Below are 45,674 nucleotides of genomic sequence, written 5' to 3'. Positions count from 1 at the left end.
TCCGCAGGCAGGAGGGGCTCGATGATCGCCCAGTCTTCGTCGGATATCCCAATGCGTTCGCCCAAAACTGCCTCCAAATGGCAGCCTTGAATCAACCAAACGGAAATACGTCAACCTTTGTCCACGTGGCCTAGTGAGCCGCTTAAGCCCATTCGGCCCTTCGCGCTTCGGCAGTACGGCGCAGGAGCCCGCTGTCAACGTCGACGGCAATGAAAGTTGCGCCGGCGTCTCGGGCTTTTTTGAGAAAGTTTTGGTCCAAGGAGAGAATACCGGCCGGAACAGAGCGGTCTTTCAGCAGCCGTATTCCGTCGAGGATTGCAGCTTTGACCTCGGGATGGGAAGGTTGACCCGGAAAACCGAAGCTTGCGGCAAGATCCGCCGGTCCGAAGAACACGCCGTCGACGCCTTCGACGCTTGCGATAGCGTCGAGATTCCCCAGCGCCTCACGCGTTTCGACCTGTAGCAGAAGGCAGATCTCGTCGTTGGCGCGCGTGGCATAATCGGCGACGGTGCCATAGCGGGTGGCGCGGCTGATCCCGGAAACGCCGCGGGTGCCTTTGGGCGGATAGGTCACGGCCGAGACGGCGGCGCGGGCCTCGTCGACATTCTGGATATAGGGGATCAGAAGCGTCTGCGCTCCGGCGTCAAGCAGCTTCTTGATCTCGACCGGGTTGTTCCAGCCGGGGCGCACCACCGCCGTCACGGGATAGGGCTCGACCGCGCGAAGGAGATTGATGACCTCAGGCGGACCGGAGGTGGAGTGTTCAGTGTCGAACATGATCCAGTCGTAGCCGCAGCCGGCCAGGAGTTCGGCAACCGAAGGGTCCGCAAAGGAGCTCCAGAGCCCGATCTGGACCTCCCCCTTACGAAGGGCTTTCTTGAATGCATTTTTGGGCAGTTCCATCAGTGTTGCTCCCGTTGCTGGAGATTGCGCATCCGGCCCATCATTCGAACCCGACGCCGATCGAGCCGAGCAGTCCGAAATCGGCAAAGATGACATCGCCCGAGGAAATGTCGACCGGCCGGGTGAAGGAGCCGCCTAGCACGATGTCGCCCTTCTTCAGCCCGCCCCCCAAGGGCGCCAGCTTGTTCACCAGCCAGGCGAGGCCCGCCGCGGGATGCCCCATGACGGCGGCCGAAACGCCGGATTCCTCGATCACGCCGTTCTGCGCCAGCGTTGCGGCTACCCATCGCAGATCAACGTCGAAGGGGCGAATGGTGCGCCCCCCAAGAACGATCGCCCCGAAGGCCGCGTTGTCGGCGATGGTGTCGACGATCTGCCGCGGTACTTCGGTGCGATAGTCGATGATCTCCAGCGCGGGCTGGACGAACTCGGTCGCGCGCAGAACGTCATGAACCTGACAGCCAGGGCCGGACAGATTCTCTCCCATGATGAAGGCCAGTTCCACCTCGAGCCGGGGCTTGATGAAAGTCCCGGCCTTGATGCGGGCGCCGTCGAAATAGAGCGCGTCGTCCAGCATCACGCCGTAGTCCGGCTCGGTCATCTTTGAGGCCTGCTGCATCGCGCGGCTGGTCAGGCCGATCTTGCGGCCGACAATCGCAGCACCTTGTGCGATCCGCGCCTCTGCCCACCGGCGCTGGACATCGTAGGCGTCCTCGATCGTCATCTCGGGCCAAGTCTTTGAAGGCTGGGGACAGACCTTGCGGGACCGCTCGGCCTCAAGGATGGCGTCGGCGGCTTTCTGTCGTTCGTTCTCGCTCAGCATTGCGGTCTCATTTGATGGGTGGGATTGGGAGACGCGACTCGCCCGGCTCGAGCATCAGCCTATGCTCGAGGCTGTACCACTCGCCGATATCGCCATCTTCTGGATGGGGCTCGTCGTGCTTTTCCAAGTTGCCGATGAGGGCGTCGGTCACCCCGAACTGGACGTCCGAGGTCAAGATGTCGGTTTCGTCCACATAGGTCTGGTTGATCAGCGTCTTGAACCCCTGCTTGTGCGCGAGCACATGGACATGGGCAGGCCGGTAAGGATGACGGTTCTGCGCGTCGAGCAGCTTGCCGACGGTCGTGTCGGTCGGGATCGGATATCCGATGGGCTTGACCGAGGTGAAGCGCACCACGCCATCCGGCCCCGTCAAAAACTTGCCGCGCAGATTATACTCGGCCTGGCTCTCATCCTGGTTCTCATAGAGTCCAACGGGCGAGGCGTGCCAGATATCCACCTCGAGCCCTTCGATAGGCAGGCCCGCCTGGTCGACGAAGGTGAAACGGCCGTAGAGCCTTGGTCCCGGCGTTGGAGAGCGCAGGATCGAGCCGCCGTTTTCCGTGAGCGGCTGGTTCATCCGCCAGAAGGGGCCGAGCAGGGATTGCGTCGTTTCGGTCGCGCCGTGATCGCCGTTGTTCAGAAGGCAGACCAGGGTAGAGACGCCGAGCGAGCCCGCCATCAGGACGAATTCGTTGTGCCGTTCGTTCGTCTGCTGACCCATCGTGTTGAGGATCCTGGTCGCCTGCTGGAACTCGGCTTCCGTCAGGCCCACGTCGCGGACGAAGCCATGGAGATGCGACACGAGGCTGGTCATGATTTCGCGCAGCCGAGGATCGTTTGTCTGCTCCATCACCTTCAGGACCGCAGGCGTCACCGCGGCTTCGTTCGCAATGATCGTCATTTGAAGCCCCCCTCCATGGTAGCGGGCGAGACCCATCCGATTTGGCAGAGGCGGCGCACGGCGGCGGCATAGCCCTCCGTCCCGAGACCCGCGATCACACCGTCGGAGCGGTGCGAGACGTAGGAGTGATGTCGGAACGCCTCGCGCTTATGGATCTGGCTGATATGGACCTCGATCACGGGAGGGTCGTACGTGTTCAAAGCGTCGAGGATGGCAATCGAGGTGTGTGTGAATGCGGCTGGATTGATGACGATGCCGCAAGTGGTCATGCGTGCCTCGTGGATCCAGTCGATGAGCTGACCCTCATGGTTCGATTGCTTCATCTCGACGTCATAGCCCTCGGCGCAGACGGCCCGGCAGATGCGCTCGACATCCGCCAGCGTCTCGCGGCCATACAACTCGGGCTGGCGTTGGCCGAGAAGGTTGAGGTTCGGTCCGTTCAGAACGAGGATCGTCTTCACTCTTGCACCTTTTTCAATAGCGTCATGGTTGCCTGGTGGATCGCCCGTGCCCGCTCCAGCGGCGGCCGCGTGTCCGAGGCTGATGGCAGTTCGATTGAAAGCACCGCATGAGCCGGCAGGGCGCCGAGAAGTTCGGACAGTGGCAGGGCGCCCTCGCCGGGGACCAGCCGCCCGCCGCGCGCCTCCGCTATCAGGGCCTCGGTGCCGGTCGGGGCCAAATTCGATGCATCGCAAAGCTGCGCCGAGACGATTCGCTCCGGCGCCATGGCGGCGATCTCGGCGGGCGTTCCGCCGCAGCGACTATGATGCAGCGCGTCGACGAGATAGCCGGCATTGGCCGCGCCGCTCTCGGCGATCAGCTCGAGGCAGGCCTTGGGGCTGTCGATCCCGCGCCAGGCCATGCATTCGATATCAACCCCGAGGCCGCGCTGCCCCGCAAGCTCGCAGATCTGCGCGAAGCGGTCGGACAGGCCGTCGAAGCGATCGGCGCAGGTGTTGATACGCTTTCCGCCCAAAGCCGCCGCCGTGTCCATCGCCGGTATCAGAGTCTCGGGGCGAAGATTTTCTTCGATCACGACGGTCTCGATATCGTAAAGGCCGATATCCTCACCCTCCATGACCCGGCGAAGCTCTCTTTGCTCCGTCTCGTTCGGCAGCCAGTGAAGCTGGCCAGGCCTGACGGGCTGGAAGCGCAAGCCCACGAAATCGAATCCGGCCCCGCGCGCAAGCCGCACCAGTTCGGTCGGGGGTAAAGAGAGAAACGTGAAATGGCCGAGGCCGAGAGGACGGATCATGTCGCGTCTTTCGGCAAGGCCGCGGCGATGAGGGCCCGCAGATTGTTCGTGGATCGCTCGATATGGCCCGTCAGCAGCGCGGCAGCCCGGTCCCCCTGGCGCGCCACGGCGGCTTCGGCAATGGCAGTGTGCTCTTCGATCACTTCGCGCTGAACCCCTGCCGCCTTGAGATAGATGTGGCGATATCGATCGTTCATGCTGACGAGCGAATGGTAGATTTTAAGAAGAAGCGGCATGTCGCAGCGCTTGATCAAGGTCAGATGAAAGGCATTGTTCGCGCTTTCCCATTCGGCAAGGCTGGCGGCGTTGCCCGGAATGCGGTCGGTTCGGTTCAGGCGGTGCAGTGCACCCATGACGTCCGCCTCCCAATCCAGCCCGCCATTCTCGATCGATTTGCGCAGAGCGTAAGGCTCCAGCTCGACTCGGAGCGCTGAGACCTCGTTGAGATTGGCGAGCGAGATCGGGGTGACCGTGTAGCCCTTTTGCGCCGCGACTTCGACCAAGCCTTCGGCGACGAGCCGCGTGACCGCCTCACGCAGCGGGGAGAGGCCTACATCCATCTGAACGCGCATGCTGTCGAGGTTCAGGCGCGAACCGGGGAGCAAAGTGCCGTGCAGGATGTCGTTGCGCAGAGCAGCCTCGACCCTGTGCGCCATCGTCGCCTTTCCGTTCCTCATTTTCAGCATGTCCAGTGTGGTCATAAGCCCCTTCCTCCAGGCAGAGGATAGCCACATCGAGAGATCGATGTAAGAGCCAAAAAAATATTTTATCTTGTAAAATCGATTTCTGTCGACGCGATCGAAATTTTGCTCTATCGATATGTTCGGAGGACCTGGCTGTGCGGCATGTCGCATGACCTATTAAAATCATCGAGGGAGGAAAACGATGTGTTTTGAGATCATCCGCAACACCATGCTGGCGGCGACAGCCGTCCTGGCTGTGACCGGCACGAACGCTTTCGCGCAGGACGAGATTACCCTACGCCTGTCAGCGGTGAACTCGGAGACCGATCAGCGCGCCATTGCAATGACCGAGGTCTTCGGGCCGGCGGTTTCCGATTTTGCGAAGTTCGAGCCTCACTGGAACGGAACCCTCATCGCGCAGGGCTCCGAACTTGAGGCCATTGCTTCGGGTGACATCGAAATGTCGATCACCTCGGCACAGGAGCTGGCGACGTTCTTTCCTGAATGGTCGGTCTTTGCAGCCGGCTATGTCTTGCAGGATGCCGACCATCAGGTCGCGGTCTTCAAGGATCCGCTGATGGATCCCTTCAAGGAGCGGGTCGAGGAGGAGCTGGGCGTTCGTCTGCTGGCTCCGATGTATCTTGGTCGCCGTCAGGTAAACCTGCGCCAGACCAAAGACGAACTGGAGGTGAAGACACCCGCCGATCTGAGCGGCGTGAACCTTCGCATGCCAGGCACTGATGCCTGGCAGTTCCTCGGCCGTGCGCTCGGCGCCAACCCCACGCCCATGGCCTTCTCGGAAGTCTATATGGGGCTTCAGACCGGCGCGATCGACGGTCAGGAAAACCCGTTGCCAACAGTCGTGGATTCAAAGTTCTATGAAGTCACAAACCAGATCGTGCTGACCTCGCATCTCGTCGATTGGAACTTCATCGCCATCTCGGCCGAGCTCTTCGACAGTTTGTCCGCGCAGCAGCAGGAGGCCATTACCGCAGCTGCCGTCAAAGCGGCCGATAGCGGGCGCACTGCGCAGCTGGCCAAGGAGGAAGAGTCGGCATCGATCCTGAAGGAACGGGGCCTGGCTGTCTACGAGCCCGACATCGCTGCCTTCCGCAAAGCGGTGCAGGCTGCCTATCTGGACAGCGATCTGAGCGCTGCATGGCCGGAGGGTGTTCTCGACAAGGTAAACGCGCTCGGTAACTGATCCAGCCCTATGGCCGTGACCCGACTTCCAGCCGGGCCACGGCCCTTATGCGACACGCGTGCGGGCCAAGGCGGCCGGAACAAGTTTCGGGGAAGGGCAGACAAGTGATGGCAGCTTTGGGACGATGGTTCCGTCACGGAGCGGAGGGCGTTGCTGCGTTGATGATGGCGGCCATCTTCGGCACGTTCATAGTGCAGATCTTCGTTCGCTACGCCACGGGCTCGGCATGGTTCACCGCGGTCTTTGGGCCGGTCGATGCCGCCCAATTTGGCTGGACCGTCGAGTTCATCCTCGTACTATGGCTTTGGACGATCTTTTGGGGCAACGCGTTCGTGGTGCGAGACCACGACCACGTCACCTTCGACATCATCTATTACGCCGTGGGTCGAAAGGCTCGGACAGTCCTCGCGATCACCGGCGCGCTGATCATCGCTGCGGCGTTCTGGTCTTCGGTCGGCCCGACCTATGATCGTATGAGGCTTCTGCACCTGAGAAGCTCGGCCACGCTGCCTATCAATATGTTCCCGATCTATTCGATCTACTTCGTCTTTTTGGGAGCGGTCGGGCTCCGCTATCTCCTGCGGGCATGGGCGACTTTCCGGCATGGTCCGGATCGCGAATTGCCCGCTGTGCCGCACGCGCTTGACGAGAACGAGGAGCGCCGGACATGAGCTTCGAATTTCTTGTCCTGATTGGCACCCTGTTTTTCATCGCCGGCATTGGCATGCCCATCGCCTACGCGATCATTGTGGCTTCGATTGCCTACATGCTGGCCACCGGCTCTTCGACAGGCATTGTTGGCAGGGTCCTCGTCGATGGCATCTATCAGAGCTTCCTGCTGCTTGCCGTTCCTCTCTTCATCGTCGCCGCTAACATAATGAATGCCGGCACGATCTCAGAGAGGCTGCTGAATTTCTGCGTTGCCACGGTTGGCCGCTTCAAGGGCGGCCTCGGCCACGTCAACGTCATGTCCTCCCTGATCTTCTCGGGCATGTCCGGATCGGCCGTGGCCGATGCAGCCGGCATCGGCCGGATTATCATCGACATGATGCGCAAGGACGGACGTTTCCCCGCCGGCTATGCGGCGGCCCTGACCGCGGCTTCCGCGACGATCGGACCGATCATCCCGCCTTCGATTCCGATGGTTCTTTACGCGCTTGTCTCGAACGCCTCGATCGGCGCTCTGTTTATGGGTGGCATACTGCCCGGCCTGTTCATGGGCGCGGTGCTGATGATGATGAACTGGTGGAGCGCACATCGCCGCAATTTCATGACCGAGCCGCCGACGCCCATCCGCGAGTTGCCTCGCATTACGGGACGCGCCTTTCCCGCGCTCCTGATGCCTGCGATCCTGCTCTATGGTATTTATGGTGGTGTCACGACGCCGACCGAGGCCGCCGCAGTCGCCGCGGCTTATGCGCTCTTGCTGTCGGGCTTCTTCTACCGAACGCTGAGATTGAAGACGCTCTATACGATCCTCGTGGAAAGCGCCCGATCGTCGGCGGCGGTCGGAATCGTGATCGGCGGCGCGTTGATCCTGAACTACATCGTTGCATCTGAGAACATCCCCTCGACGCTCGGCGCCTATCTGGTGGACGTGAACGTCTCGCCGCTGATGTTCCTTCTCGCTGTCAACATACTGATCTTGCTCCTGGGATGCCTGCTGGATGCGACGACGATCATCCTGGTCATCGTGCCGCTTTTCATCCCGACCTGTAACCTTCTAGGTATCGATCTCGTCCATTTCGGCGTGGTGGTCGTCGTCAACTGCATGATTGGATTGATCACGCCGCCCTACGGCATCCTGCTCTTCGTCATCAATGCGGTCACTGGCATCCCGCTTCGGGACATCATCGTCGAGGTGCTGCCTTTCCTGAGCGTTCTCATCGGCGCGCTCGTCGTCATGATTCTCGTGCCGGATATTGTCCTCTTCCTTCCCCGACTCTTCGGCTATGCCGGCTAACTTCACACGAGAACCGGATTCCATGATCTCAGGCAAGACCCGTCTCATCGCCCATCTTGGCCACCCGACCGAGTCCTTTCGGGCACCGATGATCTACAATCCGTATTTCGAGAAGCACGGCATCGATGCGGTGGTCGTCCCGATGGGCTGCAAGGCTGAGGACTATCCGGATTTTCTGCGGCTGGCCTTCCGCCTTTCGAATATCCACGGCGCGTTGGTCACGATGCCGCACAAGGTCACGACCATGGCCTTGCTGGACGAGGCCAGCACCACGGCCCGCGTCGCCGGCTCATGCAATGCCGTTCGCCTCGGACCCGATGGACGGCTGATCGGCGATCAGTTCGATGGCGAGGGCTTCGTGCGGGGCGCCCTGCGCAAGGGTGCCGCGCTGGCGGGAGCCCGGGTTCTCGTGGTGGGGGCCGGCGGAGTTGGCTCGGCCATCGCCGCGTCGCTCGCCGCTGCGGGGGTAAGCGAGATCGCCGTCTTCGACAACCATGTCCCCATAATGGAAGCTCTCGCAGATCGGCTGCGCCAGCACTATCCGGCGCTGACCGTTTCAGTCGGTTCGAAGGACCCATTGGGCTTCGACATGGTGGTGAACGCGACGCCCCTCGGCATGCAGAAAGGCGATCCGCTTCCGATGGACGTGACTCGCATCGCACCTTCGACTTTCGTCGGCGAAGTGGTGATGAAACAGGAGATCACGCCGTTTCTTGAGGCCGTCCGAGAGCGTGGATGTGCTTTCCAGGTTGGTACGGACATGCTGTTCGAGCAGATCCCGGCCTATCTGGAGTTCTTCGGCTTCCGCACGACGACCGCCGAGGAATTGCGTAGCGTGGCACGGATCGCATACTGAACCTTTGCAAATTTCGACGCGTCAAGCTGGTCAGCTTCGAGTGGAGCGAAGGTTTGCAAACTTCGCTTAGACGTGTGGTTAGATGTTCGGTCCCGGAATTTGGTGGTGCGGATCAAGAATGAACCTGAACGGCTCTTCCGTCCAAGCTTTGCAGATGGCCTCGAAGGGCGTGAGGCCTCTTAGGGTCTTCAAACGACGCGCGAAATTGTAGGCTGCGACGAAGTCCGTGAGGTGCTGCCGAAGTTGGTCGTGATTGTCGTAGTGGAAGCGTTTGACGGTCGCGTCCTTGATCGTTCGGTTCATTCTTTCGACCTGGCCGTTCTCGGGGAAAACGATTCACTGGATCGTTTTCTTGTCCCCTCGAACTCCATGGGTGACGCGGCTTCGTCAAACGATGTTCGATATCGAGATCGGCGCAGGCGCCTTCGAAGGCATGGCATCGAAAGAGGACCTTTTCCGCCCGCATTGCTTTGATGTCCTCGGGAGTCCATCCGTTCCCCGAAAGATCGGTGAAGTGCGTTCCATTGTCGGTCAGGACGGTGTGGATCTTGTATGGAACGGCAGCGGCGAGAGCCCGCAGGAAGTTTCCCGCAACACGTCGCGTCGCTTTCTCGTGCAGCTCGACGAAGGCGAACTTCGAGGTCCGGTCGATCGCCACGAGCAGGTAAAGCTTGCCTTCTTCGGTTCGAACTTCGGCGATATCGATATGGAAGTAACCGATCGGATAGCGCTTGAACTGGGATCGCTTGGGTTTGTCGCCCTCGACCTCCGGCAACCGCGAGATGCCGTGGCGCTGCAGGCATCGATGCAGGGATGACCGCGTCAGATGCGGGATTGTCGGCTGGAGGGCATAGAGACAGTCATCGAGCGGCAATAGCGTATGGCCGCGAAAGGCAACGAGGACCGCCTCGTCCTTAAGCGACAGAACCGTGGAATGGGGCTCCTTCGGCCCGGTTCGGCGATCAACCGTTGAGGTCCGCTTCTTCCACTTGGCGACGGTCTTCGGGTTGATCCCATAGCGTCGGGACAACGCCCTCCGGCTCTATTGACTATGCTGCATCGCTCGACGGACTGCCGCAGTCGTCGTGGCGCTCCCATGCTGAATCTGCCCTATAATGCTTCCTTCCATTCGTATGAAAAGAGTGCACCATCAAAACCTGGGATCAAACAGCTAAGGACAAGATGATAACACCCGCCGGAGCGATTCGGCGGGTGTTGTCTTTTCCACGGGGGCGCGGGGTCCGTCAGCCCCCCGTGATCATCGTATCCGGCAGGTAAAGCGAAATGGCCGGGAACGCGATCAGCAGCAGCAAGGTCACGAACATCGCGATCCAGAACGGGATGACGCCCAGAAAGATCTGGCCCAGCGGCACGCTCGGGGCCACGGATTTCACGATGAACACGTTGATCCCCACGGGGGGCGAGATCAGCCCCATTTCCAGCGTCAGCACGACCAGCACACCGAACCAGATCGGATCGATCCCCAGCGCCGTGATGACCGGAAAGAAGATCGGCATCGTCAGCACCAGCATCGCGAACCCTTCCAGAAAGCAGCCCAGCACCATGTAGCACAGCAGTATCAGGCCCAGCACGGCGATGGCCGGCATGTTCAGTGCCGTCAGGAATTCCCCGACTGCCTGCGGGATATGCGACAGGGCCAGGAACGGGTTGATCATATGCGCCGCGATCAGGATCAGCATGACCGTTGCCGTCGTGACCACGGAATCCTTGCACGCGTTCCACAGGGTCGCCAATCCAAGCGATCTTGTCACCAGCCCCCAGATTATCACCAGACCCGCGCCGACTGCGGCCGCCTCGACCGGGGAAAAAAGCCCCCCATAGATGCCGCCAATTGTCAGCAGGATCACGACACCGATCGGCGTCGCACCGGCCAGACCCCCGGCCTTTTCGCGCAGGGTGGTCTGCGGGCCTCGAGGCGCCAGTTTCGGGTTGAACCAGCACATCAAGGTTATGGTCGCCACGAACATGCCCAGCAGCAAAAGCCCCGGCAGGACCCCTGCCAGAAACAGCCGTCCGATGCTTTCCTGCGCCAGGATCGCGTAGATCACGAAGCCGGTAGAGGGCGGGATCAGGATGCCCAGCGTGCCCCCAGCGGCAACCGATCCCGCGGCCAGACGGGGGTTGTAGTCGAACCGCTCCATTTCGGCCAGGCTGACCTTGCCCATGGTCAGCGCGGAGGCGACCGACGACCCCGACAGCGCGGCGAAGCCGCCGCAGCCGATCACCGTGGCCGAGGCGAGACCGCCGCGCACTGACCCGATCAGCGCATAGGCCGCGTCATAGAGCTTGCGGCTCATCCCGGTTTCGGTCGCCACGTTGCCCATCAGGATGAACAGCGGCACGACGACCAGTTCGGCAGAGGATCCCAGGGTGAAGCTTTCCGAGGCCAGCAGGCTGGTCGCGGCATCCCAGCCCCGCAACAGACAGATCCCGACGAAGCCGACGCCGAACATCGCGAAGGCGACCGGCACCCGCAGGGCCAGCAGGACCAGCAGGATCGCCATGCCCATCAGGCCGGTGGTCACATCGGTCATATCACATCCTCCACCCTGCGGCCGCGGCGTGCACCGAACATCAGCGTGACGGCCCGCAGACCCATCCCGAAGGCGGCGATCAGGGAAAACGCGATCACCGCGTATTGGAACCAGAACTTGGGCAACTGGATGATGTTGGTGGCCAGGTTTAGCATGCGGGACAGCTGCGCGCTTTCCCACATCGTCCAGGCGATGCCGATAAAGATCACCGCCCCCAGAAGGGCTGACACCACATCGCCCGCATGCCGCATCCAGTGCGGCATGACACCTTCAAACAGATCGACGGCAATGTGACCGCCGGTGCGGTCGCACAGCGCCATGCCGCCGAAGACGAGGATCACCATCGCCATCGTGGAGACATCCTGCGCACCCGAAATCGGCGCTCCGAAATAGCGCCCGATCACATCGGCAAGGATCACGACCACTTCCGTGATCAGACCCAGCGTGCCGATCAGGGCGGCAAGGCTTGTCAGCCCCGCCGCCCACCGGTCCAGACGGTCAAGCATCGTCTCAGTTGCCACGCATCACGGCAAGAACGTCCTCGCCACCGACTTCGGCGGCTAACGCCTCACCCAGCGGTTCGGTGATGGCGTTGAAGGGCGCGGCTTCCTCGGCCGACAGCATGATCACCGTGTTGTCGCCGGTCGCCTGGATCTCTTGCAGGACCGCGTCGGCCTTGGCGTTCCAGCCATCCTCGGCGGATTGCGACAGCGGTCGGCCCTTGATGCTGTCGACGGCGGCTTTGTCGGCCTCGCTCAACCCGTCGTATTTCGCGGCGTTCATTACGAAATAGAACGAGATCTGCCCCAGCGCCGGACCGGTGGTGTAGCTGTTCGCCACCTCGTCCAACTTGAAGTCGCCCACGGCAGAGGCGCCGGTCACGATACCGTCGATCAGGCCGGTCTGCAGCGCGTTGTAGATCTCGTTCGCGGGCATCTGCACGGGTGTGGCGCCCAGCGCCGCGATCACGCGCGCGGCGGCAGAGCCGGACACGCGGATCTTCAGGCCCTGCACATCGGCGGGCGTGCGGATGTCGTGGTCCTTCATGATGAAGATGTTGGGCTCCGACAGCCACAGCGCCAGCGGCACGGTCGCCGGGAATTCGCTGGTCAGCATGCCGGCGTCATAGGCATCCCACAGGATGTCATAGCCGTTCCGCCCTTCTGTCTTGACGCCGGGCAGTTCGGCCAGCATCGTCTTTGCGAACTGCGACGACGTGTAGCCCTGCAGGCCCCAGACGATGTCGGCCACGCCCTGCACGGCGCGGACGTATTGTTCCAGCGGGCCTGCGCCCAGTTCGCCGCCCGGATAGACCCTGAACTCCAGATCGGATCCGTCGGCGGTGGCGGCCGCGATGAAGGGATCGATGACAGCGCTCGTCAGCGTGTGCTGCGGCGGCACGAAATGCGCGATCGACAGGGTTTCGGCATGGGCGGGGACAGCGGCCAGAATAGCGCCGGCGGCACAGGCGGTCTTGAGCAGGTTCATCATGTGGTTTCCTCCCTTGGTGATGAAGCGGCGGGGCATTCGACCCCGGCGGTCGTAGGTGTCCGACGCCGTGACGTCAGTCGGGGGCCGCGAAGACGCGGCCATCGAACAGCTTGCGCGCGGTGCGCAGGGTCCCGGCCTGCGTGACGGTACCGTCGGGCGCGCGCCGCAGGATGACCTCGGCGGCGCCGGTCGGATGCGCGATGCGGAACACATCGCCGTCCGGCAGTGATGCAAGCCGCCGGGCGGGCGAGCCCTGCAAGGTGCAGGCGGTGGCCACGGTCACGGCGGCAAAGACGCCGATGGTCGCATGGCACCGATGCGGAATGAACGACCGGGTGTCGATGACCGCGTCGGGCGATGCGCTGACCAGCGTCATCTTGGGCACGCTTTTCTCCGCAACATCGCCCAGAGCCATCAGCGGCCCGGCCTGCAGGCGGATCGCCTCCAGCCGCGCCTTTAGCGCCTGATCCGCGTCCAGTGCGTCCCGATTCTCTTGCCCCGTCAGGCCAAAGTCGCCTGCATCCATCACGACACAGGGCATCCCGTTGTCGATCAGGGTGCATGCGATGCCGTCGATCCTGTCCACGACACGGCCCGTCGGCAGCAGCGCGCCGCACATCGACCCGGCCAGCGCGTCGAAAATAAGCGGCACGGGCGCGTGGGACCCGGGCACGCCGTCGATGCGCGCATCGCCGTCATAGCTGACACGGCCCCGCGGTGTCCGGATCGTGGCCACGGCCACTTCTTTGGTGTTGACCATGTGGATTCGGACCTGGGTCTCATCGCCCGTCGCGGCGACCAGACCGCGTTCAATCGCGGCGGGGCCGACGGCGGCCAGCAGGTTGCCGCAGCCCTGCGCATCGCTGACCAGCGGCTGGTCGACAAAGACCTGAAGGAACAGGTAATCGACATCCGCATCCGCCCGTGTGGACGGCGACAGCACCGCGACCTTCGATGTCAGCGGATCCGCACCGCCGATTCCGTCGATCTGCGCCGCGTCGGGCGACCCCATGATCCGCAGCAACAGGGCATCCCGCGCCGCGGCGTCGGCGGGCAGGTCGGAGGCGAGGAAATACGCCCCCTTCGACGTGCCGCCGCGCATCCACAGGCAGGGAATACCGTCAGACATAGGTCAGACCCTTTTCGGCAAGGCGCGGGCGCATGTCATAGATATCAAGCCCCAGTTCACCGGCCGCGAGGCGTTTGCGCTTGGACTCCTCAAGCGCGAGCCGGGCCTGCGCCTTTTCGTTGACGGTGGCGGCATCGGCGCGTTTCACGACCACCACGCCGTCGTCATCGGCCACTATCACGTCGCCCGCGTCGATCGCCTGCCCGCCGCAGACGATGGGCACGTTGACCGACCCGACGGTTTCCTTAACCGTGCCGGCGACGCTGATCGCCTTCGACCAGACCGGAAAGCCCATCTGCGTCAGGTCGCGCACGTCGCGCACGCCCGCGTCGATCACCAGCCCGCGACAGCCCCGCGCCATGGCCGAGGTCGCCAGCAGGTCGCCGAAATACCCCATGTCGCAGGGCGAGGTCGGGGCGAGCACCAGGATATCGCCCTCGCGCAGCTGTTCGATGGCGACATGGATCATCCAGTTGTCGCCGGGCGCCGCGCTGATCGTCACGGCTGATCCCGCGATCTGCGCGCCCGCATATATCGGGCGCAGGCTGCTGGACAGGCACCCGATCCGGCCCTGCGCCTCGTGTACGGTGGCGGCCCCGGCCCGGCCAAGAGCCGTGATGACGTCCTGATCCGCGCGGGTGATGGTTTGCACGACTTTGGCCATGTCAGTCTCCCGTGGTCGGCGGGGTGCCGTGGGTGTGGAAGGTGTCGATGGTTTTCAGCCCCCAGGCCTGACCCTTCTTGCGGTCGGCCTCGGTCCAGCGGACGGGGTCCCAGTCGGGGGCAAGGATCAGGCGGGCACCGGCATTGGCAAGTTCGACCCGGTTGCCCGCCGGTTCCCAGACATACAGAAAGAACGTGCCCTGAATGGCATGCTTGTGGGGCCCGGTCTCGATGTGGACGCCCGCCTCCAGAAACAGGTCGGCGGCGCGCAGGATATCCTCGCGCTGGTCGGTGGCGTAGGTGACATGGTGCAGCCGCCCGGTGCCGCGCTCGTGGTCCTCGGTGCAGGCGAGGTCGTAGGTCTTGTTGTTGACGGTGAACCAGCACCCGCCGATGCGGCCGTTGTCAAGCTGGATGTATTCTGTCACGCGGCTGCCGAGGCAGGTTTCCATGAAGTTCCGGAACACCGCGATATCGCCCGCCAGCAGGTTGACGTGATCCAGCCTGCGCGGCGCGGCGCCCGTGAACCGCGAGGCGACGTTCTTCAGCGCGGGCGCATCGGCACCCGCATCGTGGCGCCGGGTGTCGTAATAGATCTCGAACGTATGGCCGAAGGGGTCCATGAAGCGAAACGCGCGGCCATGCCCCGGCACCGGGTCGCACCACCCCAGCACGTCAAAGCCCGACGCCGTGATCGCCGCCACCCGCCGGTCCAGCGCCTCTGACGAGGCGGCGCGATAGGCGATGTGGCCGACGCCGGTGGCGTGCGAGCGTGTCAGTTGCAGGCTGTGGTGTTCGTAATCGTCCCATGCCCGCAGATAGGCGCTGCCTTCGTCTTCCGCTGTCAGCTTCAACCCATAGACCTCGGTAAAGAACCGCAGGCTGTCGTCGTAACGGTCGGTCAGCAGTTCCACATGGCCCAGATGGGCGATATCGTGGCAGTTCTCGGTCACAGCGTGTCCACGGTCCGCGGAAAGATGGACTGGAAGCCTTCGGCGTATTTGCAGTCGCGCCCGCCCGATTGCCCGCCGGAGTTGCGCTTGAAGTGATTGGCGCGCTGCTGGGCGACACGGGTATAGAACTCCCACAGGTGTTCCTGCCCCTGCATGCATTCGATAGCCGCGCGCTTCTTGGCCCAGACGGGCGTGATGTCCAGGAAGGTGTCCGGCTTCCAGCCCATCTGTTCGGTCTGGTGCGGCTCGAACAGGTAAAGCTGCGGCGCGCCCAGCACCTTCTGGCCGGGGTTGTGGCCCCAGGCCTGCGCGATCATCCGGCATTCAAGCACCGCATTGGTCGTATTCATGTGGTCGGTGTTGTAGGGGTCGTACTGGCTGTGGCTCAGCATGAAGGACGGCTGCACGTCGCAGATCACGTCGACGATGCGCATCTTGTTCTCGCGGGTGAAATCCAGCGGGTAATCGCCCATGTCCAGGGTGATCAGGTCGTGGACCCCCAGCGCCTCTGCCGCAGCCTCTGCCTCGGCGTGGCGGGCGTCCTTGACCCTTTGCAGGGTCATGCCCGCCTGCTTCCATAACTTCGCGCTTTCCCCGCGTTCCCCATAGGACAGGCACAGAACCGTGACGTTCACGCCCTGCTCCTGGTGCAAGGCGATGGCGCCGCCACAGCGCCAAACGAAATCGGCGGCATGTGCGGAAATAACGAGCGCGGTCTTGTCGGACATGGTGCCTCCCCTCAACAATCCTGAGGTTGTCTAGCACCGCCGACGGCCACGTCCCAATTCAAATGCCGTACCATTGCATAAGTAAAAGCTATAGCGACTGGCAAAAACCCGGCGTGTCGCGCTACTCTGGGGATCAGAACAGGAGGAGCGATGATCATGAACGAAGACCTCGTCTTTATCGGTTTCGGCGAAGCGGCGACGGCTTTCTTGGGCGGGTGGGACGGGTTGCGCCCGCCCCGTGTCGTTGCGTTCGACAGCAAGACGGATGACGATGCCACCTGCGACACGATGCTGGCCCGCTATGCGGAATATGCGGTGGCGGGGGCAGAGAGTGCGGCTGCGGCCGTGGACGGTGCGCAGGTCGTCTTTTGCGTTGTGACCGCCGACCGCGCGCTTGACGCCGCCAGGGCTGCCGCGCCGCAGCTTGCGCCGGATGCCTTGTGGCTGGACTGCAATTCCTGCGCCCCGGATACCAAACGCGCGGCGGAACGGGTCATCACGCAGGGGGGCGGCCGCTACGTCGATGTGGCGGTCATGGCCCCCGTGCATCCCCAGCGACAACATGTGCCGCTGCTGGTGTCGGGGCCGCACGCCGCTGCAGCGATCGCGGTGCTGACCGCCCTTGACATGCGTCCCGTTGCGGCGGGCGACAGCGTGGGGCAAGCCTCTGCGATCAAGATGTTGCGCTCGATAATGATCAAGGGGATCGAGGCGCTGACAGCCGAATGTTTCCTTGCCGCCCGCCGCGCGGGGGTCGAGGATGCGGTCATCGCTTCGCTGGATGCCTCTGATCCCGGGGCCGACTGGCGCAGGCGCGGCGCCTACAATCTGGAGAGGATGATGGTCCACGGGACCCGCCGCGCCGCCGAAATGCGCGAGGTGGCGGCCACCGTGGCGTCCCTTGGCCTGACGGGGCGGATGGCGGCGGCAACGGCGCAATGGCAGGACGCCATCGCCGCGATCGGGGCAGCGCCCGGCGAAGACGATCTGGCCGCCCGCGCCGATGCGCTGCTGCGATCGCTGTGAACGGGACCGGCCTGCGCCATTTGCGGGTGCTGCTGGCGCTTGCCGATTGCCGCTCCGTCACCGGTGCCGCGCAACTCATGGGGCTGTCGCAGCCGGCCGTCAGCCAAGCCCTGCAAAAGCTGGAAGCGCTCTCTCGCGGTGTTCTTTTCGATCGCAGTAGCAAGGGACTGTTCGCCACGCCGCGCGGTGACGTGCTGATCCGCCGGGTCCGGCGGTCGCTGGCGCGGCTCGATGCGGCCCTGGTCCTGGTCGCTCCGCGGCTGGCGCTGACGGCCACGACGCCGCAGTTGACCGCGCTTGTCGCGGTGATCGAGGCGCAGAATTTCACCATTGCCGCGCGCCGGCTGGGCATTGCCCAGCCGACCGTGCATCGCGCCATCGCCCAGTTGGAAACCGAGGCCGGTCGGCAGATGTTCGATCGGGCGGCCCATGGCATCGTGCCGACCCGCGCGACCCGCGCATTGGGGCTTGCCACCCGGCTGGCCTTTGCGGAACTGGATCAGGCCGCTGCCGATCTGGCGGAGCTCGATGGCCGCACCACCGGGCAAATCGTCATCGGGGCGCTGCCGCTGTCGCGATCCGCGCTCTTGCCGAAGGCGCTTGCGCGGTATCGGAACATGCGACCTGACCAGAACATTACGATCATCGACGGTATCTACAACGACCTGCTGAGAGGGCTGCGTCGCGGAGAAATCGACCTGATCATCGGCGCCATCCGCGATCCGGCGCCGATCGCCGATATCAGGCAAGAGCCCTGGTTCGACGATGGCATGTGTGTCGTGGCGGGCGCAGACCATCCGCTTGCCGGTCGGCAGGGCGTCAGGATCGCGGATCTGGTCGGCTATCCATGGGTCGTGGCGCGCCAGGGCACGCCGGCCCGCGACCAGTTCGAAAGCCGGATCGCGCGACATTTCGGCGCGCTGCCGGTGGTGGAAACCGGTTCGATCCTGTTGATGCGCGGACTGCTTCAGGATCAGCGGCACCTTGGATGCGTATCTTCCGGTCAGGCGGCGTTCGAGATCGCCTCGGGCCAGATCCTGGCGCTGGATCTGAAGATCGACTGGGTCGGCCGGCCGATCGGCCTGACGACCCGCACCGAATGGTTGCCGACCGCGGCGCAACAGGACCTGCTGGACGCCTGCCGCGCGATCGCGCGCGATCCCGGCGATTGAACCGGCAGCCTGCGGTGCAACCAGCCCGTGCGAGAGGTCTTTCCAGACCATGCGCTGCACCTTGGGCAGCGCTGACGCGACCAGGTCCCGGCCCAAAGTTCAAGCCTGTCTTTCCTTGTCATGCTGCAGGGGCAGCTTAAGTCCGGCAGTGATCCACCATATCCAAGAGATGATACCAGTGTGTGACCTTTGCAAACTGGGCCTGCCCCACCGCCAGCCCCGCGCGACGCGCCGCAACTTCCTGCGGACGGCGATCGCCAGTGCGGCGGCGATGGCCTTTCTGCCGGGCTTCCTGGCCAGTCCCGCCGCCGCCCAGGCCATCCCCGCGGGTGTCGGCCAGGCCGGCCGCCGCAGCCTGATCAAGGGCGGCCACATCCTCAGCCTCGATCCCGCGGTCGGTGACTTTACCGGAGACGTGCTGATCGAAGGCAGCCGCATCCTGGACGTCGCGCCGTCGATCGAGGCGGGCGACGCCGCGCAGATCGATGCGACGGGCCGGGTCGTGATGCCGGGATTCGTGGACACGCATCTCCACCAGTTCGAAACCGCCCTGCGGTCCTATCTGCCCAACGGCATCATGACCGCCGATGCCACCCGTCCGGGGGTGCCGACCTATCTGGACGATATCCTGGGCCGGTTTTCCAAAGTGTACCGTCCCGAAGATATCTATATCGCGCAGCTGTTCGGCGGTCTCAGTCAGCTTGATGCGGGTGTGACCACGGTTCATGACGTCTCTCAGATCCATCACTCGCCGGCCCATTCCGATGCGGTGATCGAGGGCATGCAGGCCGTGGGCCGGCGCGGTGTGTTCGGCTATTTCGAGGGCTACGGCCCCGATGTCGCCTATCCCGAGGATGCCCGCCGGATCCGCGACAGCTATTTCAGCACCGACGACCAGTTGCTGACCATGCTGATGGGCGGCGAGGTCTATCTACAAGGCATCGATCCGCTGCGCGCCTGGAATCTGGCAAAGGAACTGGACCTGATGGTCGGCCTTCATGCGGTCGGCTCGTTGGGCATGCAAGAAACGATAGACAGCCTGATCCCGCATTTCACCGACAAGCACCTGTTCATCCACATGACCGGCATGTCCGACAGGGCGTGGGACCGGGTGAAGGAGGTCGGCGCCCATGTGTCGCTTTCGGTCCCGATCGAAATGCACATGCGTCACGGGATGCCGCCGGTGCAGAAGACCATCGACATGGGCCTAGAGCCGTCGCTGTCGGCCGATGTCGAATGCACGATGACGGCCGATTTCTTTACCCAGATGCGCGGCACGATCACCATGCAGCGGATGATGGCCAACCAGATCGCGCTCGACCAAGGCCCGACGGCGGCACCCGCGCTGATGGAGGTGCGCGACGTCATCCGATACGCCACGATCAACGGTGCCCGGGGGCTGAAGCTGGACCACAAGACCGGCTCCCTGACACCGGGCAAGGAGGCCGACATCATCCTGCTGGATGCGACGGCGTTGAACGTGGCACCGCTGAACAATGCGCCGGGTGCGGTGGTAACGCTGATGGAACGGTCAAACGTCGAAACCGTTTTGGTGGCCGGTCAGATCAAGAAGTGGAAAGGCGCGATGGTGGGTCACGATATCGCAGCCCTGCGCGACCGGATCATCGCGTCGCGCGACTACCTTTTCGAAACCGTGGACGCCGAAGTTCCCCTGTTCGATTGAGGCAAGCCACCATCTGTCTTCGCCGCGACCCCGGCCATCGGCGGGCGTTGCGGCGGGTCGCGACGTGGTGAAGACCACGCGCCGTCGGCTTGGTGAAGTGTGATCCTTCCAATGCTGAGAAGGAAACGCACCATCAAGGGGCCTGTCGCAATTTTGATTCTGAGACGTGAAAGCCCCGACTTTGCGGGGGTTTTCAGGCTTCGTTAATCTTTTGAAGCCCGAAGATCTGCGCGACGAGATCGTTCTGGCCGTGAACGGTCCACTCGCCCGCGATGCCGAAGCCCTTCTTCAGCCATAGCATCGCCTCGAACCCCTTGATCGTTCGCCGAGCGGTATTGAACGAACGAAAGCCGCCGATCCTCGGCATCGCCCTTTTTACCCGGAAATGATCGCTCTCGATCCCCTGCTGGAGATGCTTGGTAACGGAGTGGACCGGATTGGGCGGCAGCAGCCGATCCTCGACAGCCGATCTTATGGCAACCGGGAAAGGTCCTGCGCCATCCGTCCCGACCGTCGTCGGCGACGGCAGCGGCTCGTCCTTCAGCACCTTGCGGAAGAAGCGCTTCGCTGCATCAGCATCGCGCTTGGCTGTCAGCAGGAAGTCAACAGCGTTGCCGTGCTTGTCGATGGCACGCTACAGATACCGCCACTGGCCGCGGATCTTCACACAGGTTTCGTCGATCCGGCCAATGTCGTGCATGGGCCGCAATGGGGTTTGCGAAACCGGCGCAACCGCTTCTCGATCAGCGGCGCGTAGGCCAGAATCCAGCGGTTGATCGTCGAGTGATCGCCCGCAGAGCATCGCTCGGCAAACATCTCCTCCAGATCAAGATAGCTCAACGGGTAGCGCAGATTTCAGTTCACCGCCTGAACGATCAGCCACGCCTCGAACTGCCGTCCCTTGAAGTTGTCCTTCGACGCCCGCTTCAGCTTCTCGGCGATCGTGTTCAGGATCATGGCAAGGCCCCCGTCAATAAGAGCCCGAAAATCAACAAACACGGTCACCGAACCGTTAGGCCGAAATGTTTTCGACAGCCCCCACCGCATCCAGTCCGGCGCCGATCGTCCTGGCGATCACGTCCCGCACCCAGATCGACTTTGCGGAATGGTGCTGCTCGACCGTCCAGATCAGCTTGACAGGCAGTTCCGCCGCTAACGGGAAAGGATGTATCCGCAGGCCGCCACCGATCCGGCGTGCCAGGGCCGTCGGGAGCGTCGCGACCCGGTGCGACCCGCGCACCAGCTCCTCGATTCCGGCCGGGCTGGGAATCTGGATCGCGGCCCGCAATGATAGCCCCTTGCGATCCAGTTCCGTCAGATAACTTGACCGCCACCGACCCCCGTAAGTGACAAGGATATGTTCCATCTCCAAATAGCGATCCAGTGACAGGGGCCGGTCTGCCATCGGGTGCGCAGGGTCCAGCAGGCAGGCATAACTTTCAGTGACGAGCGTGCGCGCGTAAAAGGCCGCATCTTCACGCTGGAACGGACCGATCAGCAGATCGGCTTCGCGGTTCATCAGCTTTTCGTGCCCGGTGCCGGAGGCATCCACGATCTCGATCTGCATCAGTGGTGCGGCCCGCGTGAGCGCGGTCGCGACCCGGGGCACGATCAACATCCGTTCGAAGTAGTTGCAGGCGATCACCAGCCGGTCTGTAGCCGTGGCCGGATCGAACCGCGCCGCGACGCGCAGACGCCGCGCATCCGCGATCATGATGTCCGAAAATGCGATGATGGCACGGCACTGGTCCGTGGCACGGGTCCGGCCACCCACCCGGACGAACAGGGGATCGTCGAACACTTGCCGCAACTTGTCGACGTTGTAGCTGACGACGGACTGGCTGATGCCCAGCACCTCTGCCGCGCGCGTAAAGGATTCGGCCTGCGCCACCGTGGCCAGCACCTGGAACGCCCGCAGATCGAGCGTGAGGAGATCATCCTGCTGCATACGATATCTTACGATCTGAAAATCAGATTGCAATGATCTGCTTGATCGTATTTCAAGGGTCGGCCAACCGCGCTAGCCTGTCCCAACCTTTGGGAGGAGGACCGCAGATGCCGTTGGCACCCGTGAACACCGATGTCGATATGGATCAACTGACACACGATCCCTATCCGATTTACCGCCGGATGCGGGCGGACACGCCGGTCGTGCGGGTCGCGGCGGTCAAGCGCACGTTCCTGACCAAGGCGGCCCACACCAAGCTGGTTAAGGACAATCCGGACCTGTTCAGCTCTGACGACCCCAAAACGCCAATGCAACCGGCGTTCCGCGCCCATACGCTGATGCGCAAGGACGGCGACGAACACCGGCGCGAGCGCATGGCGATGCAGCTGGCCTTCACGCCCAAGATCATCAAGTCCGACTGGGCGCAGATCTATCGCGACATCACGGAAACCTACCTCGACCGCCTGAAAAAGGGCGAGACGGTGGATCTGTATCGCGAAATATGCGGCCCGGTGTCGGCGGCGATCCTGACGCAGATTCTCGGCCTCGACGGGGCGACGGACGAGCAGATGATGCGCTGGTCGCAGGACCTGATCGACGGGGCCGGCAATTTCGGCTGGAAACCCGAACCCTTTGCCGTCACCGACCGTGCCAACGATGAAATGAACGCCCATTTCGACAGCCTAGTCGACCGTCACAAGGCCGACCCCAATCCCTCGGCCTTTTCGCTGATGGTCAACGCCGCCGACCCCATCCCGAAAAGCCAGATCTACGCCAACCTCAAGATCGCCATCGGTGGCGGCATCAACGAACCGCGCGACGCGATGGCCACGATCGTCTACGGCCTGCTGACCAACCCCGACCAGTTGGAAGAAGTGAAGCGGCAGGAGGCCTGGGGCCAGACCTTCGAGGAAGGCGTGCGCTGGGTGGCACCGATCCAGGCGTCCAGTCGTCTGGTGCTGGAAGACACCGAAATCGGCGGTTTCGACATCCCCAAGGGGGATACGGTGATGACCATTCAGGCGTCGGCAAACCGGGACGAGGACGTGTTCGATAAGGGCGAGGACTTCATCGTCTTTCGCGACAAGAACCCGCACCAGGCCTTTGGCAGCGGTCCGCATCATTGTGCGGGCGCGCATATCGCGCGCCGCACGGTGGGCGAGATAATGATCCCCGCCCTGTTCGAACGCTTTCCGGGCATGACGCTGCCGGACCCGAGCGCCGTGCAATGGCGCGGCTTCGGTTTTCGCGGCCCGATCAACATGCCCGTCACCCTGAACTGACCGAAAGGACAAGCCATGGTCAAAGTGACCTATATCGCCGCCGACGGCACCGAAACGAAAGTGGACGCCGAGGTCGGCGCGAGCGTGATGCAGACAGCGCTGAACAACGATATCGACGGAATCGTGGGCGAATGTGGCGGCGCCATGATGTGCGCAACCTGCCACTGCTACGTCGATGATGCCTGGACCGACAAGACCGGCGACCGGCTGGCAGGAGAGGACGACATGCTGGAATGTGCCGCGGACGAGGTGAAACCGTCGTCGCGGCTGTCCTGCCAGATCAGGCTGACGGACGACCTTGACGGGCTGGTGATCCACCTGCCCGCTGATCAGGTCTGATCCCCGTGGCCGTCGCTGTGCCGGACAGGATCGTTATCGTCGGGGCGGGGCAGGGCGGCCTTCAGGCGGCGATCTCTCTGCGGCAGGACGGTTTTGCAGGCACCCTGACCCTGATCGGTGGCGAAAGCGGTCTGCCCTACCAGCGTCCGCCCCTGTCGAAAGCCTACCTCAAGACCGGCGACGCCGAGGCGCTGCGCCTTCGGCCGGACACGTTCTTTGCCAAATCGGACATCGCGCTTGTGACCGGCGTCTGGATCGACCGGATCGACCGAGACGCCCGGACGGTCCATGCGGGCGACCGGTCGTTTTCATACGACCACCTGATCCTTGCCACCGGCACCCGCAACCTGCGCCCGCCGATCCCGGGCGTTGACCGCGCGCTGGACCTGCGCACGCTGGACGATGCCCTGCGGCTGCGCGGCGCACTGGACAGCCCGAAGCGGTGTGCCGTCATCGGCGGCGGTTTCATCGGGCTGGAATTCGCGGCCGTCGCGGCAAGTCTGGGGCACACCGTCACCGTGGCCGAGGCCGCCCCCCGCCTCATGGCGCGCGTGGTGTCGCCGCAGATGTCGGACCGGTTCCTGCGCCTTCATCAGGATTTGGGCAATACCATCCACCTCGATGTTCCGGTCACCCAGGTGACGGATCGCGGCATCGCGCTGAAGGACGGCACGACCGTCGACGCGGACGTGGTGCTGCTGGCCGCCGGCGTTGTGCCGAACGCCACGCTGGCCGGGGACGCGGGCCTTGCCACCGATAACGGCATCATCGTCGATGACCGCCTGCTGACCGATGATCCGGCGATCTCCGCGCTTGGCGATTGCGCGGTCTTTCCCGACCCCGTCACGGGCCGCCCCGTGCGGCTGGAAAGCGTGCAGGCCGCGACGGACCATGCGCGCCTGATCGCGCGCCGGTTGCTGGGCAAATCGGACGATCCCTATTCCGCCGTGCCGTGGTTCTGGTCCGATCAGGCCGATGCGAAACTGCAAATCGCGGGCCTGGCCACGCCGCAGGACGAGGCGGTGACGGGACCGGACGGCACCGTCTGGCGCTTTGCGGGTGACAGGCTGTCGGCGGTCGAGACGATCAACACTCCGAAAACCCACATGCAGGCGCGCAAGCGGCTGGCCGGCGCGCCGGTGGACCGTGCCGCGCTGATCGCCGCCGATTTCGCGCTTGCCGATCTTTGACAGGACGATTTCATGACCGCATCGACGACAATCCTGATCCCCGGCCTGATCTGCGACCGCACGGTCTGGGCGCCCTTTCTGGACCGGCTGGACGGCGCCATCGTCGCCGATCTGACGACACAAGACGACATCACCGACATGGCCCGCGACTGCCTTGCGCTGGCCGAGGGCCGGCTGCGCGTGGCGGGGCATTCCATGGGTGCGCGCGTCGCGATGGAGATGGCGCGGCTGGCGCCGGACCGGATCGACAGGCTGGCGCTGCTGGATACCGGCATCCATCCGCTGAAGGACGGCGAGCGTGCGAAACGCGACGAGATCGTGGCCTTTGCCCACGCCAACGGCATGCAGGCGCTGTCGGACCGCTGGCTGCCCGGCATGGTCCATCCCGACCGCCACGGCGACGCTGACCTGATGGACGCGCTGACCGCCATGGTCCTGCGCCAGTCGCCGGATATCCACGCACGCCAGATCAAGGCGCTTTTGAACCGCCCCGACGCGGCGGCCTATCTGGCCGACATCGCCTGCCCCGTCCTGCTAATGGTGGGCGCACAGGACGCATGGAGCCCAGTGTCCCAACACGAGGCCATGCTCGCCCTGCTGCCCGACGCGCGACTGGTCGTGATTGACGACGCGGGCCATTTCGCCCCCGTCGAGCGTCCGGACCAGACCGCCGCCGCCCTGATCCCGTTCCTGACAGAGGAGAGTGCCTGACATGCCACCGATCAGATCCCGAGAGGACGGCGACCGAATTCCGCAGACGCCGCTGTTCGACCGCGACCGCAACACGGCCGGCTACGCGATCAACAAGATGGCCAACGGGTTGTCGCAGGCCGAGAACCGCGCGGCCTTCAAGGCTGACGAATCCGCCTATATCGACCGCTTCGGGCTGACGCCCGAGCAGAAGCAGGCCGTCATGTCCCGCGATTGGGAAGAGATGATGCGCCTTGGTGGCAATCTTTTCTACATCCTCAAGATCTCGGCCGTCGATCCGACGCCGATCACGCAGATCGGGGCCGCGCAGGCGGGTCTTAGCCACGAGGATTTTCTGTATCAGCGTCTAGGGAAGAAAAAGAATGGCTAAAATCATCGGCGGGCTGGGCACCAGCCACGTGCCGTCCATCGCGGCGGCCATCGACAAGGGGCTGGCGGACAGCCCCGACTGGAAACCGCTTTTCGACGGGTACATCCCGGCCAAGAAGTGGGTTGCGGACAAGAAGCCCGACATTGCGGTCGTCATCTTCAACGACCACGGCAACGCGTTCTTCCTGGACAAGATCCCGTCGCTCGCCGTCGGTGTCGCTGACCGCTACCGCCCGGTCGACGAAGGCTGGGGGCCGCGCCCCGTGCCCGATTTCGTCGGCGCGCAGGACTTTTCGTGGCATCTGGTGGATACGATGGTGGCGGAGCATTTCGACCCGCTGGTCTGCATGGAACTGGATGTGGACCACGGTTTGCAGGTCCCGATGGAGCTGTTCTTTGGTCGGCCAGAGGCCTGGCCCGTGAAGATCGTCCCGATTCTTGTCAACACGATCCAGTATCCGATCCCGACGCCGCAACGCATGTGGGAACTGGGAAAGACCCTGCGCCGCGCCATCGAAAGCTGGGACACGGACGAGACGGTCGCGATCCTCGGCACCGGCGGGCTGTCGCATCAGTTGCAGGGCAGCCGCGCGGGCTTTATCAACGCCCCCGCCGATCAGGCGTGGCTGGCGGAAATCGGTTCCAACCCGCAGAAATACCGCGACATGACGCGCGAGGATTATGTGGAAACTTTCGGCTCCGAAGGGGCAGAGCTGATCATGTGGCTGGTGATGCGCGCGGCCATGGACGACGCTGTGAACACGGTCCATCACCACTACTATTCCCCCGCCTCCATGACCGGCACCGGCATGGTCGTGCTGGAAAACGCGGGCGCGGCGTGATGTTCTTTCTGATGCAATGCACCCACCACCCCGACATGGACGCGCAGCGCGACAGCCTGCGCACCGATCACCGGGCCTGGGTCGCATCCGGCGGCGACGGGCTGGCGCAGGTCTTGGTCGGCAGCGCGACATGGGCGGAGGATGGGACCGCGCTCGGCAATTTCGGCATCCTGCGGGCCGCGTCCCGGGCCGACGCGATGGCCTTCGCCGAAGGTGATCCGTTCGCCAGGGGCGGTGTGGTGTCGGACATCCGGCTGACGCGGCTGGCCGACGGCTTTCAGGCGCAGCGGATCGACCCGATGACCAAAGCCTGAACGCGCCACCCTAGGTGTTCAGTCCCGCACTGTGGTGGTAGCTTATCGCGCCAGCAGAGGGATGCGCTATGGGACAAGTTCTTCACGGATGCGCCACGGTGAGGCATTGCGCCGCCACTGGTCCGAGGCCGATGCCGAACGCACGCTGTCCGAGCAGCGATAGAGCGATTGAAAGCTTCGGTCCCGCAGATCGCCGAACGCTACGGGTTGAACAAGAAGACTGTCCGCAAGTGGCGGAGCCGAAAGACGGTCGAGGACACAGCGATGGGTTTGAAGAACCCGCGTTCGACGGTGCTTTCGCCAGAGCAGGAGGCGGCCTGCGTCGCCTTCCGTCGTCATACACTGCTGCCGCTCGATGACTGCCTCTACGCGCTGCAGGACAGCATTGCGGAGCTGACGCGCTCGAGCCTTCACCGGCTCTATCAGCGTCACGGCATCTCTCGGCTCCCTGACATGAAGTCAGAAACCGAGCTGAAGAAGGCGTTTAAAGCCTATCCGATCGTCACCATCCACATCGATATTGCGGAAGTGCGCACCGACGCAGGCAAACTGCATATGTTCGTCGCCATCGATCGGACCTCGAAGTTCGTCTTCGTGCGGCTCGGAGAAAGCGACGAGGGCCACCGCCTGCCAGTTCCTACGCGCTCTGATCGAGGCCATTCCCTACAAGATCCATACCGTGTTGACGGAGCGAGCCGACGAAGGCGCCATGGATTCGAGCCCGGCAGCGAGCGGCGTCCAGTTCTGTCATCCGCCGCGTTATCGGCTGGTCGATGCAGAGCCGGCAGACGACCGACGTCGTGCTGCAGGCATTGCTCATGGCGGTCTGGCGTCGAAAGCTGAAAAACACGGTCCTGATCCATTCCGACCAGGGCTCCCAGTTCACCAGCATGGACTGGGCAACGTTCCTGAAGCACCACAATCTCGAGCACTCGATGAGCCGTCGTGGCAACTGTCACGATAACGCCGTGGCCGAAAGCTTCTTCAATCTCCTCAAGCGCGAGCGGATACGGCGAAGGACCTATCGAACACGCGAGGAGGCAAGGCAGGACGTGTTCGATTACATCGAGATGTTCTACAACCCGAAGCGCAAGCACGTCAGGAACGGGATGCTGTCACCCGTTCAGTTCGAACGGCAGCAGGAAACGTAACCCGAGGGCGTCCACAAAACTCGGGGCTATTCAACGACCAACTTCGGCAGCACCTCACGGACTTCGTCGCAGCCTACAATTTCGCGCGTCGTTTGAAGACCCTAAGAGGCCTCACGCCCTTCGAGGCCATCTGCAAAGCTTGGACGGAAGAGCCGTTCAGGTTCACTTATGATCCGCACCACCAAATTCCGGGACCGAACATCTAGCTTCCGGCGTATGCCGAGATATTTGAAAAGAAGGACGAGCGGCACGAAGCCGTTCCGATATCCCGTGCTGCATGAGCGGCCTTAGGTAACAACTTCGCGATTTGGTCAGGCGTCATGCGAACGGACGGACCGGCGACGCTCAGAGTGCCAATGCAGTCATAGGCAAGATGACGAGTGATCGGGAAAGCTACAGCGGACGTTCCGGGCTCGAACACCTCATGGATTTCAGAATGTCCAGCACGGCGGGCGCGATCGACATAGTCCATGACCTCGCTGATCGTCTTGGGAGCATTTGGACCGTGACCGGAACGGATACCCTGTTTCGCGACGAGTTGGAGTGCGGCGTCATCTGACATAGTTGACAGAAACGCAAATCCGTTCGAGGTCGCGCCCAGATAGACTTCCGGTTCTTCCTCTGGATTGTATTGCAGCCCCCTGCGCGCTCCCCGCGCCTTGGCTGTTCGCATGAGTTTGTCGCCTTCAACGACGCAAAGCATTGCGAGTTCGCCAGTTTCTTCTGCTAAGCGATCAAGTATCGGCAGGATCAGATCCGTAATGCCGGTGGCGATCTGGTGCACCAGCGCCAGCGATGACAGCTTGACCGTCAGACTGTACATTCCGCGTTCGTGTTCCTGCCGAACATATCCCATCTCGCGAAGATCATTCATCAGGCGATGCGCCCCGCTCCTCGGCAGTGAGAGTTTAGCCGATATGTCGGCCAGATGAAGACCGTCAGCGTGACATGCCAGCAATTCGATGATGGATAACGCGCGATCTCGTGACGACATCCAGTCCTCCTTGTCTCAATCAACCATGTCTCATTTGGAACAAGCGATCAATATCATTGACTCGTTGTTACCAATGTGCGATTTGGAACATGTTCCAAAAACCTGGGAGGGTCAGTGTGGAGCTCAAGACGCTGCCTATTACGGGACGGACTCGGCTTTATCTGGTCATCGGAGACCCCGTGGCCCAGGTGCGAGCGCCTGAGCTGATGAACCCAATCATGCAATCGTTGGGCCGAGACGCTGTGATGGTCTCACTCCAAATCGCTCCCGAACAAATCGACCAGCTTCTTCCGTCTCTCCTAAGGTCGCCGAACCTCGATGGTATTTTGGTCACGATCCCTCATAAGTTCTCCGCTGCCCAGCACGCCGCAAAAGTCAGTCCTGCGGTCGAAAAAGCTGGATGCGCGAACGCGCTTCGTCGGACGTCAGAGGGTTGGGAAGCCGAGAACTTCGATGGCATCGGCTTCGTCCAAGGTTTGAGCGCGAGCGGCTTCGACCCTGCCGGCAAACGAATTCTCGTCGTGGGATCGGGCGGCGCGGGAGCTGCGATAGCGGCCGCCATCGTGGACGCCAAGCCCAAAATGATTGCCTTATTCGACATCGAACATGGGCGCAGCCGCCGATTGGCCGATCGTCTCGCGAATGGAACTGCGGGAGTAAGCGCCATCGAAGTGCTTCCCGATGCAGCGACATACGACCTCGTCGTTAACGCCACGCCGCTGGGTCTTCAGCCTGGCGATGATCTGCCGATTGCCGTTGAAACCCTATCGCCGGGCACGCTGGTCGCCGACGTGATCATGAAGCCTCAGGAGACGGCGCTCCTCAAGAAGGCGCGCGACATGGGCTTCGGCACCCATCTTGGCATCCATATGCTTGACGCACAAATCGACATGTATTGCCGATTCTTCGGGCTGGCATCGGGCATCGGCGATGATCGGACGATCGGCGCATGAGCTACAACTTCGACTTCCAAGTCTTGCTTCCGTACTGGCCTCAGCTCCTTTGGGGATGCTGGATGACCCTGTGCTTGGCGGCTCTTTCCGTCGCCTTGGGCTTCCTGATTGGACTGCTGGCGGCTGTTAGTCGCAATAGCATGATCGTATGGCTTCGCTGGGTTGCAGTTGGTTATGTGGAACTGATCCGCAACACACCGTTCTTGCTGCAGATTTTCTTCATTTTCTTCGGACTTCCGACTCTTGGCGTTAGTCTGAGCCCATGGCCGGCAGCCGTGCTGGCCCTGTCTCTCAATTGCGGCGCCTTCGCGTCTGAGATCATCCGACAGGGCATCGACTCCATACCGCGCGGTCAGCTGGAGGCAGGGCGGGCCTTGGGCCTGAATGCGGCGATTATATTTCGCTATATTGTGCTCAAGCCCGCATTGCGCATCATATTTCCCGCACTTGCTGGGCAGTTTATCTTGGCGCTGCTGACGACAAGCATCGTCTCGTCGATTTCTGCGGAAGAACTTACATCAATAGCTCAATCTATCGATACTGTAACATTCCGAAGCTTTGAGATATACTTTACAATAACATTATTGTATTTCATCATGTCATATGTATTTGCATCTATATTTAAATTGATCACAAAACAGTTTTTTTCTTATCCGATGAAGTGAGGGTACGATCTTGGTCAATATTCAGCAATTCGACGCTTCATCGGTCCTTTTCATCTTTTCGGGGCTCTGGTCGACCATTGTCCTGTCGCTGATTGCCTTTGCTGCCGGTGGGCTGGTCGGCCTCCTGGTCGCTCTCCTGCGCACCAGTGGGGTCCGTGTACTCGAGCGCCTGGCGACGGGCTATATCGACTTTTTCCAAGGGACGCCGATGCTCCTGCAGCTGTTCCTTGCCTATTACGGCTTGCCTCTGTTGGGTCTGAGGGTGAGCCCATGGGTGGCAGTGACCGTCGGACTCATGCTGCATGCGAGCGCCTATCTGGGAGAGATATGGCGCGGAGGCATTCAAGCCGTCCCCAAAGGTCAGTCGGAGGCCGCATCGGCTCTGGGCCTGTCCTATTTCCATCGTTTGCGCGACGTGGTTTTGCCACAGGCCATCCGGCTTTCGCTCGCGCCGACAGTCGGGTTTTCCGTCCAGCTTATCAAGGGCACGTCCCTGGCCGCGATCATCGGCTTCGTCGACCTCACGCGGTCTGCTCAGATCGTCTCCAGCACGACGTATCAGCCGCTGCTGGCATACGGTGTTGCGGGGCTGTTTTACTTCGGACTTTGTTTCCCGTTGTCGTATTTCAGCGTTCAACTCGCCAGAAAATACAACAGAGCTTCTTGAAGCGGATCATCCGCAATGTGGAGGAGAAGACTATGAACACATCCAATATCAAATCGGTCTGGGCGCGTGGACGACAACATGTCCTCGCTCTCGCCATGGCAGGCCTGCTCGGGGTCGGGCTGACTAGCGGCGCGGCCGCCCAGAGATCGGTGGAAGACATCAAGTCTTCCGGCGTCTTGCGCGTCGGCTCCCAGGTTTCCCAGGTACCTTGGGGCTACACCGATGCGTCTGGCAAATTGACCGGCTTCGACATCGAACTGTCCCGGATGGTCGCCGAGGACATAGGCGTGGAACTCGAAACGACGCCGGTCACATCGTCGAATCGTGTCGCCACCCTTTTGACCGGGCAGGTGGATGCGCTTGCCGCTGTCATGGGCATCTTCCCGGACCGGCAGAAAGTGGTGTTATTCTCCCGTCCTTACGTCAACAACGATACCGTATTCATCGGGCGTACCGATCTCGACGTAAAAGGATATAAGGACCTATCGGGTCTGCGTGTCGGCGTCCCGCGTGGTACGCCTCAGGATATCGGACTCACGGAAGCGGCCCCGGAAGGCGCCACGATCCAGCGCTTCGACGACGATGCTACGACGGTTCAGGCACTCCTGTCCGGCCAGGTCGACGTGATCGGCGGGGCATCGACCCAGATGGGGAATATCGACCAAGTGGCCGGCTCCGGTCGCTTCGACCAGAAGTTCGTGGTCGCTCGCGCTTTCAACGCGTTCGCCGTTCAGCCGAACAACCGGGAGCTTGCCGATTACCTGAGCGATTTCATTGCGCGCAAGCTTGAGAGCGGTGAGATCGCCGAACTGTACGCGAAGTGGATCGGCGGCGAGTTGTCAGAACTGCCGACCACCGGCGAAGGCCCGGAAGCGCTGCCGATCAGCGTCGAATAATTTCAACCCTGAAGCAGACGGGGCGGCTTGTTCGCCCCGTTCGGCACTGGCGAGGTGACAACGTGCGCAGCAATTTGGACGAGCGTGGAACTGAAACCCGACTGCCGCAAAGCCTTGGCAAACCAATCATTGCGATTAAGAATTTGCACAAGTGGTTCGGCGGATTCCATGCGCTCAAGAACATCAATCTCGATATCGCCGAATGCGAGAAGGTCGTCATCTGCGGTCCTTCGGGCTCCGGAAAGTCGACGCTCATCAGGTGCATCAACCATCTTGAAGTTTTTCAGCAAGGGCAGATCGACGTGGATGGTCACCAGCTCACGCCGGTTGCCCGCAATGTCGATGCCATCCGCGCCGAGGTCGGGATGGTCTTCCAGCAGTTCAACCTGTTTCCGCATCTGACCGTGCTCGAAAACTGCATGCTGGCGCCGCTCCGGGTAAGGAAGCTGAGCAAGTCCGATGCTCGCGCCATCGCGATGAAATATCTCGAGCGTGTCCGAATACCCGAGCAAGCGTCGAAATATCCCGCCGAACTGTCGGGCGGTCAGCAACAGCGAGTGGCGATCGCGCGCGCTCTGTGCATGTCGCCGAAGATCATGCTTTTCGACGAGCCCACCTCAGCGCTGGATCCGGAAATGGTCCGCGAAGTCCTCGACACGATGGTGGGGTTGGCCGAGGAGGGGATGACCATGCTCTGCGTCACGCACGAGATGGGGTTCGCCCGCAGCGTCGCGGACAGGGTGGTTTTCATGGCCGGCGGCGAAGTCGTGGTCGATGCGCCCCCGACGCAGTTCTTCGACAATCCGGACAATGCTCGACTGCAGGATTTTCTCGGTCAGATCCTGCACTGAATCCTATCAGGTCAACAGAGGCTGCGCCTTTTGCCAGATCGGCAGCTCGGTGAGCCAATCGTGGTCGTCGCAGGACCCGGACTGATTGACCGACCCTATCGTCACTTTCGCTGGTCCGAAGACCGACGGCACCACGGCTTGTTTCCCATTTCTGCACAGGTTCACGAGGTTCGAGCTATGCTGCCTGGACACTATTTTGAAGACGTCGAAGACGGTTCGGTGCATTGGACACCCGGAGTGACCGTCACGGAAACGCACATCGTCAGCTATGCGGGCATCACCGGAGATTTTTCGGCGGTTCATGTCGACGAAACATTTGCCTCCCAAACGGGGTTCGGCGGTCGCATTGCCCATGGTTTGCTGGGCCTCAGCATCACCGACGGGCTGAAGGTTCAGGCTTCGATTTTCCGGGTCGGCGTGGCGCTCTCCTGGTCTTGGGCTTTCAAGCTTCCCATCCGGGCCGGAGATACGGTGAGAGCGCGACTCGAGATCACGGCGAAGCGCGTTTCGAAGAGCAAGCCGGATATGGGCATTTTCACGATCTCGGTGAAGTTGCTCAATCAACGGGACGAGACCGTTCAGGAGGGCGAACACCTCCTCATGGTGCCGCGCCGCGCCACCCCGGCAGAGCAGGAGAGCTGATCGTGCGTGACAAGTTCGTGACGGCGGAGCAGGCTGCACAACTCATTCCCGACGGTAGCACTGTCGCGCTGATCGGCGGTGGCGGCGGGCTGATGGAACCTAACAAAGTGTTCCGGGCCGTCTCACAGCGGTTCAGATCGGAAGGCCGCCCCAACGCCCTGACTGTGGTTCACGCGCTCGGAATCGGCGACAAGAAGACCGAGGGAATGAACCATTTTGCCTACCAGGGCATGGTCAAGCGGGTGATCGGGGGGCACTGGGTTTGGTCCCCGGAGATGCAACGTCTCGCCCGCGACAACGCCATCGAGGCCTATGTGCTGCCCAGCGGCTGCGTGATGCAGCTTTACAGAGAGATTGCCGCGAAGCGGCCCGGCCTGTTCACCCATGTGGGGCTTGGAACATTCGTCGACCCCCGCCACAACGGCGGAAAGATGAACGATGCGGCTCAGGATGACCTCGTCGAGGTGGTTCAGATCGGTGGAACCGAGCTGCTGTGGTACAGATCCTTCGGGATCGATGTCGCGATCATCCGTGGATCGTTCGCGGACGCCGATGGCAATATCTCTCTCGACCAGGAAGCTGCCAATATCGACATCTATGCCGCCGCATTGGCTGCCCATAACTCCGGTGGGATCGTCATCGCTCAAGTCAGGACGGCGGTGGCGCGTAATTCTCTACCGGCGAGAGCAGTGCGCGTGCCTGGGGCGATCGTCGATGCGGTGGTCGTCGACCCGGACCAGAAGATGAGCTATGCGCTCGACTACGACCCGGCAATTTCCGGCGAGATCCGGCCCCCCGCCGATCGCTCTCCTCCATCGCTCGGCCAGGATATCCGGTCTTTGATAGCGCGGCGCGCCTATGAGGAGCTCCGAGAAGGTAGCGTCATAAACTTTGGCGTGGGGATTGGCGAAGGTGTCGCAACGCTGATCGCCGAGCGCGGTGAGAAGGATCTCTATTATCAGACGATCGAACACGGCACCTACGGCGGATCCCTGATGGTGGGAGATCTGTTCGGCTATGCGCGCGGAGCATCGGCGATGATCGACGGTCCGTCACAATTCGATTTCTATTCGGGCGGTGGCCTCGACATCGCCTTTCTGGGCTTTGGTGAATGCGACGCCGGGGGCGACATCAACGTATCGAAGCTGGGGGGACTGACCGTCGGTCCAGGTGGGTTCATGGACATCGCTCAAAACGCCAAACGGGTCGTATTTTGCGGGACGTTCGACGCGAAAGGCGGAAAATCAACCATTCTGCGAGGCGGTTTGAGGGTAGAGCGTGCTGGCGACGTGCGCAAGCTCGTCAAAAAGGTCGAACAAGTCACCTACTCGGCTCGACGCGCGCTCGAGCGGGGTCATACAGCCACCTTGATCACCGAGCGCGCTGTCTTCGAATTCACTCCTGATGGCATGCTGTTGAAAGAGGTGGCTCCCGGTCTCGACATCAAAAAAGACGTTCTCGACCAAATCGGTTTCGATCCGCTGATGCCTACGACGCCCATCACTATGGCGCGAGAGCTCTTTCAAGGAGACGCCGCACAATGAAATACGTCAATCTCGGTCGCACCGGCCTCAAAGTCTCAAGAATTTGTCTCGGATGCATGAGCTACGGCGACCCAGCCAAGGGCGAACACAGTTGGGTGCTTGGAGAGGAAGAGGGGCGGTCATTTCTGAAGGCAGCCCTCGACGCAGGCGTGAATTTCTTCGATACAGCTAACATCTACTCTGACGGGGCCAGCGAGGAGGTTCTGGGGCGGGCTTTGCGTGATTTCGCCGTACGGGACGACGTCGTCGTGAGCACCAAAGTGCACGGACGGATGCGAGATAGCGCCAACGGTGGAGGACTTTCACGAAAGGCAATTCTTGCGGAAGTAGACGCAAGCTTAAAACGGCTAAGAACGGATTTCGTCGACATTCTGCAAATTCATCGATGGGATCAAGAGACGCCCATCGAAGAGACCTTGGAGGCTTTGGACACAGTCGTGCGCCAAGGCAAAGCACGCTATCTTGGCGCCTCCTCTATGCATGCTTGGCAGTTCATGAAAGCGCTCGGACTTCAGCGTGCGCATGGCTGGGCACAGTTCGTCATGATGCAGAATCATCTCAATCTTTTGTACCGTGAAGAAGAGCGGGAAATGCTGCCCTTGTGCCGATCCGAAGGGATTGGTGTCACCCCTTGGTCGCCATTGGCTCGTGGCCGCCTCACTCGCGCCTCGGACGGGAACAAGAAAAGCGCGAGATATGCCTCAGACCATGTCGGAGCACGCTACTACGCCAAGACAAGCGAAGCCGATGAAGACATTATCGCAAGGGTTGGAGAGATTGCGTTGCGTATTAACCGCTCACGAGCGGAAGTGGCTCTTGCTTGGCTTCTGGGAAAGATGGAAGTGACGGCGCCCGTCGTCGGGGCCACCAAAGACCATCATCTCGCAGCAGCCCTCGCTGCCGTGGACCTGGTCCTGGAGGAGGAGGATGTCTTCTTTCTCGAAGAACCGTATGGGCCACGCAACGTTTCTGGCCATGCTTAAGGTGTTGGAAAAATGAAAACATCGATAGCCACCGTTTCGATTTCCGGGGATCTTGCGGAGAAGCTTTCGGCCATCGCGATGGCGGGCTTCACAGGCGTCGAGATTTTCGAGAACGACTTTCTGGCCTTCGACGGCGGGCCGCGCGAGGTCGGTCGCATGGTCCGGGACCATGGGCTCGATATTCTCCTCTACCAGCCCTTCCGCGACTTCGAGGGCATGCCGGAGCCGCAAAGGTCGCGGGGCTTCGAGCGGGCGACGCACAAATTCGACCTAATGGAAGCACTCGGTACGGATCTCATGCTGATCTGCTCTAATGTCTCGCCCATCGCGCTTGGCGGTGTCGACCGCGCGGCGGCCGATCTGCGGGAACTCGGCGAACTCGCGGAAAGCCGAGGCCTCAAGATCGGCTATGAGGCACTTGCCTGGGGCCGGCATGTGAACGACCATCGTGACGCTTGGGAGATCGTTCGGCGGGCCGATCATCCGGCCGTCGGCCTTATTCTCGATAGTTTCCATACGTTGGCGCGAGGGATCGATCCCCAGACGATCCGCTCGATCCCTGCCGACAAGATCGCCTTCGTCCAATTGGCCGACGCCCCGAAGATCGACATGGATCTTCTTTATTGGAGCCGGCATTTCCGCAATATGCCGGGTCAAGGCGATCTCGATGTCGCCGCCTTCATGCGAGCGGTCGCCTCTACGGGATATGAAGGCACCGTGTCGCTGGAAATCTTCAACGATCAGTTCCGCGCCGCCTCACCGCGCTCGATCGCCCTCGACGGCTATCGCTCGCTCGTCAATCTATTAGACCGAGTCAGACGCGAGGAAACGGCGACGACGCTTGCCGCCCTGCCGGCGATTCCGCCGCAAATTTCGGCGTCCCATATCGAATTCGTCGAATTCGCGGCCAACGAGACAGAGGCCGAGGAACTCGACGCTTTCTTCACCGGCATGGGCTTTTGCGAGGTCGGGCGTCATATATCCAAGGACGTCGCTCTCTATCGCCAGGGCGGAATTCATCTTCTTGTGAACACCGAGCGGGAGGGCTTTGCGCACTCGGCCTATATCGTCCACGGCACAAGCGTCTGCGATGTCGGACTGATGGTCGAAGATGCCGAAGCGACCCTTCAGCGGGCAAAGGCCCTGAAGGTAGATGTATTCGAACAGCCGGTCGGGCCGGGCGAACTCACGATTCCAGCGGTGCGTGGAGTCGGCGGAGGCCTCATCCATTTCCTCGACCAGGGGAGTTCGCTGAAAGACGTGTGGGACATCGAGTTCCGTGGTGACGAAGCGAACACGGGTGAGGAGAACCAAGGCGTAGGTCTCCTCGCCATCGACCATATCGCTCAGTCAATGAATTACGAGGAGATGCTGACCTGGACGCTCTTTTACACCTCGCTGTTCAAGACGCAGCGAAAGCCGATGGTGGACATCGTCGATCCGGGTGGCCTTGTGCGCAGCCAAGCGATCGAAGGGGATGGCGGCACTTTGCGCGTTACCTTGAACGGAGCTGAGAACCGCCGCACTCTTGCCGGCCATTTCATCGCCGAAAGCTTCGGCTCATCGGTCCAGCATCTCGCTTTTCGCACCGAGGACATTTTCGAGACGGTGGCGAAACTGGCGGAGAAGGACTTCCGCCCCCTTTCAATCAGCGACAACTATTATGACGATCTCCAAGCCCGCTTTGGCCTCGATCCGGCCCTCACCGATCGGCTTCGCGAAGCCAATATCCTTTACGACCGCGACGAGATAGGCGGAGAATATTTCCAACTCTATAGCCAGACCTATGGCGAAGGGTTCTTCTTCGAAATCGTTGAGCGGCGCAGCGGCTATGACGGCTACGGCGCCGCCAACGCTCCCTTCCGTATAGCCGCCCAAATGCGGAGCCTTCGTCCGAAGGGCATGCCGAAGCGATAGGCCTCTGCTCCTTTCGCTCTCCTACACCAGCGGGCCTAGAACGGAATCGATCCACGGGCGCAATCGGCAGATTCGTCCGGCCTCAAGCTTCAGGGACCGAATTGCATTTGACCGAGAAGTGAGGCTGACCTCGCCGTCGCGGCACCAGCTGTCTCGCAGAGTTGCGGCAAAACCATCCATTCGAGGGTCCAGGCTGCGCCCGAGCGTTCGTTCTCGTGAACCATCGCTTGGGAGAGTGTTCCTAAAAGCCCTGCGGCGTGGCGCGCGAGGGCAACGAGGAGTTCGGCGCCGACGGGGTTGTTCTTGTGGGCCATTGCCGAGGACCCACCGCCACCAGCAAGTTGCACCGACCTCACCCCGCTCTGCGACATCAAGGCAATATCTTGGCCGATTTTCCCGAGGGTGCCGGTCAGAACCATCAACGCCTGGCCAATCTCCAGAATAGGTGTGCGGTCTGAATGCCAGGGCGGCGCATCGCGCAGTTCAAGACGCCCTGCGGTCCCGGCGCGGATCGCCTCGTAATGGACACCCAAGCTCGATCCGTCACCAATCGGGCCGCCAAGTTGGATCGGAAGGGACTTGGAGACAGCGGCGAGTTTGAGTCGGTGTGCCCGAAGCGGATGCGCCCATGTCTCGAGCTTATCCCGGACCGTGAATGGGAGAGCCGCCTGCATCCGCGTCTGCGCCATCAGAGGGTGCGCACCGGTATGCCGCTCGTGACGCTCCAAAGCGCCAAGTATCCGTTCGACGCGCTCGTCAAGAAGAATGAGAATGGAGCGGATGCGCAGCATCAATCCACTATCGATTATATCCTGACTGGTCGCGCCGAGGTGGACCTTATCTCCGGCGTCGTCCGCAGCCATACGCAGCGCGCGGACCAGCGTCGGAATCACGACGCCATCGCGTTCCAGTCCCTCGCGCAGGGCTGTCTCGTCCGGCAGTAAGTTGCGACAAGCAGCTTCTATCCGCTTCGCTGCAGCGGGTGCGATCACGCCGGAAGAGCCCTGAGCGCCTGCAAGTGCTGCCTCCACGCGCAGGAGCGCCTTGATCTCGGCCTCGGGTTCGAAGAACGCTGCGATCTCGCAGTCGCCTGTCAGCGATGTTAGTAGCGGCGTCATGGGCCGGCTTTAGTCCCGTTCGAGGGCGATGGCGACGCCTTGGCCGACCCCGACGCACATGGTGGCGAGCGCCCGGCATCGACCCTTCTGGGACAATTCGAGTGCCGCCGTCCCGGTAATGCGCGCACCCGACATGCCGAGCGGATGGCCGAGCGCGATCGCTCCGCCGTTCGGATTGACGCGGGGGTCGTCGTCGGCGATCCCGAGATCGCGCAAGATGGCAAGCCCTTGAGAGGCGAATGCCTCGTTGAGTTCGATAACGTCGAAATCGTTCTGAGTGAGCCTTAGGCGGGCCATTAGCTTCTTGGACGCTGGTGCCGGGCCGAAGCCCATAATGCGCGGAGGAACGCCTGCGGCCGCGCCACCGAGAATCCGAACGATCGGCGTCAGCCCATGGCGCTTGGCCGCCTCTTCGCTGGCAACGATCAGCGCTGCCGCTCCGTCATTGACGCCCGAGGCGTTGCCCGCCGTGACCGTTCCGCCCTTGCGGAAGGGCGTCGGAAGCTTAGCAAGCGCCTCCAAGCTTGTCGCGCGCGGATGTTCGTCGGTCTCGACGACGATCGGATCGCCCTTGCGCTGGCGGATTGCTACGGGAGTGATTTCCTGAGTGAACCACCCACTCTTTTGAGCGGCAGCCGTCTTTTCCTGGGAGCGCAGGGCGAAGGCGTCTTGGTCGGCACGGGTCACGCCGAAATCGTCGGCGATGTTCTCGCCGGTCTCTGGCATGGAATCAACGCCGTACTGCGCTTTCATCACCGGATTCACGAAGCGCCAGCCAATGGTCGTATCGTGGATCTCAGCATGGCGCGAGAAGGCGGTCGCGGCTTTCGGCATGACGAAAGGAGCACGGCTCATGGATTCAACGCCGCCTGCAATCATCAATTCGGCCTCGCCGGCCATGATCGCACGGGCGGCCATGATCACGGCATCCATCCCCGATCCACAAAGCCGGTTGATCGTGGTACCGGAGACGGTCTCGGGAAGCCCCGCCAGCAGTGTGGCCATGCGCGCGACGTTGCGATTGTCCTCGCCCGCCTGGTTGGCGCAGCCCAAAATCACGTCGTCGACAGCTTCCCAGTCGACTGAACCGTGACGCTCCATCAGAGCCTTCAGGGGCACCGCCGCGAGATCGTCGGCCCGCACGGATGAGAGCGCGCCGCCGAAGCGGCCGATCGGAGTGCGGAGATAGGCGCAGAGAAATGCGTGAGGCATGGTTTAAAGCTCCGGTGCAGTAAGGTCGCCGACATGGTCGGGAATGACCATTTCCGCGCCTGTCATTGCCTGCAACTCGTCGAGGGAGAGGGATGCCGGCTTCTCACGCAGGACGAAGCGTCCTTCCTCGATGTCCAGCACCGCATGGCTCGTATAGACGCGGGTGACGCAACCGACGCCGGTCAGCGGCAGGGCGCAGCTCTTTACCAACTTCGGCTTGCCGTGCTTCGTCACGTGATCGGTAATGACGGCGACGCGTTTAGCGCCATGCACCAGATCCATCGCTCCGCCGACGGCCGGAACGCCCTTCGGCCCTGTCGACCAGTTGGCGAGATCCCCCGTCTCGGCCACTTCGTAGGCGCCGAGGATCGCCACATCCAGATGGCCGCCGCGTATCATGGCGAAGGAGTCCACGTGGTCGAAGAAGGCCGTGCCGGGCTTCTGAGTTACCGCCTTCTTGCCGGCATTGATGAGGTCCCAGTCCTCCTCGCCCTCGGGCGGCGCTTTCCCAAAGCCGAGAATGCCGTTCTCGGTGTGGAAGATAGCGGAGCGGCCGGACGGCTGGAAGCGGGCGACGGCCTCCGGCAGTCCGATGCCAAGATTGACATAGGCGCCGTCGGCGATGTCCTGGGCGGCCCGCCAAGCGATCTGGATGGAGGAAAGGCTGGTTACCATGATAAGGCTTTTTCAGGATAGACGGCATTGGCGCGGTTCAGGAACTCTTCCTGTGCCGGATCGGAAATCTCGACCACCCCTTGCACGAAGATGCCGGGTGTAACGACGTGCTCGGGATCGATCGCACCCGGCTCCACGATTTCGGACACCTGGACGATGGCGTTGGCGGCGGCCATGCACATGGCGGGCCCGAAATTGCGCGCCGCCTTGTTGAAGACAAGATTGCCGAAGCGATCCGCCTTGTGGGCTTTCACGAGCGCCACATCTGCCTTCAGCCAGGCCTCGCGTACATAGGGCTTGCCGTCGAAGCTCGCGACGGGCTTTCCCTCGGCGAGATCGGTGCCGTAACCGGTCGGCGTGAAGAAGGCAGGGATGCCGGCGCCACCCGCGCGGATGCGCTCGGCGAGCGTTCCCTGCGGCACCAGCTCCAACTCGATCTCGCCGGCAAGGTAGCGCTCGGTGAAGACGCGCGGATCGGCCGATCGCGGATAGGAGCAGATCAGCTTTGCCACCATGCCTAGCTCGATAAGGGCGGCAAGGCCCACATGGCCGTTGCCGGCATTGTTGTTGACGACGGTCAGCCCGTTTGGCGAACCGGTCTCGATAAACCGGTCGATGAGAGCGTGGATCAGCTCGATCGGCGCGCCGGAGCCGCCGAAGCCGCCGATCATCACGGTGGCGCCGTCGGGGATGGCGGATACCGCTTCGGCAAGGCTGGGAATGGTCTTGTCCATGGAATCGTCACATATCGAGGAAGACGGTTTCGCCATCGCCCTGAAGGCGGATGTCGAAGGTGAAAACTGGCAGGCCGTCGCGCATGGTTTTCGGCGCGATCAAGGTTTGACGGCGCTCGGCGCTCTGAACACGCGCCAGAAGCGGATCGGCCGCGTTCGCTTGCCGCTCGTCCCCGAAATAGAGCCGCGTGTGCAGCCCGATGTTGATGCCGCGCGCGACGATCCACACCGTGATGTGAGGCGCTTGCTCCCGCCCGTCCGGATAGGGGACGCTTCCCGGCCGGATTGTCTCGAACCGGTAGGCACCCACCGTGTCAGAGACCGGCTGACGCGCCCATCCAAGAAAGGCCGGATCGGCGGTTCCGCGCGTTTCCTTCGGCGAGGGGTAAAGTCCCTCCGCGTCCGCCTGCCAGATCTCGATGAGAGCGTCGCGGACCGGCTCGCCCGATCCGTCGAAGACCTGACCCTCGATCACGATCCGCTCGCCTTTTGTCTGCGGACCGATGATGGCAAGACCCAGATCCTCCTTCCAGACGCCTGCGATCTCCACCCAGTTCGGATTGGTGCCGATATGGACGTAGGGGCCCGCCGTCTGGGACGGGCTTTCCTTCATCTCTTCGTAGAGGCGCTGGACCATTAGTTGCCCTCCATCCGGTTCTCGAACAGGGTCGAGCGACGGCCGCGCAGGACGATGTCGAACTTATAGGCGAGGCTGTCCATGGGAATGGTCGCGCTGCGGTCGAGCGCGGCGACGAGCTGTTCGATAGCATCGCGATTGGGGATTGTCTTCACGATCGGGCACTGCCAGATCATCGGATCGCCCTCGAAATACATCTGGGTGATCAACCGCTGAGCGAAGGCCTGGCCGAACACCGAGAAGTGAATATGGGCCGGGCGCCAGTCGTTGACCCCGTTCGGCCAGGGATAGGCGCCGGGTTTCACCGTGCGAAACTCGTATCGTCCCGCTTCGTCGGTTATGGCGCGCCCGCAACCGCCGAAGTTTGGGTCGAGCGCCGCGACATAGCCCTCTTTCTTGTGGCGGTAGCGCCCGCCGGAGTTCGCCTGCCAGAACTCGAGGAGCGCACCTGGAACAGGCCGGGCATTCTCGTCGAGGACGCGGCCATAGACGACGATCCGCTGGCCGATCGCCTCGGTGCCGTCTTTCGAGAAGTTACGGATGAGGTCGTTGTCAAACGGGCCTAGAATGTTGTGACCGAAGACCGGACCGGTCTCCTCGGATGCCGTGGTCGGCAATGAAAGGAGCGCGTGGCGTGGCGAGCGCAGCACGGACGTCTTGTAGGTCGGGGTGAAGGCAGGGGGATGCCAGTCCTGGTCGCGCTGATAGTAAGATCCACTCATCGGGAGGCCGCCTCCATTTCGGACAGTGCAGTCTTTGCGATCTTGATCGCGTGGTTTGCCGCCGGAACGCCCGCATAGACGGCCACATGCATAAGGACTTCCGCAATGTCGGTCGCGTTCGCCCCAGTGTTGGCGCTGGCGCGCACATGCATTGCCACTTCGTCGTCCTGGCCAAGGGCGGCGAGAAGAGCGATCGTCAGCATGGAGCGTTCGCGGTGCGTAAGGTTGGGGCTCGACCAGACCGAGCCCCAGGCGCCTTCGGTGATGAAGCGCTGGAACGGCGCGTCGAAGGGTGTGATCGCGGCGCTTGCCCGCTCAACGTGGGCGGGGCCCAGAACCGCGCTGCGGGTAGCCATTCCCAATTCATAACGATCACTGGTCTCGCCGGATCGGGCGACCGCGCCATTGATGTGACCCGCGATGGCCGACGCCACCTCAACCGGGCGCTCGAGGCAGGGCAAGTGGCCGGTGCCCTCAATCGTGCGAAAGGTGGCGCCTGGAATGCGTTCAGCGGTCGTCTTGACGAGAGCGAGCGGCGTCGGGGCATCGCCATCACCTACAATTGCGAGGGTAGGCGCGGAGATCTGAGAGATCACATTAGTATAGTCTGCGTCTCGGAGCGCCTCGCAGGCGGCGCGGTAGCCTTCGGACGTCGTGCTGGTCAACATGCGCCGCCAGGCTGTAAAACGCTGCGGTTCCCGATCCGAATAGCCTTCCGAGAACCAGCGCACTGCGACCTGATCGGCGATCGCCGCGACGCCCCCCTTCTCGATCGCAGCGATCCGATCATTCCAGGCGTCTGCTTCGCCGATCTTCGCGGCGGTGTCCATCAGGATCAGGCCTTCGAGGCGGGCAGGCGTATGGACCGCCAGATGCTGGGCGATCAGGCCGCCGATGGAAAGCCCGACGATCGATGTCGTCTGCCAACCGATATGATCGAGAAGCGCCGTGACATCGTCCGCAAGGAGCGCAATCGACACCGGCCGCGAGCCGGGTTCGGTTAGGCCGTGACCACGCATGTCCATCAGAAGAATATCGAAGCGATCCTCGAGCAACACTACGACCTCTTCCCAGATCCGCAGATCGGACCCGAGTGAGTTGAGGAAGACGAGGCGTGGCGCCCCTGCCCGGCCGGTCCGGCAATAATGCATCGTCACTGCGTTCGCGACTGCGAATGCCATCGGCGTCCTCCAACCCTGTTGGACGCTTCAGTACATCGCTTGATTGCTTATGGAAAATGATATTTCGTGTGCCCAAAATAACTTGACGGTTATATTCATGCTTCCCACCGCTATTCGCATTCGCCATCTCAGGGTATTTGTCGCCGTCGCGCATCGCGAAAGCGTGGTGAAGGCTGCGTCAGATCTCTCCGTTACGCAACCTGCGGTCTCGAAGACGATCAAGGAACTTGAGGCGATCCTCGGCGTCCAGCTTTTGACGCGGGACCGGCAAGGCACCTTTCTTTCGCCCTTCGGCGAAATCTTCCTGCGCCATGCCGAAACCGCGCTGGCGGCCGTTCGTCAGGGCGTCGAAGCACTTTCGGACGCGACTTCCCCGCATGCCTTGCCCGTGCGCGTAGGGGCGTTGCCGACTGTCTCGGCGCGCCTTCTGCCGGAAGCGATCCGGCGTTATGGAGCCGAAGGGCTCGGGGCTATTCCTCGGATCGTGACCGGTCCGACCGCCTATCTTACAACACAACTTCGCGAAGGCGGCCTCGATATCGTTATCGGCCGAATGGGCCCGCCCGACGAAATGGCAGGTCTTGTCTTTGAGCATCTTTATTCCGAGTCAATCGTCTTTGCGGTCCGTGCTTGCCATCCGCTGCTGAGTAGAAATCTTTCTTTAGGCAATATGACAGAATTTGAATGCATTTTGCCGCCACCAGGCTCAGCTATCCGACCTGTTGTTGATCGTCTCTTTGTCGCGAGAAACTTGCCTCAGCCGAAACGTATTATTGAAACCGTGTCTCTCGCGTTCTCACGCGCCTACATGCTTTCTGGAAATGCAATTTGGGTCATTTCAGAAGGCGTTGTACTTCCCGATTTGCAAAGTGGGGTCTTGGCATCGATCCCCGCAGTAAAACATGACACAACCGGTCCGGTAGGCATTACACTCAAGACCGGCTTACCGCTATCACCTCACGCTGAGATCTTTCTGCGTCATGTTCGTGAAGTTGCTAGCGAAATCGAGACACTAGGCCACGCGGACAAAGGTTGACGTATTTCCGTTTGGTTGATTCAAGGCTGCCATTTGGAGGCAGTTTTGGGCGAACGCATTGGGATATCCGACGAAGACTGGGCGATCATCGAGCCCCTCCTGCCTGCGGA

General features: G+C 62.1%; 46 protein-coding genes and 5 pseudogenes. 27 read left to right on the top strand and 24 right to left on the bottom strand.

Annotation, left to right across the window (positions count from 1 at the left end):
- Positions 1–142 precede the first annotated feature (142 nt).
- From ABDX79_RS18765 to ABDX79_RS18740, 6 genes are read right to left on the bottom strand one after another with little or no spacing between them, the layout of a single operon-like run.
- Positions 143–904, bottom strand: coding sequence for an HpcH/HpaI aldolase family protein (locus ABDX79_RS18765; RefSeq protein ID WP_346221835.1), 762 nt, complete (start codon positions 902–904; stop codon positions 143–145).
- Positions 905–944: 40 nt separating this feature from the next.
- On the bottom strand, positions 945–1,727 hold the full coding sequence (locus ABDX79_RS18760) for a fumarylacetoacetate hydrolase family protein (RefSeq protein ID WP_346221834.1): 783 nt from the start codon (positions 1,725–1,727) through the stop codon (positions 945–947).
- A 7-nt stretch (positions 1,728–1,734) separates the two neighbouring features.
- Positions 1,735–2,628, bottom strand: a complete 894-nt coding sequence (locus tag ABDX79_RS18755) for a dioxygenase family protein (RefSeq protein ID WP_346221833.1) — start codon at positions 2,626–2,628, stop codon at positions 1,735–1,737.
- Positions 2,625–3,089 carry a type II 3-dehydroquinate dehydratase gene (gene aroQ, locus ABDX79_RS18750; protein WP_346221832.1) on the bottom strand — a complete coding sequence of 155 codons (465 nt, stop codon included), beginning with the start codon at positions 3,087–3,089 and terminating at the stop codon, positions 2,625–2,627. Before aroQ ends, ABDX79_RS18755 begins: the two co-directional genes overlap by 4 nt.
- Positions 3,086–3,883, bottom strand: coding sequence for a sugar phosphate isomerase/epimerase family protein (locus tag ABDX79_RS18745; RefSeq protein WP_346221831.1), 798 nt, complete (start codon positions 3,881–3,883; stop codon positions 3,086–3,088). Before ABDX79_RS18745 ends, aroQ begins: the two co-directional genes overlap by 4 nt.
- Positions 3,880–4,584, bottom strand: a complete 705-nt coding sequence (locus tag ABDX79_RS18740; RefSeq protein WP_346221830.1) for a GntR family transcriptional regulator — start codon at positions 4,582–4,584, stop codon at positions 3,880–3,882. Before ABDX79_RS18740 ends, ABDX79_RS18745 begins: the two co-directional genes overlap by 4 nt.
- Before the next feature lie 184 nt (positions 4,585–4,768).
- Here ABDX79_RS18740 and dctP point away from each other — a divergent pair, with 184 nt between their 5' ends.
- The 4 genes from dctP (at position 4,769) to ABDX79_RS18720 (ending at position 8,589) form a co-directional block, all read left to right on the top strand.
- Entirely contained in the window at positions 4,769–5,770 is a 1,002-nt protein-coding gene (gene dctP / locus ABDX79_RS18735; RefSeq protein ID WP_346221829.1) for a TRAP transporter substrate-binding protein DctP, read from the top strand.
- Between the two features lie 107 nt (positions 5,771–5,877).
- Positions 5,878–6,441 (top strand): TRAP transporter small permease, encoded by a 564-nt coding sequence (locus ABDX79_RS18730; protein WP_346221828.1) that lies wholly within the window; start codon positions 5,878–5,880, stop codon positions 6,439–6,441.
- Positions 6,438–7,733 carry a TRAP transporter large permease gene (locus ABDX79_RS18725; RefSeq protein ID WP_346221827.1) on the top strand — a complete coding sequence of 432 codons (1,296 nt, stop codon included), beginning with the start codon at positions 6,438–6,440 and terminating at the stop codon, positions 7,731–7,733. The genes ABDX79_RS18730 and ABDX79_RS18725 overlap by 4 nt, the downstream gene beginning before the upstream one ends.
- 22 nt (positions 7,734–7,755) lie before the next feature.
- Positions 7,756–8,589, top strand: coding sequence for a shikimate dehydrogenase family protein (locus tag ABDX79_RS18720; protein WP_346221826.1), 834 nt, complete (start codon positions 7,756–7,758; stop codon positions 8,587–8,589).
- A 78-nt stretch (positions 8,590–8,667) separates the two neighbouring features.
- Here ABDX79_RS18720 and ABDX79_RS18715 read toward each other — a convergent pair.
- The 8 genes and pseudogenes from ABDX79_RS18715 to ABDX79_RS18680 all read right to left on the bottom strand — a co-directional run bounded on the left by ABDX79_RS18715 (position 8,668) and on the right by ABDX79_RS18680 (position 16,108).
- A pseudogene (locus ABDX79_RS18715) lies at positions 8,668–9,703 on the bottom strand (IS481 family transposase).
- 130 nt (positions 9,704–9,833) lie between these two features.
- Positions 9,834–11,144, bottom strand: coding sequence for a TRAP transporter large permease (locus tag ABDX79_RS18710; RefSeq protein ID WP_346221825.1), 1,311 nt, complete (start codon positions 11,142–11,144; stop codon positions 9,834–9,836).
- Positions 11,141–11,650: a TRAP transporter small permease gene (locus ABDX79_RS18705; RefSeq protein WP_346221824.1), complete on the bottom strand. Its 510-nt coding sequence runs from the start codon at positions 11,648–11,650 to the stop codon at positions 11,141–11,143. The genes ABDX79_RS18710 and ABDX79_RS18705 overlap by 4 nt, the downstream gene beginning before the upstream one ends.
- A gap of 4 nt (positions 11,651–11,654) precedes the next feature.
- On the bottom strand, positions 11,655–12,635 hold the full coding sequence (locus tag ABDX79_RS18700; protein ID WP_346221823.1) for a TRAP transporter substrate-binding protein: 981 nt from the start codon (positions 12,633–12,635) through the stop codon (positions 11,655–11,657).
- A gap of 73 nt (positions 12,636–12,708) precedes the next feature.
- Entirely contained in the window at positions 12,709–13,764 is a 1,056-nt protein-coding gene (locus ABDX79_RS18695; RefSeq protein WP_346221822.1) for a 4-oxalomesaconate tautomerase, read from the bottom strand.
- Entirely contained in the window at positions 13,757–14,428 is a 672-nt protein-coding gene (locus ABDX79_RS18690; RefSeq protein ID WP_346221821.1) for a 4-carboxy-4-hydroxy-2-oxoadipate aldolase/oxaloacetate decarboxylase, read from the bottom strand. Before ABDX79_RS18690 ends, ABDX79_RS18695 begins: the two co-directional genes overlap by 8 nt.
- A 1-nt stretch (position 14,429) precedes the next feature.
- Entirely contained in the window at positions 14,430–15,380 is a 951-nt protein-coding gene (locus ABDX79_RS18685; RefSeq protein WP_346221820.1) for a VOC family protein, read from the bottom strand.
- Positions 15,377–16,108 carry a PIG-L deacetylase family protein gene (locus ABDX79_RS18680; RefSeq protein WP_346221819.1) on the bottom strand — a complete coding sequence of 244 codons (732 nt, stop codon included), beginning with the start codon at positions 16,106–16,108 and terminating at the stop codon, positions 15,377–15,379. The genes ABDX79_RS18685 and ABDX79_RS18680 overlap by 4 nt, the downstream gene beginning before the upstream one ends.
- A gap of 150 nt (positions 16,109–16,258) precedes the next feature.
- Between ABDX79_RS18680 and ABDX79_RS18675 the strand changes: the two genes are divergently transcribed.
- The 3 genes from ABDX79_RS18675 (at position 16,259) to ABDX79_RS18665 (ending at position 19,990) form a co-directional block, all read left to right on the top strand.
- Positions 16,259–17,134 (top strand): NAD(P)-dependent oxidoreductase, encoded by an 876-nt coding sequence (locus tag ABDX79_RS18675; protein ID WP_346221818.1) that lies wholly within the window; start codon positions 16,259–16,261, stop codon positions 17,132–17,134.
- Positions 17,131–18,306 carry a LysR family transcriptional regulator gene (locus tag ABDX79_RS18670; protein WP_346221817.1) on the top strand — a complete coding sequence of 392 codons (1,176 nt, stop codon included), beginning with the start codon at positions 17,131–17,133 and terminating at the stop codon, positions 18,304–18,306. Before ABDX79_RS18675 ends, ABDX79_RS18670 begins: the two co-directional genes overlap by 4 nt.
- 148 nt (positions 18,307–18,454) lie before the next feature.
- Positions 18,455–19,990 (top strand): amidohydrolase family protein, encoded by a 1,536-nt coding sequence (locus ABDX79_RS18665; RefSeq protein WP_346221816.1) that lies wholly within the window; start codon positions 18,455–18,457, stop codon positions 19,988–19,990.
- Positions 19,991–20,183: 193 nt separating this feature from the next.
- Here ABDX79_RS18665 and ABDX79_RS18660 read toward each other — a convergent pair.
- Together ABDX79_RS18660 and ABDX79_RS18655 are read right to left on the bottom strand one after the other, a co-directional pair.
- Positions 20,184–20,947 (bottom strand): annotated as a pseudogene (locus tag ABDX79_RS18660) (IS6 family transposase).
- 55 nt (positions 20,948–21,002) lie between these two features.
- Positions 21,003–21,938, bottom strand: coding sequence for a LysR family transcriptional regulator (locus ABDX79_RS18655; RefSeq protein ID WP_346221815.1), 936 nt, complete (start codon positions 21,936–21,938; stop codon positions 21,003–21,005).
- A 107-nt stretch (positions 21,939–22,045) separates the two neighbouring features.
- On the opposite strand from ABDX79_RS18655, the gene ABDX79_RS18650 reads away from it, so the two are divergent.
- From ABDX79_RS18650 to ABDX79_RS18605, 10 genes and pseudogenes are all read left to right on the top strand, one after another.
- A complete protein-coding gene (locus ABDX79_RS18650; protein ID WP_346221814.1) occupies positions 22,046–23,221 on the top strand; it encodes a cytochrome P450 in 1,176 nt (391 codons plus the stop codon).
- Positions 23,222–23,236: 15 nt separating this feature from the next.
- A complete protein-coding gene (locus tag ABDX79_RS18645; protein WP_346221813.1) occupies positions 23,237–23,560 on the top strand; it encodes a 2Fe-2S iron-sulfur cluster-binding protein in 324 nt (107 codons plus the stop codon).
- Between the two features lie 5 nt (positions 23,561–23,565).
- On the top strand, positions 23,566–24,750 hold the full coding sequence (locus ABDX79_RS18640) for an NAD(P)/FAD-dependent oxidoreductase (protein ID WP_346221812.1): 1,185 nt from the start codon (positions 23,566–23,568) through the stop codon (positions 24,748–24,750).
- A 12-nt stretch (positions 24,751–24,762) separates the two neighbouring features.
- Complete coding sequence (locus tag ABDX79_RS18635; RefSeq protein ID WP_346221811.1) at positions 24,763–25,461, top strand: alpha/beta fold hydrolase; 699 nt, start codon at positions 24,763–24,765, stop codon at positions 25,459–25,461.
- A gap of 1 nt (position 25,462) precedes the next feature.
- Complete coding sequence (locus tag ABDX79_RS18630) at positions 25,463–25,831, top strand: extradiol ring-cleavage dioxygenase (protein WP_346221810.1); 369 nt, start codon at positions 25,463–25,465, stop codon at positions 25,829–25,831.
- The gene (locus ABDX79_RS18625) at positions 25,824–26,672 is read left to right on the top strand and encodes a class III extradiol dioxygenase family protein (protein ID WP_346221809.1); all 849 of its coding nucleotides are present in this window, start codon (positions 25,824–25,826) and stop codon (positions 26,670–26,672) included. The genes ABDX79_RS18630 and ABDX79_RS18625 overlap by 8 nt, the downstream gene beginning before the upstream one ends.
- Complete coding sequence (locus tag ABDX79_RS18620) at positions 26,672–26,986, top strand: YciI family protein (protein WP_346221808.1); 315 nt, start codon at positions 26,672–26,674, stop codon at positions 26,984–26,986. Before ABDX79_RS18625 ends, ABDX79_RS18620 begins: the two co-directional genes overlap by 1 nt.
- A gap of 68 nt (positions 26,987–27,054) precedes the next feature.
- Positions 27,055–27,683 (top strand): annotated as a pseudogene (locus ABDX79_RS18615) (helix-turn-helix domain-containing protein); the annotation flags it as partial.
- A 55-nt stretch (positions 27,684–27,738) separates the two neighbouring features.
- Positions 27,739–28,137 (top strand): annotated as a pseudogene (locus tag ABDX79_RS18610) (IS3 family transposase); the annotation flags it as partial.
- A gap of 32 nt (positions 28,138–28,169) precedes the next feature.
- Positions 28,170–28,343 (top strand): annotated as a pseudogene (locus tag ABDX79_RS18605) (IS481 family transposase); the annotation flags it as partial.
- On the opposite strand, the gene ABDX79_RS18600 reads toward ABDX79_RS18605, so the two are convergent.
- A complete protein-coding gene (locus ABDX79_RS18600; RefSeq protein ID WP_346221807.1) occupies positions 28,340–29,131 on the bottom strand; it encodes an IclR family transcriptional regulator in 792 nt (263 codons plus the stop codon). The pseudogene ABDX79_RS18605 and the gene ABDX79_RS18600 overlap by 4 nt on opposite strands.
- Before the next feature lie 116 nt (positions 29,132–29,247).
- Here ABDX79_RS18600 and ABDX79_RS18595 point away from each other — a divergent pair, with 116 nt between their 5' ends.
- From ABDX79_RS18595 to ABDX79_RS18555, 9 genes are all read left to right on the top strand, one after another.
- Complete coding sequence (locus ABDX79_RS18595; protein ID WP_346221806.1) at positions 29,248–30,084, top strand: shikimate dehydrogenase family protein; 837 nt, start codon at positions 29,248–29,250, stop codon at positions 30,082–30,084.
- Positions 30,081–30,749 carry an amino acid ABC transporter permease gene (locus ABDX79_RS18590; protein ID WP_346221805.1) on the top strand — a complete coding sequence of 223 codons (669 nt, stop codon included), beginning with the start codon at positions 30,081–30,083 and terminating at the stop codon, positions 30,747–30,749. Before ABDX79_RS18595 ends, ABDX79_RS18590 begins: the two co-directional genes overlap by 4 nt.
- A gap of 10 nt (positions 30,750–30,759) precedes the next feature.
- Complete coding sequence (locus ABDX79_RS18585) at positions 30,760–31,416, top strand: amino acid ABC transporter permease (protein ID WP_463671203.1); 657 nt, start codon at positions 30,760–30,762, stop codon at positions 31,414–31,416.
- Between the two features lie 32 nt (positions 31,417–31,448).
- Positions 31,449–32,312 (top strand): transporter substrate-binding domain-containing protein, encoded by an 864-nt coding sequence (locus ABDX79_RS18580; protein ID WP_346221804.1) that lies wholly within the window; start codon positions 31,449–31,451, stop codon positions 32,310–32,312.
- A gap of 101 nt (positions 32,313–32,413) precedes the next feature.
- Complete coding sequence (locus ABDX79_RS18575) at positions 32,414–33,163, top strand: amino acid ABC transporter ATP-binding protein (protein ID WP_346221836.1); 750 nt, start codon at positions 32,414–32,416, stop codon at positions 33,161–33,163.
- A 219-nt stretch (positions 33,164–33,382) separates the two neighbouring features.
- Entirely contained in the window at positions 33,383–33,805 is a 423-nt protein-coding gene (locus ABDX79_RS18570; RefSeq protein WP_346221803.1) for a MaoC family dehydratase, read from the top strand.
- A 2-nt stretch (positions 33,806–33,807) separates the two neighbouring features.
- Positions 33,808–35,349, top strand: coding sequence for an acyl CoA:acetate/3-ketoacid CoA transferase (locus tag ABDX79_RS18565; protein ID WP_346221802.1), 1,542 nt, complete (start codon positions 33,808–33,810; stop codon positions 35,347–35,349).
- Positions 35,346–36,332, top strand: coding sequence for an aldo/keto reductase (locus tag ABDX79_RS18560; RefSeq protein WP_346221801.1), 987 nt, complete (start codon positions 35,346–35,348; stop codon positions 36,330–36,332). The genes ABDX79_RS18565 and ABDX79_RS18560 overlap by 4 nt, the downstream gene beginning before the upstream one ends.
- Before the next feature lie 12 nt (positions 36,333–36,344).
- The gene (locus tag ABDX79_RS18555; RefSeq protein ID WP_346221800.1) at positions 36,345–38,249 is read left to right on the top strand and encodes a bifunctional sugar phosphate isomerase/epimerase/4-hydroxyphenylpyruvate dioxygenase family protein; all 1,905 of its coding nucleotides are present in this window, start codon (positions 36,345–36,347) and stop codon (positions 38,247–38,249) included.
- Between the two features lie 89 nt (positions 38,250–38,338).
- Here ABDX79_RS18555 and ABDX79_RS18550 read toward each other — a convergent pair whose 3' ends face one another.
- The 7 genes from ABDX79_RS18550 to pcaDC are packed head-to-tail and all read right to left on the bottom strand — an operon-like array spanning position 38,339 to position 44,528.
- Positions 38,339–39,367, bottom strand: a complete 1,029-nt coding sequence (locus tag ABDX79_RS18550; RefSeq protein WP_346221799.1) for a 3-carboxy-cis,cis-muconate cycloisomerase — start codon at positions 39,365–39,367, stop codon at positions 38,339–38,341.
- 9 nt (positions 39,368–39,376) lie between these two features.
- Positions 39,377–40,579, bottom strand: coding sequence for a 3-oxoadipyl-CoA thiolase (pcaF, locus tag ABDX79_RS18545; protein ID WP_346221798.1), 1,203 nt, complete (start codon positions 40,577–40,579; stop codon positions 39,377–39,379).
- A 3-nt stretch (positions 40,580–40,582) separates the two neighbouring features.
- Positions 40,583–41,254, bottom strand: coding sequence for a 3-oxoacid CoA-transferase subunit B (locus tag ABDX79_RS18540; protein WP_346221797.1), 672 nt, complete (start codon positions 41,252–41,254; stop codon positions 40,583–40,585).
- Positions 41,248–41,988 (bottom strand): 3-oxoacid CoA-transferase subunit A, encoded by a 741-nt coding sequence (locus ABDX79_RS18535; protein WP_346221796.1) that lies wholly within the window; start codon positions 41,986–41,988, stop codon positions 41,248–41,250. Before ABDX79_RS18535 ends, ABDX79_RS18540 begins: the two co-directional genes overlap by 7 nt.
- Positions 41,989–41,995: 7 nt before the next feature.
- Positions 41,996–42,625, bottom strand: a complete 630-nt coding sequence (gene pcaG, locus ABDX79_RS18530; RefSeq protein ID WP_346221795.1) for a protocatechuate 3,4-dioxygenase subunit alpha — start codon at positions 42,623–42,625, stop codon at positions 41,996–41,998.
- Positions 42,625–43,347 (bottom strand): protocatechuate 3,4-dioxygenase subunit beta, encoded by a 723-nt coding sequence (pcaH, locus tag ABDX79_RS18525; RefSeq protein ID WP_346221794.1) that lies wholly within the window; start codon positions 43,345–43,347, stop codon positions 42,625–42,627. Before pcaH ends, pcaG begins: the two co-directional genes overlap by 1 nt.
- A complete protein-coding gene (gene pcaDC, locus ABDX79_RS18520; protein WP_346221793.1) occupies positions 43,344–44,528 on the bottom strand; it encodes a bifunctional 3-oxoadipate enol-lactonase/4-carboxymuconolactone decarboxylase PcaDC in 1,185 nt (394 codons plus the stop codon). Before pcaDC ends, pcaH begins: the two co-directional genes overlap by 4 nt.
- Positions 44,529–44,625: 97 nt before the next feature.
- Here pcaDC and pcaQ point away from each other — a divergent pair, with 97 nt between their 5' ends.
- Positions 44,626–45,564, top strand: a complete 939-nt coding sequence (gene pcaQ, locus ABDX79_RS18515) for a pca operon transcription factor PcaQ (RefSeq protein WP_346221792.1) — start codon at positions 44,626–44,628, stop codon at positions 45,562–45,564.
- Positions 45,565–45,674: the final 110 nt, after the last annotated feature.

Origin of the sequence: Fulvimarina fulva (genome assembly GCF_039652615.1) — a bacterium.
In the GTDB taxonomy this organism is placed as follows: Bacteria; Pseudomonadota; Alphaproteobacteria; order Rhizobiales; family Rhizobiaceae; genus Fulvimarina.
Note: the sequence above shows the minus strand (reverse complement) of the source record. Positions and strands in the feature narration are given on the sequence as shown.

Coding starts and splice junctions, on each gene's coding strand:
- pcaF (WP_346221798.1), bottom strand. CDS start 40,579: ATGCCTCACGCATTTCTCTGCGCCTATCTCCGCACTCCGATCGGCCGC.
- dctP (WP_346221829.1), top strand. CDS start 4,769: ATGTGTTTTGAGATCATCCGCAACACCATGCTGGCGGCGACAGCCGTC.
- ABDX79_RS18650 (WP_346221814.1), top strand. CDS start 22,046: ATGCCGTTGGCACCCGTGAACACCGATGTCGATATGGATCAACTGACA.
- ABDX79_RS18705 (WP_346221824.1), bottom strand. CDS start 11,650: ATGCTTGACCGTCTGGACCGGTGGGCGGCGGGGCTGACAAGCCTTGCC.
- ABDX79_RS18720 (WP_346221826.1), top strand. CDS start 7,756: ATGATCTCAGGCAAGACCCGTCTCATCGCCCATCTTGGCCACCCGACC.
- ABDX79_RS18730 (WP_346221828.1), top strand. CDS start 5,878: ATGGCAGCTTTGGGACGATGGTTCCGTCACGGAGCGGAGGGCGTTGCT.
- ABDX79_RS18740 (WP_346221830.1), bottom strand. CDS start 4,584: ATGACCACACTGGACATGCTGAAAATGAGGAACGGAAAGGCGACGATG.
- pcaDC (WP_346221793.1), bottom strand. CDS start 44,528: ATGGCATTCGCAGTCGCGAACGCAGTGACGATGCATTATTGCCGGACC.
- ABDX79_RS18655 (WP_346221815.1), bottom strand. CDS start 21,938: ATGCAGCAGGATGATCTCCTCACGCTCGATCTGCGGGCGTTCCAGGTG.
- ABDX79_RS18710 (WP_346221825.1), bottom strand. CDS start 11,144: ATGACCGATGTGACCACCGGCCTGATGGGCATGGCGATCCTGCTGGTC.
- ABDX79_RS18695 (WP_346221822.1), bottom strand. CDS start 13,764: ATGTCTGACGGTATTCCCTGCCTGTGGATGCGCGGCGGCACGTCGAAG.
- ABDX79_RS18625 (WP_346221809.1), top strand. CDS start 25,824: ATGGCTAAAATCATCGGCGGGCTGGGCACCAGCCACGTGCCGTCCATC.
- ABDX79_RS18745 (WP_346221831.1), bottom strand. CDS start 3,883: ATGATCCGTCCTCTCGGCCTCGGCCATTTCACGTTTCTCTCTTTACCC.
- ABDX79_RS18600 (WP_346221807.1), bottom strand. CDS start 29,131: ATGTCGTCACGAGATCGCGCGTTATCCATCATCGAATTGCTGGCATGT.
- pcaQ (WP_346221792.1), top strand. CDS start 44,626: ATGCTTCCCACCGCTATTCGCATTCGCCATCTCAGGGTATTTGTCGCC.
- ABDX79_RS18765 (WP_346221835.1), bottom strand. CDS start 904: ATGGAACTGCCCAAAAATGCATTCAAGAAAGCCCTTCGTAAGGGGGAG.
- ABDX79_RS18540 (WP_346221797.1), bottom strand. CDS start 41,254: ATGGTAACCAGCCTTTCCTCCATCCAGATCGCTTGGCGGGCCGCCCAG.
- ABDX79_RS18690 (WP_346221821.1), bottom strand. CDS start 14,428: ATGGCCAAAGTCGTGCAAACCATCACCCGCGCGGATCAGGACGTCATC.
- ABDX79_RS18680 (WP_346221819.1), bottom strand. CDS start 16,108: ATGTCCGACAAGACCGCGCTCGTTATTTCCGCACATGCCGCCGATTTC.
- ABDX79_RS18535 (WP_346221796.1), bottom strand. CDS start 41,988: ATGGACAAGACCATTCCCAGCCTTGCCGAAGCGGTATCCGCCATCCCC.
- ABDX79_RS18580 (WP_346221804.1), top strand. CDS start 31,449: ATGAACACATCCAATATCAAATCGGTCTGGGCGCGTGGACGACAACAT.
- ABDX79_RS18590 (WP_346221805.1), top strand. CDS start 30,081: ATGAGCTACAACTTCGACTTCCAAGTCTTGCTTCCGTACTGGCCTCAG.
- pcaH (WP_346221794.1), bottom strand. CDS start 43,347: ATGAGTGGATCTTACTATCAGCGCGACCAGGACTGGCATCCCCCTGCC.
- ABDX79_RS18675 (WP_346221818.1), top strand. CDS start 16,259: ATGATCATGAACGAAGACCTCGTCTTTATCGGTTTCGGCGAAGCGGCG.
- ABDX79_RS18755 (WP_346221833.1), bottom strand. CDS start 2,628: ATGACGATCATTGCGAACGAAGCCGCGGTGACGCCTGCGGTCCTGAAG.
- ABDX79_RS18635 (WP_346221811.1), top strand. CDS start 24,763: ATGACCGCATCGACGACAATCCTGATCCCCGGCCTGATCTGCGACCGC.
- ABDX79_RS18555 (WP_346221800.1), top strand. CDS start 36,345: ATGAAAACATCGATAGCCACCGTTTCGATTTCCGGGGATCTTGCGGAG.
- ABDX79_RS18630 (WP_346221810.1), top strand. CDS start 25,463: ATGCCACCGATCAGATCCCGAGAGGACGGCGACCGAATTCCGCAGACG.
- ABDX79_RS18645 (WP_346221813.1), top strand. CDS start 23,237: ATGGTCAAAGTGACCTATATCGCCGCCGACGGCACCGAAACGAAAGTG.
- ABDX79_RS18700 (WP_346221823.1), bottom strand. CDS start 12,635: ATGATGAACCTGCTCAAGACCGCCTGTGCCGCCGGCGCTATTCTGGCC.
- ABDX79_RS18725 (WP_346221827.1), top strand. CDS start 6,438: ATGAGCTTCGAATTTCTTGTCCTGATTGGCACCCTGTTTTTCATCGCC.
- pcaG (WP_346221795.1), bottom strand. CDS start 42,625: ATGGTCCAGCGCCTCTACGAAGAGATGAAGGAAAGCCCGTCCCAGACG.
- ABDX79_RS18620 (WP_346221808.1), top strand. CDS start 26,672: ATGTTCTTTCTGATGCAATGCACCCACCACCCCGACATGGACGCGCAG.
- ABDX79_RS18560 (WP_346221801.1), top strand. CDS start 35,346: ATGAAATACGTCAATCTCGGTCGCACCGGCCTCAAAGTCTCAAGAATT.
- ABDX79_RS18760 (WP_346221834.1), bottom strand. CDS start 1,727: ATGCTGAGCGAGAACGAACGACAGAAAGCCGCCGACGCCATCCTTGAG.
- ABDX79_RS18550 (WP_346221799.1), bottom strand. CDS start 39,367: ATGACGCCGCTACTAACATCGCTGACAGGCGACTGCGAGATCGCAGCG.